The following is a 54,650-nucleotide window of genomic DNA, read 5'->3' on the forward strand; positions in this document are numbered from 1 at the left end:
CCGGACCGGTCGCGGTCGCCGACAGGGGCGGTTTCGGCTTCAACTTCCACCAGGTCCGGGGCTGCGGCGCCCGGTGGCATCCGTCCCCGCCCTTCCGCAGACTTTGCGTATGAGGGCCGATGCCGAGGCGTTCCTCCGTCGACTCGCCCGGGAGTTCCGACCACGGGCGGACCGCTCGGTCGATGTGATCCTGGTACGGCTCCAGGAAGAGCTTCCCGAGCTGTGGGAGCACGAGGATCTGGCCGCCATCGCGCTCAGTGAGACGGCCGCACACGTCATGACCTTCCTCGACGCCCTCGAGAACGGCCTGGACGCCACCCAGGCCGAGCCACCACCCGAGGGCCTCGAACTCGCCCGGACCTTCGCCCGGCGCGGACTCTCGCTCAGCACGCTGCTGCGCGCGTACCGGATCGGCCACATGAGCGTGCTCCAGCAGCTCCAGACGGAGGCGCTCCGGCTGACGAGGGACGCGGAGCTGGTCAACGCCGCCACGATCAGGATGACCGGGACGGCGTTCGCGTACGTCGACAGGGGCTCCGAGCAGGTGGTCGCCGCGTACCAGGAGGAGCGCGACCGGCGGCTGCGGCGGCGCCTCGCCCTGGCGGCGGAGGCCAGCCTGCGGATCGGCAGCACTCTCGACATGACCCGTACCGCGGAGGAGCTGGCGGAGGTCGGCACCGAGGACTTCGCCGACCTGGTCGTCGTCGATCTCCTGGAGGCGGCACCACTGCGCGAGGACACCCCGCCCCACCCGGCCGCGGAGGATCCGGTCCTGCGTCGCGTGGCGCAACTTCCGCCCCGGCACGGGTCGTTCGCCGTCTCCATCGGGCGGACTCACCACTTCCCGCCCGGTTCCGAGCCGGCGCGCGCGCTGGCCACGGGAACGCCCGCCCTGTGCGAGGTGAAGGGCACGTCGGCGTGGTGGACCCCGGAGGCGGGCGGCGACGCCGCCTTCCCCTCGGTCCTGCTGCTCCCGCTCCGGGCGCGCGGGAGCGTCCTCGGCCTCGTCCAGTTCTTCCGCGGCCCCGACGCGGCCCGGTTCGACGAGGACGACCTGCATCTCGCCCAGGAGATCGCCGCCCGCGCGGCGGTGTCGATCGACAACGCCCGCCAGTACACGCAGGAACGCCTGACCGCGCTCACCCTCCAGCGCAGCCTGCTCCCCCGGCACACGGCGGTGCAGTCGGCCGTCTGGGCGGCCTCGCGCTATCTGCCCAGCGGAGCGCGTGCGGGCGTCGGCGGCGACTGGTACGACGTCATCGCGCTGTCCGGTGCCCGTGTCGCGCTCGTCGTGGGCGACGTCGTCGGCCGCGGCCTGCACGCCGCCGCCACCATGGGCCGTCTCCGCATGGCGGTCCGGGCCTTCGCCGACATCGACCTGATGCCCGACGAACTCCTCACCCACCTCGACGACGTGGTCATCCGGATGCAGCGCGAGGAGGGCCGCGAGGACGGCGAACTCAGCGCCACCTGCCTGTACGCGGTGTACGACCCGGTCTCCCGCGTCTTCTCGCTTGCCAGCGCCGGACACGTGCCCCCGGCCGTGGCGCACCCTCCCGGCGCCGGCCCCGACGATCTCCCCGAGGTCCCCGACCTCGCCATCGGCCCGCCCCTGGGGATCGGTGGACTGCCCTTCGAGACCGTCCAGCTGACCCTGCCGGAGGGCAGCCTGCTGGCGCTGTACACCGACGGCCTCATCCAGAGCCGTACGTACGACGTGGACACGGCCCGCGCCGCGCTGGGCGACGCCCTCGCCGGAGCGCCGGAGGATCCCGAGGAGGTCTGCGACCGGCTGCTCGCCGCGCTGCTGCCCGAGCGCCCCGCGGACGACGTCGCCCTTCTCGTGGCCCGGACCCGCGCGCTCGACCCCGGCCACGTCGCCACCCTGGACGTCACCTCCGACCCGGCGGCCGTGGCCGGGGCCCGCGCCTTCACCGCCGAGCGGCTCGCCGACTGGGGTCTGGAGGAGCTGGCCTTCACCACGGAGCTCGCGGTCAGCGAGCTGGTGACGAACGCGATCCGGTACGGCAAGCCGCCCGTCCGGCTGCGGCTGATCCTCCAGTCCACCCTCACCTGCGAGGTCTTCGACGGCAGCAACACCGCGCCGCACCTGCGCCGTGCCCGGACCTCCGACGAGGGCGGCCGCGGACTGCTGCTCGTCGCCCAGCTGGCCGAGCGCTGGGGCACCCGGCAGGGCCGTGAGGGCAAGGTCATCTGGGCCGAGCAGGCCCTCCCGGCATAGCCGAGGCCGCCTTCCTCCCGCCGGCTAGGTGTCGGCGCCGGCATGGGCGTGGCGCTCGCCGTCGCGGGGGCCGTGCCAGTCGAGGCAGAGGACCGTGGCGTCGTCCTGGAGGTGGCCGCCGCAGGACTCGGTGACCGCCTCCGTCATGGCGCGCACCACCTCACGGGGATGCTCGTCCGCGGTCTGCAGGAGGAGGGCGGGCAGGTCGACGGCCTGTGCCCGGCGTTCCTGCATGCCGTCGGTGTAGAGGATGAGCCGGTCGCGGGGGCGCAGGTCCAGGTCCTGGACCCGGTACTGCCTCTGCGGGGTGATGCCGAACGGCAGATCCACCAGCGGACGGATCTCCTCCACTGTCCCGCCGCGCAGCCGGAGCGGCCACGGATGGCCCGCGTTGACGAAGTGCGCGCCGCCTCCGTCGAGTCCCACGCGGAAGAGCTGCCCGGTGACGAAGCTCCGGCCGTGCTTGTGAAGCGCGGCATTGGTCTCGTAGGCCTGCCGGGACAGATCCGCTCCGTCCCGGCGAGCGCGGCGCGAGGCGTTGACCGCCAGGGTGGCCATGAGGGCGGCCTGGACGTCATGGCCCATGGCGTCGGTCACCGACAGGTGCAGGGTGTCCTGATCGAGGGTGTAGTCGTAGGTGTCGCCGGCGATGGAGTCCGCGGGCACGAGGGAGCAGGCGAGGATGAATTCGGCCGCCTCGCAGGTGGGAGCGGAGGGCAGGAGCTGCCGCTGGATCTCGGCGGCCAGACTCAGCTGGGTGGTGCGCTGGCCGAAGTGGTAGAGGTCGGTGAAGCGGCGATCGGTGACGATCATGTACGCCAGCGCGTGCGCCGCCTCCTCCACCTGCTCCAGCACGTCCTTCGTGGCCTCGGACAGGGAGAGCTCCAGGATCCCGATGGTGTCCCCGCGGTTGGTGACCGGCGCCAGGACCCGCCGGCCGCTCCCCCGCTCGCGGGGCGCCCACACCGGCTTCTGGGTGCGCAGCACCTCGTCGTACACGCTGCCGGCCAGGGGAATCTGCTCGGCACCGCGCCCCTCCTCGGTGGTCGTGTGCTCGGTGACCCGTACGACGCGGTGGCCGAGGATGTCGACGAACAGAAAGGACACGTACCGCGCGCCGAACCGATCGTGCAGATGCCGTGAGACGACGTCGAGCGAGGCCATCGGTGCCGCGTCCTCGGCGGCGGAGAAGATGTCCGCCAGCCCTATCCGCTCGTGCGCCACAACGGCCACCTCCTCGGACCCATGATGCCCATGCACCGACACCGGCGACATCCGGGCGGCCGGAGAAGCCACGGACACGCCGGGCCTCCGGAAGGCCCCGTCAGCCCAGGAAGCTCAAGCGGACCTGGCGCTCCGGGTTGTCCTTGTTCGTGTCCACCAGGCAGATCGACTGCCAGGTGCCCAGTTCCAGACGTCCCGCGATCACCGGGAGCGTCACATGGGGTGGGACCAGGGCCGGGAGGACGTGGTCACGGCCGTGGCCCGGGGAGCCGTGGCGGTGCTGCCAGCGGTCGTCGGCCGGGAGGAGGTGGTGGAGCGCCGTCAGGAGGTCGCTGTCGCTACCCGCGCCCGTCTCGAGGATCGCCAGGCCGGCCGTGGCGTGGGGGACGAAGAGGTTCAGGAGGCCGTCGCTGCCCGGGGCCGTCTGCGTGAGGAAGTCCGTGCAGGCCTTGGTGAGGTCGGTGACCGTCTCCGTGCCGCCGGTGGTGAGCGTGAGCACGCGGGTGGTGAAGGTGGACATGAGGCCATCCTGCCGGTCCTGGGGCGGGATCGCGCCTCCACGCTCCGCCGGGCCTGTCGGGAAGAACCTCGGCCGCTCACCGGTTGGTGGAACCGTGAACGATTTCGGGGTGGAGAGCAGCGGGCAGGGCGTCCGGGACGTCGACGTGGTCGTGATCGGCGCCGGGCAGGCGGGGCTCTCCGCCGCATATCACCTGCGCCGCACGGGCCTCGTGCCCGATCGCGACGTCGTCGTCCTCGACCACGCCCCGCGCCCCGGCGGCGCGTGGCAGTTCCGCTGGCCCTCGCTCACGTACGACAAGGTCCACGGGATGCACGCGCTGCCCGGGATGGAGCTGGCCGGCGCGGACGGGCACCGGCCCTCGTCCGAGGTGATCGGCGAGTACTTCACGGCCTACGAGGAGCGTTTCGACCTGCGCGTTCACCGGCCGGTGGAGGTGAGCGCCGTCCGCGAGGGCGAGGGCGGGCGGCTGCTGGTGGAGACTTCGGAGGGGACGTACGCGACCCGTGCCCTGATCAACGCCACCGGCACCTGGGACCGGCCCTTCTGGCCGCGCTACCGGGGCCAGGAGACCTTCCGGGGCCGTCAGCTGCACACCGCGGACTACCCCGGCCCCGAGGAGTTCGCCGGCCTGCGGGTGATCGTGGTCGGGGGCGGGGCGTCGGGTACGCAGCATCTGATGGAGATCGCCGAGGTCGCGGCCGGGACGACCTGGGTGACGCGGCGCGAGCCCGTCTACCGCGAGGGGCCGTTCGGCGAGACACAGGGACGGGCGGCGGTCGCGCTGGTCGAGGAGCGGGTACGGCGCGGGCTGCCGCCGCAGAGCGTCGTCTCCGTCACCGGGCTCCCGCTCACCGACGCGATCCGCGGCGCACGGGAGCGCGGCGTCCTGGACCGCAACCCCATGTTCGACCGGATCACGCCGACCGGGGTGGCCTGGGCGGACGGCCGGACCGTCGACGCCGATGTGATCCTCTGGGCGACCGGCTTCCGTGCCGCCATCGACCATCTCGCGCCGCTCAGGCTCCGCGAGCCGGGTGGCGGCATCCGGGTGGAGGGCACGCGGGCGGTACGGGACGAGCGCGTCCACCTCGTGGGCTACGGCCCCTCGGCCTCGACGATCGGCGCCAACCGGGCCGGGCGCGCCGCCGCCACCGAGATCCGGCGCCTCCTGGAACGAGAGCCCGTCGCGGCCCGGTAACTCAGCCCGTCGCGGCCGCGCGGCGGTTGGCGTTGAACTCCTCTACGTTCGCCTGGTGTTCGGCGTAGTCGGCGGTGAACCGGGTGTCCCCCGGCTTCACCGTCACGAAGTACAGCCAGTCGCCCTCGGCGGGCTGGATCGCCGCCGCCATCGCCTGCTCGCCCGGGTTGCCGATCGGGGTCGGTGGCAGCCCCGGGCGCTCGTAGGTGTTGAACGGACTGTCGATCTTGGTGTCGGCGTGGGTGGTGTCGACGGTGGAGCGCCCCATGGCGTAGTTCAGTGTGGAGTCCATCTGGAGCGCCATGCCCTTGGCGAGCCGGTTGTAGACGACGCGGGCGACCTTGCCCATGTCCTCGCCGGTGTCGGCCTCCGCCTGCACGATGCTGGCGATGATCACCGTCTGGTGCACGCTCACCTTGTTGCGCTGGGCCCCGGCGGTGACATGGTCGGTGCCGAAGCGTTTCCCCGCCGTCCGGACCATGTACCGGAGCAGGCTCTCCGGGGTCGTCGCGGCGGCCACCGGGTACGTCGCCGGGAAGAGGTAACCCTCGGGGTTCCCCCGGGCGGCGGCCGGCAGCCCGAGGGCCGTGGCCGGGGCGTCCGCGACGTTGCGGGTGGTGCCCTCGGCGAGGCCGAGGGAGCGGTCGACCGCCGCGTACACCTGGCCCGCCCGCCAGCCTTCGGGGACGAGCAGGGTCCGCCGCTTCTCGGGTACGGGGACGGGCTGACGCCCGTCGTCGCCGCGCAGGAGCAGGGGGACGGCGATCGCCGCGGTCACGGCGAGGGCCGCACCGCTCAGGAGCAGGGCGAGCCGGCCGCGGCGGGTGAGCCGGGAGCGGCGACGGTGTGCGGGCTGCCAGGACCGGTGCGTCATGGGCGCACGCTAACCCGCGCCGCATCCGAAACCCGGGAGCCCGCACATGCGGCGGCGCCGCCGGCCCCCTGGGACGGGGAACCGACGGCGCCGCTCTCCTGCCGGGCGTGAGGGTCAGACGAGCCAGCCCAGGAAGTGGAAGACGCCGGCGAGCAGGTTGGTGATGACGTTCATGGTGGTGCGTTCTCCTTGTGCAGGTACAGCGTGGGACGTCTGTACGACATCCGCGGGACAGTGCGCGGTGACGTTCTGCAGCACGTCGCTTGCGCACCGTAATCATCTGCTGTCACACGGGAGTTGAGCAACGGAATCGGGAACGATCACACGTTCTGGGGAACAACCGATCCCGCGTTCGTGTGTTCGTCACGGCGCACGAGGGCCGCGTACCGGCCGTCGCGGGCGAGGAGTTCCTCGTGGGTGCCGCGCTCGGCGATCCGGCCGCCTTCGAGGACCATGATCTGGTCCGCGTCCCGGACGGTGGAGAGCCGGTGGGCGATGGTGATGGTGGTCCGTCCGGCGGAGAGGGCGTCTATCGCCTGCTGCACCGCGTGTTCGGTACGGGTGTCCAGCGCGCTGGTCGCCTCGTCGAGGATGAGCACCGGCGGGTCGCGCAGGATGGTCCGGGCGATGGCGAGGCGCTGCTTCTCGCCGCCCGAGAAGCGGTAGCCGCGCTCGCCGACGAGGGTGTCGTACCCCTCGGGCAGGCCGGCGATGTGGTCGTCGATCTGCGCGGCGCGGGCGGCGGCGCGGATCTCCTCGTCCGTGGCGTCGGGCTTGGCGAAGCGCAGGTTGTCGGCGACGGAGGCGTGGAAGAGGTACGTCTCCTGGGACACCACGCCGACGGCCCGGGCGAGGCTGTCGAAGTCGAGGTCGCGGACGTCGACGCCGTCGATCAGGACCCTGCCGCCGGTCACGTCGTAGAGCCGGGGCACCAGATAGCTGAGCGTGGACTTGCCGGACCCGGTCGGTCCGACGACGGCGAGGCTGCCGCCGGCCGGGACGGTCAGGTCGATGGAATCGAGCGTCGGACGGCCGGGACCCTCGGGGTCGTAGCGGAAGTCGACGTTCTCGAACGTCACCTCGCCGCTGATCTTCTCCAGGCGGACCGGGTCCGCGGGCTCGGTGATGTCGACGGGGAGGTCGAGGTACTCGAAGATCCGCTGGAAGAGGGCGAGGGAGGTCTGCATCTGGACGCCGGTGGACAGCAGGCTCACGGCCGGCCGGAACAGGCCCTGCTGGAGCGAGACGAAGGCGACGAGGGTGCCCAGCGAGATGGCCGGGCCTCCGGCCTGGAGGGCGAAGCCCGCGGCCCAGTAGATCAGCGCGGGCATGGCGGCCATGACGATGCCGATCGTCGACATCCGCCAGCGTCCGGCCATGGAGGAGCGCACTTCGAGGTCGACGAGGCGCTCGGACTCCTCGGCGAAGGACGTGGTCAGCGAGTCGGAGCGGCCCATGGTGCGGCCGAGCAGGATGCCGCTGACGGAGAGCGACTCGGTGACGGTCGCGGCCATGACGGCCATCTGCTTCTGCCGCTGCGTGGTGATCTTCTTGCGCTCACGGCCGACGCGGCGGCTGATCCAGACGAAGAGCGGCAGGAGGAGCAGCGAGACGACGGTGAGCCGCCAGTCGAGCGCGAGCATCGCCACGACGGTGGCGACCACGGCGGTGAGGTTCGAGACGAGGGAGGTGGCGGTCGAGGTGACCGTCGCCTGCATGCCGCCGATGTCGTTGGCGATCCGGGACTGGACCTCGCCCGTGCGCGTCCGGGTGAAGAACGCGAGCGGCATCCGCTGCAGCTGGGCGTAGACCGCGGTCCGCAGATCGTGCATGACCCGCTGGCCGACGGTGGTGGAGATGAGGGTCTGGAGCACGCCGAAGACGCTCGTCATGACGGCGGTGACGATCATGCCGAGGGCCAGCAGGCTCAGCAGCCCGGTACGGCCCTGCGGGATCGCGGTGTCGAGGATCTCCTTGAGAAGGAACGGCGACGCCACCGTCACCAGGGACGAGGCGCCGACGAGCAGGCCGACGACGGCGAGCCGGCCGCGATAGGGCCGGAAGAGCCGCAGGATGCGCCGCGTCTGGGCGGGCTCCTTCGGCTGCGCGGGATCGCGCGGTGGGGGTGTCCATTCGGACTCTTCGTGGTGACGCATGGGCTCCTACGAGGGGTGTGAGCAGTCAAGTCGATCAGAGCATAGCTCATTGTTACCTATACTCACAATGAACAAGGTCCTGATATCGTTCCCCCATGAACACGCCCGACGCCGACGGCCTTCTCGCCGAGCAGCTGCTGCGCCTCACCCGACGGCTGCAGCGCAGCCAGAAGCGGCTGCTCGAGCCGGTCGGCATCACCCCCGCGCAGTCCCGGCTGCTGCGCACGGTCGCACACTACGAGCACCCGCCCCGGATGGCCGATCTCGCCGAGCGCCTGGAGGTCGTCCCCCGCGCGGTCACGAGTCTCGTGGACGGTCTGGAGGCCGCCGGACGGGTACGCCGCGTCCCCGATCCGACGAACCGACGGGTGGTCAGGATCGAGCTCACCGACGACGGACGGGAGACGCTCCGCGCGTTGCGGAGCGCGCGCAGGACCGCCGCAGAGGACATCCTTGCTCCATTGACCGTCGATCAGCGCGAGGTGCTCGGAGGTCTGCTGTCCGCTCTGGTCGACCACGTACCGGAGCGCCGCTGCTGACCGCGCGGGCACCAGGGCGCCGAGGGGAGCCGTGACATGCCACTGCTGGAGCCGAACCCACGGGCCCTGCGCGCCGGTACGAAGCGGACTCCGGCCCCCGACCGGGTCCCCGCGCTGCAGTCCCGGGGAACGCCGCGCCTGCTGCGGGAGGAGCTGGTCGCGCTCCTCGGCCCCGAGAAGGTCCTCTCGAAGATCTCCGATCTGGTGCGGTACGCCTCCGACGCGAGCCCCTACCGCTTCGTGCCGCAGGTCGTGGTGGTCGCCCAGGACATCGACGACATCTCCGCCGTCCTCTCCTTCGCCCACGGCAAGGGCCGCGAGGTCGTCTTCCGGGCGGCGGGGACGAGCCTGAACGGGCAGGCGCAGGGGGAGGACATCCTCGTCGACGTACGCCGACACTGGGCGGGGGTCGAGGTCCTCGACGACGGCGCACGCGCCCGGATCCGCCCCGGCACCACGGTCGCCCGCGCCAACGCCGCCCTCGCCCGTCACGGCCGGATCCTCGGGCCCGACCCCGCGAGCGCCGTCGCCTGCACCATCGGCGGCGTCGTCGCCAACAACGCCTCGGGCATGACGGCCGGGACGACCAGGAACTCGTACCGCACGGTCGCCTCCCTCACGTTCGTGCTGCCGAGCGGCACCGTCGTCGACACCGGCGACCCGGCCGCCGACGAGGAGCTCGCGCGCGCCGATCCCCGGCTGTGCGCCGGGCTGATGGCCCTGAAGGCGGAGATCGAGGCCGACCCGGAACTGGTCGCCCGGATCCGCGCCAAGTACGCCATCAAGAACACCAACGGCTACCGCCTGGACGCCTTCCTCGACGGTGACACGCCGGTCCGGATCCTGCGCGGCCTCATGGTCGGCTCGGAGGGGACGTTCGGCTTCATCTCGGAGGTCGTCTTCGACACGCTGCCGCTGGAGCGGCGCGTCTCCACGGCGCTGCTGTTCTTCCCCTCGCTGCCGGCCGCGGCCGCCGCCGTGCCGCGTTTCAACGAGGCGGGAGCCGTCGCGGTCGAGCTGATGGACGGCAACACGCTGCGCGCCTCGGTCAGCGTCTCCGGGGTCCCCGCCGACTGGGCGGAACTGCCCGGTCGGACGGCGGCGCTGCTCGTGGAGTTCCGCGCCGCGGACCCCGCCGCGCAGGAGGCGTACGAGCGGGCGGCCGCCGAGGTCCTGGCGGGGCTCGAACTCGTCGCACCGGTCGCCTCGGTGGAGAACGCGTTCACCCGCGACCCGGGCACGATCGCCGGGTACTGGAAGGCCCGCAAGGCGTTCGTGACGGCGGTGGGCGGCTCACGCCCGTCCGGTACGACGCTGATCACCGAGGACTTCGCCGTGCCGCCGGACCGGCTCGCCGAGGCCTGCGCCGACCTGCTCGACCTGCAGTCACGGCACGGATTCGACGCGGCCGTCGCCGGTCACGCCGCACACGGCAACCTGCACTTCCTGCTGGCCTTCGACGCCGGCGACCCGCAGGACGTGGCGCGGTACGCCGCGTTCATGGACGAGTTCTGCAAGCTGACGGTGGAGCGGTACGACGGCTCGCTCAAGGCCGAGCACGCCACCGGACGCAACATCGCCCCCTTCCTGGAGCTGGAGTGGGGCGCGACGGCGACGGAACTGATGTGGCGGACCAAGGAGGTCATCGACCCCGACGGGGTGCTCGCGCCACGGATCGTCCTGGACCGCGATCCGCAGGCCCATCTCCGCGGTCTCAAGACGATCCCGAGGGTGGAGCCGATCGCCGACCCGTGCATCGAGTGCGGCTTCTGCGAACCGACGTGCCCCAGCCAGGACCTGACGACGACTCCGCGCCAGCGCATCGTCCTGCGCCGGGAGATGATGCGGCAGAGCGACGGATCCGCGGTGGAGGCGAGCCTGCTGGACGCCTACGGCTACGACGCCGTGGACACCTGCGCAGGCGACTCGACCTGCAAGCTGGCCTGCCCGGTCGGGATCGACACCGGGGCGCTGATGAAGGAGTTCCGCCATCAGCGGCACTCGCCGCGCGAGGAGCGGATCGCCGCCCTCGCGGCCAGGAACTTCCGTGCCGTGGAGGCCTCGGCGCGCCTCGCCGTCGCTGCGGCCGACCGGATCGGCGACCGCGTCCTGGGTGCGGTGACGGGAGCGGCGCGCAAGGCGGTGCGGCCCGATCTCGTACCGGAGTGGGTGCCGGAGATCCCGGGCGCGGCGGCCCGCCGTCTTCCCCGTACGCACCGCCCGGCGGCGGTGGCCGTCTACTACCCGGCCTGTGTGAACCGGATCTTCGGAGCGCCCAAGGGCGTGCGGGGGCCGTCGCTTCCCGACGCGATGGTGGCTCTCTCCGGCCGGGCGGGCCGGCCGGTGTGGATCCCGGACGACGTGGCCGGCACGTGCTGCGCCACGATCTGGCACTCGAAGGGGTACGAGCGCGGCAACGAGGTGATGGCCAACCGGATCGTCGAGGCGGCCTGGGGCTGGACGGCGGGCGGGCGGCTGCCCCTGGTGGTGGACGCGTCCTCCTGCACGCTCGGGATCGCGCACGAGGTGGTGCCCTATCTCATCGACGAAAACCGGGAGTTGCACGCCGAGCTGACGGTCGTCGACTCGCTCGTGTGGGCGGCGGACGAGCTGCTGCCCCGGCTCGATGTGCGTCGCACGGTGGGCTCGGCCGTGGTGCATCCGACCTGTTCCATGCGGCATCTGGGGGACGAGGAGCACCTGACGGCGCTGGCGAGGGCCTGCGCCGAGGAGGTCGTCGTACCCGCCGACGCGGGCTGCTGCGCCTTCGCGGGAGACCGCGGCATGCTTCATCCGGAGCTGACGGATTCGGCCACCGCGCGGGAGGCCGCGGAGGTGACGGCGCGTCCGTTCGACGTCCATGTGTCGGCCAATCGGATGTGCGAGATCGGCATGGAACGGGCGACGGGCCGGAGCTACCAGTCGGTGCTCCTGGCGCTGGAGCGGGCGACACGGCCTGCGTGACGCGATTCTGACGCGCCGTCCGGCCTGACGAGGGTCCCTTACCCCATGTGGGTGAGGGACCCTCGTCGTCCGCATGGTCCGGCGATCCGGAATGGAAGAGTCCAACTACCCGTCACAAGAATCCAATACGCGCCCTTGCGCAGTACCAGCTTCATTGTCAGGGTCCTCAGCGGGATTCATGAGCCAGCCGTGCACACAGCTACTGGAGGTTCCATGAACGACAACGCACCGCAGCCCCCCAGCCGCCGCTCCGTCCTGCGGACCACGGCCGGGGTCGCGGGGGCGGGCATCGGCCTCGGCGCCCTGGGCGCCGGCAACGCCGAAGCCGCCTCCGCCGAGGGGGCCGCGGCCGCCGCGGCGGCCGCCCGGGCCCCTCGGCGCAGAGGTGCCACCATGGCCGGTGTCCCCTTCGGGCGGCGCTCCACGGTCCGGGTCGGCATCGTCGGCCTCGGCAACCGGGGCGGCAGCATGATCGACCTCTTCCTCGCCCTTCCCTGGGTGCGGGTGGTCGCGATCTGCGACCCGGTCAAGGACAAGACGGAGCGCGCCGCCGCCAAGGTCGTCGCCGCCGGACAGCCCTCCCCCGCCGTGTACACGAAGGGCGAGGAGGACTACGAGAACCTCTGCAAGCGCTCGGACCTCGACTTCGTCTACGTGGCGACGCCCTGGGAGCTCCACTTCGCGATGGCGCGGGCGGCGATGCTGAACGGCAAGCACGTCGGCGTGGAGTGTCCGGTCGCGATGACCATCGACGACCTGTGGGAGCTGGTCGACCTCTCCGAGCAGACCCGCCGCCACTGCATGCAGCTCGAGAACTGCTGCTACGGCCGCAACGAGATGCGGGTTCTGCGGATGGCCCACGCGGGCAGGTTCGGGGACCTGCTGCACGGAGCGGGGGCGTACAACCACGACCTGCGGGAACTGATGTTCTCGTCGACGTACTACGAGGGTCCCTGGCGCCGGCTCTGGCACACCAGGCTGCGTGGCGACCTCTACCCGAACCACGGCTTCGGCCCGGTCGCCAACTACATGGACGTCAACCGGGGCGACAGCGTGGTGAGCATCAGCAGCTTCGGCACCCCGGCGCTCGGCCTCGCCCAGTACCGGGCGGAGCACATGCCTCCGGGTGACCCGAGCTGGAAGGAGACCTACATCGAGAGCGACCGGACGATCAGTCTGGTCCAGACGGCGAAGGGCCGCGTGATCCGGCTGGAGCACGACGTCTCCACCCCGCACCCCTACAGCAGGATCAACAGCCTGGGCGGCACCCGGGGCGTGTTCGAGGACTACCCGGCCCGGATCTATCTGGAGCCGGACCACCAGGGACACCAGTGGGGCGACTTCGACGACTACGCCACGGAGTTCGACCACTGGCTCTGGAAGGAGCACTCCAATCCCCCCGGCGGGCACGGCGGGATGGACTACATCATGATCTACCGGCTGATGCAGACCATGCAGCTCGGCCTCGTCCCCGACTTCGACGTCTACGACGCGGCGGTGTGGACGGCGCCGGTGCCGCTGAGCCACGCCTCGATCAAGGCGAAGGGCGCGCCCCAGCCGATCCCGGACTTCACCCGTGGCGAGTGGAAGAAGTCCCGGTCCGGCGTGGACTCGGTCCGTCCGGCCTAGACCGGCGGACCACCGCGGACCGGCTCAGCAGCGCAGCCTGTCCTCCGTGACCGTGCCCTGTGCCGTCTTCACGCTGCGGTCGTAGCAGCCGTCCGAGCCGTGGAGCCGGTAGCGGTCGGACGTCGTCCCGACCGCGTGCCGCTGATCGCGCGGAACGCCGGTGGTGTACGTGGCATCACCGGCGTACGTGTGGTCCAGGCGCGACCACGAGAGCCGCTCGCCGCCCCGTACGAGCTCGGTGCGGGCGCGGTCGCCGAGCGTCAGCACGGTCCGCAGGCGGTCGCCCGCGCCGATCGTCGTCTCGCCGTCCATGGTGTACGTGCGGTGGGTGCGGGTGCTCGTGCGGCCGACGGTCACGGTCTCGTCGTCGGTCCACCGCGCGGTGAGCGCGTCCGGGTTCTCGCCGTCGGCCCAGCGGTGCACGGAGGTGTGCGCCAGGGTCCGTGCGACGGTGGTGTCGACGCGGCCGTGCGAGGTGTTCAGATGGCCGGCGACGGTGAGGCCGTGGCCGCCCTCGGTGTCGAGCCTGTGCGGCGAACCCGGCGTGTGCACCGAGGAGTTGCTCGGCGCGCTCTCCTCGTACCGGTCGACCCCTCCGGTGACCACGGCGCGGCCCTCGTCCTGCCAGAGCAGGATGTTGGCCGGGGTGCTCCAGCCGGTCTGCCCCGCGGGGACACCCGCCACCGACACCTCGACCCGGTGGGCACGGCCGTCGTTCAGGATGCCCGCGAAGGGGGTCAGGTCGTAGACGACCGGCGGGACGTCGAAGGCGCGCGGGCCGGGCGAGACGTACCAGAGGAAGGGGTTGGACCAGCCGCCGGTCCACACGGTCGGGAAGGGAGCGGCGATGCCCGCCGTCCGTCCGTCGACGGAGATCCGGACCTCGCGGTACGGACCGTCGGTCGCCTTGCAGGAGTACGGCGCCGCGTCGGGCACGGTCAGGTACCAGTACTCCTCGCAGCCGCCGCCGGAGCCCGTCGCGTACACCTCGGCCAGGATGCGTTCGGTGTTGCGCGGTGTGGTCAGGCTCGTGGAGTCGAGCGGTATCACCCGGTCGGGCGTGTCGGCGGCGGGCTTCACCGCGCCCCGGGCGGTGTGGAAGGTGAGCGTGACCCGGACGTCGATGACGCCGGTGTAGGTCTCGTTCACGACATTGCCGATGAGCATCTCGACGGCCTGCGGGCGGGCGAGGGTGTCGCGGTAGCGGGTGACGTCCTTCTCCACCGACCAGCGGATGCCCTCGGGCGAGGGCTGGGGCGTGGAGGTACGGAGGATCTCCACGCCGCCGACGGAGACATGACCGAGCCGGTCGTACTGACGCCCCTTCACCTCTCCTTCGAGGCGGAGGACGACCTTGCTCCAGCGGGTGCCGCACTCCTTCGGGGGTGCGTAACTCCCTTGGTACGGCGTGAAATCGCTGAAGCGGGCCGCGGCGAGCAGGACCTCGCACGACCGTGTGGGCGGCTTGGCCACCGGCGGTGCTGCGGTCAGCGGGTCGTGCCAGTCGGTGCCGAACTCGGCGGGGGGCGGATCGGCCGGGGCCGCCGCGTACCGTTCGGCGGGAGAGAGCCCGGCGGCCGGGTGGGCCGAGAGCAGGGCGCCGGCGGTCAGGACGAGCCCACCGATCATGCTCATGATCTTCTGATGTCTCATGGGTCGCGAGTGAAGCGCGGGGCGCCGGGCCGGTCCAGAGGGCGTCGTGCGACCTTGGCGCGTTCTGTGCGCCTCTGCGAATAAATCGATTGCAGTCGGCCGTCCGGCGGCGCGAACCTTGCACGGTTTGCGCCACTGGAGCGAAGAGACCGGAAGCCCTGGGACGACATGAAGATTCGCGATCTACCGTATGCCGATCCAGGGGTTCCCGATGTCCGCTCGGGCTCCCGGTTCCTCCTCTGGCTCGGCCGCAACCAACTCGGCGGGCAGGTCGGCTCCCTGCTGTGGGGCCTGGTGCTGCAGCTCAGCATCGCCGGTCTGTCGCTCGCGGTCGGACTCGCCGTCCAGGCCGTCGTGGACCGCGACGGCGGGCGGCTCGCGCTCGCGGGCGGCCTGCTCGCCCTGCTCGGCGCCGGCATCGCGGTCGGTGACATGATGCTGCACCGCACCGCCGTCACCAACTGGATCACCGCTGCCGCGCGCGTCCAGCAACTGCTTTCCCGCAAGACCGCCGAGCTGGGCTCCGTCCTGACCCGGCGGGTCGCGGCGGGCGAGGTCGTGGCCGTCTCCACCGGAGACGTCGAGAAGATCGGCTGGTTCGTCGAGGCGCTGTCCCGGTTCGCCGCGGCCGCGGTGACGATGGTCGTGGTCTGCGTGGGCCTCGTCGTCTACCAGCCGGCCCTCGGCGTGGTGGTGGCGGTGGGCCTGCCGGTCCTCGCGCTGGCCGTCCTGCCTCTGCTCCCCCGCGCCACCCGCAGGGCCGACGCCCAGCGCGAGAAGGCGGGCCGGGCCACCGAGCTGGCCTCGGACACCGTGGCCGGACTGCGTGTGCTGCGCGGCATCGGCGGCGAGGAGCTGTTCCTCGCCCGCTACCGGGCCGCCTCGCAGGAGGTCCGGCACGCCGCCGTCCGCAGTGCCCGGATGTGGGCGCTGATCGCGGCCGTGCAGGTCCTGCTGCCGGGTGCGCTCCTCGTGGGCGTGCTCGCGTACGGTGCCCGGCTCGCGCTCGACGGGCGGATCGCGGTCGGCGAACTGGTCACCGTCTACAGCGCGGTGGCGCTGATGCTGCATCCTCTGCGGCACGTGGAGGAGATCGCCATGGCGTACTCCTTCTCCCGGCCCTCCGCCAAGCGCGCGGCCCGGGTGCTCTCGCTGGCCCGGACCACCACCACGACGGCGGACGACCACGGCACGGCCAAGGGCGATCTGTACGACCCCCTGACCGGGCTCCTCGCCCCCGCCGGCCTCCTCACCGCGGTCGTCTGCGGCGACCCGGACGCGGCCGGCAGGCTCGCGGACCGGCTCGGCGGCCATCCCACCGAGGCGGGCGAGGGACACACCTCGGTCCTGCTCGGCGGAGTGCCGCTGGACGAGCTGGAGCTGGACGCGGCCCGTACCGCCGTGCTGGTCCAGGACAAGGACCCGGTCCTGCTCTCCGGCACGCTCCACGAGCTGCTCGACGTGCCCTCCTCGGGCACGGTCCGGCCCGAGGAGGCCCTCGCCGCGGCCCAGTGCGGGGACGTGCTCGACGCGCTCGCGCAGGCGTCCGTCGGCACCGGGGGCGACCCGATGAGGACCCGGATCACCGAGCGCGGCCGCTCGCTCTCCGGCGGCCAGCGCCAGCGCCTGGCGCTGGCCCGTTCCCTGGTCACCGCCCCGGAGGTGCTGGTCCTCGACGAGCCGACCTCGGCGGTCGACTCCCACACCGAGGCACGCGTCGCCGCGGGGGTGCGGGGCCTGCGCGAGGGCCGTACGACGGTCGTCCTGGCCTCCTCACCGCTGCTCCTCGACCGCGCCGACCGGGTGGCGCTCGTCCACGACGGCGAGGTGGTGGCCGTGGGAACGCACCGCGACCTGCTCCGTACCGAACCGCGCTACCGGGCCGTCGTCACCCGCGAGACCGACGACGAACGGAGCGGGGACGCGGGGCCGCACGAAGCGAAGCTCGAAGCAGAGCTGGAAGGAGAGTCGGCATGACCGGCCTGGCACCACCCGCCTACGACCCGGGTGCCCCGACGTCGGCGACGACCCTGCCCGTGGGCACGACCGCGACCGTCCGAGGCTACGTACGCGACCTGCTGAGGCGTCACCGCGGGGCGTTCGCGCTGCTCGTCGGCGTCAACGCGGTCGCGGTGACGGCCTCGATGGTGGGTCCGTACCTGCTCGGCTCGCTCGTCGAGCGTCTCTCCGAGGGCGCGCGCGAGCTCCATCTGGAGCGCACCGTCGCGCTGTTCGCGCTCGCCCTCGTCGTCCAGACCCTGTTCGTACGGATGGTGCGGCTGCGCGGCGCGATGCTGGGCGAGGAGATGCTGGCCGATCTGCGCGAGGACTTCCTCGTCCGGTCGGTCGGGCTACCGCCCGGAGTGCTCGAACGGGCCGGGACCGGCGACCTGCTGTCCCGTATCACCACGGACATCGACCGGCTGGCCAACGCGATGCGCGAGGCCGTGCCGCAGCTCGCCATCGGTGTGGTCTGGGCGGTTCTGCTGATCGGCGGGCTCGCCGCGACCGCGCCGCCGCTCGCGCTCTCCCTGCTGATCGCCGCGCCGCTGCTGATCGTCGGCTGCCGCTGGTACTTCAGGCGGGCCCCCTCGGCGTACCGCTCCGAGGCCGCCGGCTACGCGGCGGTCGCCTCCGCGCTCGCCGAGACCGTCGACGCGGGCCGCACCGTCGAGGCGCACCGCCTCGGCGCCCGCCGGGTCGCGCTCTCCGACCGGCGCATCCGGGAGTGGACGGCGTGGGAACGGTACACACTCTTCCTGCGCTCGGTCCTCTTCCCGGTCATCAACCTCACCCACACGCTGGTGCTCGCGGGTGTCCTGATGCTGGGCGGCGTGTTCGTCCTGCGCGGCTGGATCGACGTGGGCCAGCTGACCACAGGCGCGCTGCTCGCCCAGATGCTGGTCGAGCCGGTCGGGATCATCCTGCGCTGGTACGACGAGCTGCAGGTCGCCCAGGTGTCGCTGGCCCGGCTCGTCGGCGTCCGTGACATCGAGCCGGACGCCGGCGACGGGGCGCTGCGCCCCGAGGGCCGGGACGTCCGGGCGGACGAGGTGCGCTTCGGTTACCGCGAGGGCGTCGACGTGCTGCACCGGGTGTCGATGGACGTCGCCCCGGGCACCCGTCTCGCCCTCGTCGGCCCCTCCGGCGCGGGCAAGTCGACGCTCGGCCGGCTGCTGGCGGGGATCTACGCCCCGCGGACGGGTTCGGTCACGCTCGGCGCGGCCGAGCTGGCGAAGATGCCCGCGGAGCGCGTCCGGGAGCACGTGGCGCTGGTCAACCAGGAGCACCACGTCTTCGTCGGGTCGCTCCGCGACAACCTGCGGCTCGCGCGGACGGGCGCGGAGGACGCCGAGCTGTGGGCGGCGCTCGGCGCGGTCGACGCGGACGGCTGGGCACGGGGGCTCGACGAGGGCCTCGACACCGAGGTGGGCTCGGGCGGACTCGCGCTCACTCCGGCCCAGGCCCAGCAGATCGCCCTCGCGCGGCTGGTCCTCGCGGACCCGCACACCCTGGTCCTGGACGAGGCGACCTCGCTCCTGGACCCGCGGGCGGCCCGCCATCTGGAACGCTCGCTCGCCCGGGTCCTGGACGGCCGCACGGTCGTCGCGATCGCCCACCGTCTGCACACCGCGCACGACGCGGACGTGATCGCGGTGGTCGAGGAGGGCCGCATCAGCGAGCTGGGCAGCCACGACGAACTGGTGGCGGCGGACGGCGCGTACGCGGCCCTCTGGAGGTCGTGGCACGGCTGACGGCGCGGTGGGCCCGCCCCCAGGGGGCGGGCCCACCGTCGTACGCGGGTCAGAGGTAGCCGAGCGCCGAGGCCCCGCCCACACCGCCCAGCAGCATGAAGGCCGGCATGAGCACCTTGAGCTCCACCCAGCTGCCGGCGCGGAACCGCATCGCCTTCGGCGGTCCGATCGGGTACCAGCGCTTGCGGCCCACCGGGATCGGCCACAGGATCGGGCAGCCCGAGACCGTCAGGGCGTCGCCGATGTCGTGCACCAGGGCGCCCAGGACGATGGGCAGGCCCAGCCAGAGGTACTCCTGTCCGGGGGCGGTGAAGAGCCAGTCCGCGCCGTTGCCCGGCTGGTCGAGGACGCCCGCGAGGATCCAGGCACTGGTCGCGCCGAGCAGCCAGACCAGGACGTCGCTGGACATCCGGGCCGCCCGCCACAGCAGACCTTCCACGGCGAGGACGAGGTGGACGAAGAGGATCGCGAGGACGGCCCAGCGGCCGCCGGTGATCGCAAGGACCGAGGCTCCGGCGCCGATGAGGACCGCCCAGAGCCAGGTGTGGGTGAGCGTCCGGTGGCCGCCCGACCGGCGGGGGTCGGCGGTGGAGCGGGTGGCCTTGTAGACGGCGTACGAGAGCTTGTCGACGATCTCGCACAGGCCCTTGGAGAGGGGACCGAAGGCCCGCGAGATGGTCGCGGACTTGTGATCGAGGTCGGGGGCGAGCGCCGCGCCCGCGCAGATGAGCGCTCCGACGACGACGACCGGCCACGGCATCGGGTGGCCCGCTGCGGCCGCCGCCGCCCCGACGCCCAGCCAGGCCGCCGCTCCGGACAGCGAGTGCGCCGGTCCCATCATCCTTGTTCCCGCCCCATTCCTCCGGTGCCGGCGCTCAGTTGACGGCCGGTCGACGCGACAGCGTATCGTCCGTGATCTTCGCCCCGACGGCCGGTTCCCTCATCCGGGCGGAATCCAGGCAAGATGGGGGCGTGACCCTTATCGATCAGCTGCCGCCGAACGCCGACCCCGACGCCCTCTTCGAGGCTTTCTCCTCATGGGCGGAGGACCGGGGCATCACGCTCTACCCGGCCCAGGAGGAGGCGCTGATCGAGGTGGTCTCCGGAGCGAACGTGATCTTGTCGACCCCCACCGGGTCGGGAAAGTCCCTGGTCGCGGCGGGGGCGCACTTCGCGGCGCTGGCCAATGACCAGGTGACCTTCTACACCGCGCCGATCAAGGCGCTGGTGTCGGAGAAGTTCTTCGACCTGTGCAAGCTCTTCGGCACCGAGAACGTCGGCATGCTGACCGGTGACGCCTCGGTGAACGCCGACGCTCCCATCATCTGCTGCACGGCGGAGGTGCTGGCCTCGATCGCGCTGCGCGACGGCAAGTACGCCGACATCGGCCAGGTCGTGATGGACGAGTTCCACTTCTACGCGGAGCCGGACCGCGGCTGGGCCTGGCAGATCCCGCTCCTGGAACTGCCGCAGGCACAGTTCGTCCTCATGTCGGCGACGCTCGGCGACGTGTCGATGTTCGAGAAGGACCTCACCCGGCGCACGGGCCGCCCGACCTCGGTGGTCCGCTCGGCGACCCGGCCGGTGCCGCTGTCGTACGAGTACCGGCTCACGCCGATCACGGACACGCTGACCGAGCTCCTGGAGACCAGGCAGGCTCCCGTCTACATCGTCCACTTCACCCAGGCCCAGGCCGTCGAACGCGCACAGTCGCTGATGAGCATCAACATGTGCTCGCGCGAGGAGAAGGACAAGATCGCCGAGCTGATCGGCAACTTCCGCTTCACCACCAAGTTCGGCCAGAACCTCTCGCGTTACGTGCGCCACGGCATCGGTGTGCACCACGCCGGCATGCTGCCGAAGTACCGGCGCCTGGTGGAGAAGCTGGCGCAGGCCGGTCTGCTGAAGGTGATCTGCGGGACGGACACGCTCGGCGTCGGCGTCAACGTGCCGATCCGAACGGTGCTGTTCACGGCTCTGACGAAGTACGACGGCAACCGGGTGCGCACGCTCCGCGCGCGCGAGTTCCACCAGATCGCGGGCCGGGCCGGCCGGGCGGGGTTCGACACGGCCGGTTTCGTGGTGGCCCAGGCCCCCGAGCACGTCATCGAGAACGAGAAGGCGCTCGCCAAGGCGGGCGACGACCCGAAGAAGCGCCGCAAGGTGGTGCGCAAGAAGGCTCCGGAGGGTTTCGTCGCCTGGAGCGACACCACCTTCGAGAAGCTGATCGCCGCCGAGCCCGAGCCGCTGACCTCGCGCTTCAAGGTCACCAACATCATGCTGCTCTCGGTGATCGCCCGGCCGGGCAACGCCTTCGAGGCGATGCGCAAGCTCCTGGAGGACAACCACGAGCCCCGCAAGGCCCAGCTGCGGCACATCCGCCGGGCCATCGCCATCTACCGCTCGCTGCTCGACGGCGGTGTGGTGGAGCAGCTGGACACCCCGGACGCCGAGGGCCGCACGATCCGGCTGACGGTCGACCTCCAGCAGGACTTCGCGCTGAACCAGCCGCTGTCGATGTTCGCGCTCGCCGCGTTCGACCTGCTCGACCCCGAATCCCCCTCGTACGCCCTGGACATGGTCTCGGTGGTCGAGTCGACGCTCGACGACCCGCGCCAGATCCTGGCCGCCATGCAGAACAAGGCGCGCGGCGAGGCCGTCGGGCGGATGAAGGCCGACGGCGTCGAGTACGAGGAGCGCATGGAGCGGCTCCAGGAGATCTCGTACCCCAAGCCGCTGGAGGAGCTGCTCTGGCACGCGTACAACGTGTACCGGAAGTCCCACCCGTGGGTGGGCGACCACCCGGTCTCGCCGAAGTCCGTCATCCGTGACATGTACGAACGGGCGCTGTCCTTCACGGAGTTCACGTCCTGGTACGAGCTGGCGCGGACTGAGGGCATCGTGCTCCGCTACCTGGCGAGCGCGTACAAGGCGCTGGACCACACGATCCCGGACGACCTGAAGACCGAGGACCTGCAGGATCTGATCGAGTGGCTGGGCGAGATGGTGCGCCAGGTGGACTCCTCGCTCCTGGACGAGTGGGAGCAGCTGGCCAACCCCGAGGTCCAGACGGCCGAGGAGGCGCAGGAGAAGGCCGACCAGGTCAAGCCGGTCACGTCGAACGCCCGCGCCTTCCGGGTCCTGGTCCGCAACGCGATGTTCCGCCGTGTGGAGCTCGCGGCCCTGGACAACGTGGACGCGCTGGGCGAGCTGGACGCCGAGTCGGGCTGGGACGCGGACGCGTGGGGCGAGGCGATGGACGCGTACTGGGACGAGTACGAGGACCTCGGCACCGGCCCCGACGCACGCGGACCGAAGCTGCTGAACATCGAGGAGGACCCGGCGCACGGCCTGTGGCGCGTCCGGCAGACCTTCGCCGACCCGAACGGCGACCATGACTGGGGCATCAGCGCGGAGGTGGATCTCGCGGCCTCCGACGAGGAGGGCCGGGCGGTCGTCCGCGTGACGTCCGTGGGACAGCTCTGACGGCTCTGAGGACTGACGGTACTAAGGAGAAGAAGACGGTGACCAACCCTGCCGAGAGCCTCGTCGGCCTGCTCGATCTGGAGCGGATCGAGGACGACATCTTCCGCGGCCAGAGCCCGCACGAGTCGCTGCAACGGGTCTTCGGCGGGCAGGTCGCCGGCCAGGCGCTGGTGGCGGCCGGGCGCACCACGGAGGGCGACCGGCCGGTGCACTCGCTGCACTCCTACTTCCTGCGCCCGGGACGCCCGGGCGTCCCGATCGTCTACCAGGTGGAGCGGGTACGGGACGGGCGTTCCTTCACCACCCGCCGGGTCACCGCGATCCAGCAGGGCCGGACGATCTTCAACCTGACCGCATCCTTCCACCTCCCGGAGGAGGCCGGGTTCGAGCACCAGCTGCCGCCGCGCCACATGACGGACCCGGAGACCCTTCCGCGGCTCGCGGACGAGATCCGCGACCACCTGGGCAGCCTTCCGGAGGCACTGGAGCGGATGGCCCGCCGCCAGCCGTTCGACATCCGCTACGTGGACCGGCTGCGCTGGACGAAGGACGAGGTCAAGGACGCGGACCCGCGCAGCGCGGTGTGGATGCGCGCGGTGGGCCCGCTCGGCGACGATCCGCTCGTCCACACCTGCGCGCTGACGTACGCCTCGGACATGACGCTCCTGGACGCGGTCCGGATCCCGGTCGAGCCGCTCTGGGGCCCGCGGGGCTTCGACATGGCGTCCCTGGACCACGCGATGTGGTTCCACCGCCCCTTCCGGGCGGACGAGTGGTTCCTCTACGACCAGGAGTCCCCCATCGCCACGGGCGGCCGGGGGCTGGCCCGCGGCCGCATCTACGACCGCGAGGGCAGGCTGCTGGTCTCGGTGGTCCAGGAGGGACTGTTCCGGAAGCTGTAGCACGGGATCGTAGGGTGAAGGAACACGCCCGGTCTCGACGAGGAGCTTCCATGAGCCTGTACGACATTCCCCTGCGCACCCTGTCCGGCGAGCCGATCTCGCTGGCCGACTACCGGGATCAGGCCGTCCTGGTCGTCAACGTGGCCTCCCAGTGCGGTCTGACGCCGCAGTACGCGGGGCTCGAAAGGCTGCAGAAGGAGTACGGGGACCGTGGTTTCACCGTGCTCGGTGTGCCGTGCAACCAGTTCCTCGGGCAGGAGCCCGGGAGCGCGGAGGAGATCCAGACCTTCTGCTCCACGTCGTACGGCGTGACGTTCCCGCTGCTGGAGAAGACGGACGTGAACGGCGACGCCCGTCACCCCCTCTACGCGGAGCTGACGCGGACCGCGGACGCGGAGGGCGAGGCCGGGGACGTGCAGTGGAACTTCGAGAAGTTCCTGGTCGGCCGGGGCGGGCAGGTCACGCGCTTCCGTCCGAGCACCGAGCCGGAGGCCCCGGAGGTCGTCGCGGCCATCGAGGCGGTCCTGCCCGCCTGAGCGGCGGCGCGGCCGATCGGGGCGCACGGTGTCGATCATGTAATGTGTGCGGCTCCAGCAGAGAACGACCGAGGAGGTGGGATCCATCAACGCCATGCAGGCAGGGTGCTCCCCCTCCACGACCGTGTGGTCCGCCCGACAGAGGTGACCACGGGAGTGCCCCTCGGCTTCCCGGAAGGTTCCATGTCGATCGACCCCTCTTTCACCCTTCGTTCCACCACCGTCTCCCGGCTCCGCGCCGCCGGCTGTGTGTTCGCCGAGGACGAGGCGGAGCTCCTCTTCTCATCGGCGCACAGCGGCCGCGAACTCGACTCGATGGTCGAGCGGCGGAGCGCCGGTCTGCCCATCGAGCACGTCGTGGGCTGGGCCGCCTTCGCCGGGCTGCGCGTCGCCGTCGACCCGGGGGTCTTCGTTCCCCGGCGGCGTACGGAGTTCCTCGTCGAGCACGCCGTGGCCCTGGCCGGGTCCGGGGCCCTGTGCGTCGATCTGTGCTGCGGGTCCGGCGCGGCGGGAGCGGTGCTGCTCTCGGCCGTCGACGGCGCCGAGGTGTACGCCTCGGACATCGAGCCCGCCGCCGTGCGGTGCGCACGGCGCAACATCGAGCCGCTCGGCGGCCGGGTCCTCGAGGGCGACCTCTTCGCCCCGCTGCCGGAGGCCCTACGCGGCCGGGTCGAGGTACTGGTCGCCAACGTGCCGTACGTACCGACCGAGGACCTCGGGCTGCTGCCGCCCGAGGCACGCGAGCACGAACCGCTGGTCGCGCTCGACGGCGGCTCGGACGGCCTCGACGTCCTGCGCAGGGTGGCCGCCGAGGCCCCCGACTGGCTGGCGCCCGGCGGTCATCTGCTGGTCGAGACCTCCGAGCGGCAGGCCGCCCGGGCCGTCGAGACCGTCTCCGGGTACGGCCTGACCCCACAGGTGATCACGTCCGAGGAGCTGTACGCGACGGTCGTGGTCGCCACCCGCGGGGCGACGGGACAGGCTCTCTCCTAGGGGGTACGGGGCCGGACCCGGCAGCGTGCCGGGCCGGTCGCGCGGAGGGTGATCGCCGAGGTGACCGGCACCTCGGTGTCGACCGCCTCCAGGTCGTAGGCCTGGAGGATCATCGCCAGCGCGACCACCGACTCCAGCATCGAGAAGTGCTGGCCGATGCAGGCGCGCGGGCCGCCGCCGAAGGGGAACCAGGCGTAGCGGGGGCGGCTCGCCTCGGCCTCGGGCGTGAAGCGGTCGGGGTCGAAGCGCTCCGGGTCCTCCCAGTACGCGGGGTGCCGGTGGGTGACCCACGGGGCGACGATCACATCGGCGCCGGCCGGGATGGTGTGCCCGTCGATCTCGGTGGCGGCGACCGCGCGCCGGCCGATGACCGGGCCGGCGGGGAAGAGGCGCATGGCCTCCTTGAGGACCCGGGTCAGGTACGGCAGGGCGTCGAGGTCGGCGGCGCCTGGAGTACGGCCGGCCAGGACGCGGTCGACCTCCTCGTGCGCGCGCTTGCGCTCCTCGGGGTGCACGGCGAGGAGGTGGAGGGCGAAGCCGAGCGAGGTGGCCGTCGTCTCGTGCCCGGCGAGCAGGAAGATGAGGACCTGTTCGCGCAGCTCGGCGGCGTCGAAGCTGCCGTCCTCCGCGCTCCCGGCCTCGGCGAGGAGGGTCAGCAGGTCCTGCGCGCCGCCACCGTCGGCGTCGCTCCCCGCGGCCGCGGCCACGTCCGCCTCGGCCGCCGCGCGCCGCTCGGCGATGATCCGGTCGCAGACGGCGTACAGCTCGTCGCACGCGGCCGCGGCGCGGCGGTTGCCGGGGGTGGGCCAGTCACGGGGGATGTTGAGGGGCGAGAAGCCGCGGCGCAGGACGTAGTCGCCCATCACCGGGAAGGCGCGCTCGACGATCTCGACGGCGGTCTCGACGTCGGTGCCGAAGAGGATGCGGGCGACGGCGCGCAGGGCGAGCCGGGTCATCTCGTCGAGGACGTCGACGGTGGAGCGCTCCGCGGTGCGCCACTCTTCGGTGACGGTCGCGACCTCGGCGGCGATGGCCTCGGCGTAGCTGTCGACGCGGCGGCGGGTGAAGAGCGGCTGGACCAGTCGGCGCTGCCGCAGGTAGTCCTCGTCCTGGCTGGTCAGCAGGCCGTTGCCGAAGGACTCGCGGACCTCCTGGTAGAAGGCGTTGTCCTTGCGGAAGTTGGCGGACTGGGCGGCGAGGACCTGCTGGACACCCTCGGCGGAGAAGACCCCGTAGACCGTGGCGCGCACTCCCGGCGGCCCCGCGGTGATCCGTACGACGTCTCCGTGGGCCCGCTGGGACGCGAGGAAGGTGCCGAGCGCGTCGTTCCTGAGGTCGAACATCGAGCCGAGCAGCGGCAGCCCCGCGGGGCCCGGAATCTCGTCGGTGGTGGTCATGCGTGGTTACCCCCTTGATCGTCACCGGCACGGCGATTCTCCACCACCGCCCGACGCACCGGTAGCCATGGCGAACACCCGGCCGGAACAGGGCTGTTGGCGTGGTCTCGGGTGGGAACCGGCCGGCCGGTTCCCAGGAGTCCGTGGCGGGCTCGTCCGCGCCGCGGCCCTCCGGCCGCGCCACGACGTGCGGGGAGCCCCGGGCGGTGCTGGAATGGCTGAGCGGCCACCTGTCGCCGGCGGGGGCCGCCCGCAACCCGGTCCGGTCGAGGCGGGAACCCCGAGCGCTTGGAGGAAGTGGCCATGAGCGACGACCTGTCGGAAGTCGAGGACATGGGCCCCGTCGACTACCTGATCCTGGAGTTCCCGGGCAACCGGATGACGGGTGAGGGTTTCCCCCTGCTCGTCGACCTGGTGGAGCGGGGCGTCATCCGCATCCTCGACCTGCAGTTCATCCGCAAGGACGAAGACGGGTCGGTCACCGCGGTGGAGCTGACGGACTTCGGCGGCGAGGTCGATCTCACCGTGTTCGAGGGCGCCTCCTCCGGTCTGCTGGACCAGAGCGACGTCGACGACGCCGGTTCCGCGCTGGAGCCGGGCAACTCCGCCGGAGTCATCGTGTACGAGAACGTGTGGGCCGCCCCCTTCGCACGCGCCATGCGCCGCAGCGGCGCGCAGATCGTGGCGAGCGGCCGGATTCCCGTCCAGGCGCTCCTGGCCTCGCTGGACGCCGCCGATACCGCCGGCCCCGGCGGCGGAGCCGCGGCCTGACCGCTCCCGACCGCATCCGGCATCCGAGCACACCCTGGGAGATGACTGATCATGCCCGGACTTCTCCGCGGCGTCGCCCGCACCGCCGTCGTCGCCGGCACCGCCACCGCGGTGTCCAACCGAGTGTCACGGCGCCAGGCGGGCCGCTGGGCCCAGCAGGACTACGACCAGCAACAGCAGTACCAACAGCAGTACCAGCAGCAGCCCCCGCCGGCTCCGGAACCCGCCGGGGACGACATGAGCACCAAGATCGACCAGCTCAAGCAGCTGGGGGAGCTGAAGGCCCAGGGCGTACTGACCGAGGCGGAGTTCGAGGCCCAGAAGCGCGCCCTCCTCGGCACCTGACCCTCGCCCGCCTTCGGCATGTGACCCGGCACGACACGCACAGCGGCCCGCACCCCCGTCAGGGGGCGCGGGCCGGCGCGTGCGGGCCGCCGGGCTACCGGATCGGCATCCCGGAGAGGGTGCGGGCGATCACCAGGCGCTGGATCTCGCTGGTGCCCTCGAAGATCGTGTAGATCGCCGCGTCGCGGTGCATGCGCTCCACGGGGTACTCGCGGGTGTAGCCGTTGCCGCCCAGGATCTGGATGGCCTGGCCGGTGACCTTCTTGGCGACCTCGCTCGCGTACAGCTTGGACATCGAGCCCTCGGCGGAGGTGAACGGCTTTCCGGCGGTCGCCATCCAGGAGGCGCGCCAGACGAGGAGCCGGGCGGCGTCGATCTGGGTCCGCATGTCGGCGAGCTGGAAGGCGACGCCCTGGTTGTCGATGATCGGGCGGCCGAACTGCTCGCGGGTCCTGGCGTAGTCGAGGGCGACCTCGTACGCCGCGCGGGCCGTGCCCACGGCCATGGCGCCGACGGCGGGGCGGGAGGCCTCGAAGGTGGCCATGGCCGCGTTCTTCACGCGCTCGCCACCGCCCGCCCTGGCCTTCTCGCGGGCCCGGGCCAGGCGCTCGTCCAGCTTCTCCTTGCCTCCGAGGAGGCAGTGGCCGGGGACGCGGACGTTCTCCAGGACGACCTCGGCGGTGTGCGAGGCGCGGATGCCGTGCTTCTGGAACTTCTGTCCCTGGGAGAGACCGGGGGTGTTCGGCGGCACGATGAAGGAGGCGTGCCCCTTGGAGCCGAGCTCGGGGGCCACGGCGGCGACGACCACGTGGACGTTGGCGATGCCGCCGTTGGTCGCCCAGGTCTTGGTGCCGTTGAGGACCCACTCGTCCTTTGCCTCGTCGTACACGGCCCGGGTGCGCATGGAGGCGACGTCGGAGCCGGCGTCGGGCTCGGAGGAGCAGAAGGCGGCGACCTTCACGTCGTCGACGTCGCCGTACATCTGCGGGATCCAGGTGCCGATCTGCTCCTCGGTGCCGTTGGCGAGGACGCCGACGGCGGCGAGGCCCGTGCCGACGATGGAGAGCGCGATGCCGGCGTCGCCCCAGAAGAGCTCCTCCATCGCCAGCGGGATGCCGAGCCCGGTGGGGTCGAAGAACTGCTGGGCGTAGAAGTCGAGGGAGTAGATGCCGATCTTGGCGGCTTCCTGGATGATCGGCCAGGGAGTCTCCTCACGCTCGTCCCACTCGGCGGCGGCGGGGCGCATCACGTCCTCGGCGAATCCGTGCAGCCAGTCACGGACCTGCTTCTGGTCGTCGTTGAGTTCGAGCGTGAACTCGGCCATGTTCCCTCCCAGCAGTACATTACTTGCGGTAACAGCAGTCTGTTACCGGCTGGTAGATGCTGTCAACCTGCGGAGAAGCGGAACGGGCGGCGCGGCACCGGATGCCGGTCTGGTGTTACGTTGCGACAGCCTCACGGAATTCGCACGGGCGGGGAGACACGCTATGGAGACCACACACCGGACCACCGAACAGCAGAAGCCGGCCGACCAGCGGCGCCGCGAACTGCTGGAGGCGGCGGACCGGGTGGTGCTCCGGGACGGGCCGAAGGCCTCGATGAACGCGATCGCCGCCGAGGCGGGGATCACGAAGCCGATCCTGTACCGGCACTTCGGCGACAAGGGCGGGCTCTACCGGGCCCTGGCCACCCGGCACACCGACGCGCTGCTCGCCGCACTGAGGGCCGCGCTCGACGCGCCGGCCGACCGGCGCCGGCGGGTCGAGTCCACCCTCGACACCTACCTCGCCTCCATCGAGGCGCTGCCGCAGGTCTACCGCTTCCTCATGCACCCGGCCGAGGAGACGCACCAGGCGGAGCAGGGCTTCGACGTGGGCCGCCACTCGGCGCCGGTGCTGCGGCGGATGGGCGAGGAGCTCGGCCAGGTCATCGCCGAACGCATCGACCTCGGCGAGGCCGGCGAGGCACAGGCACGGATCTGGGGCCACGGCATCGTCGGCATGATGCACGCGGCGGGCGACTGGTGGCTGGGCGAACGGCCCTGCTCGCGGGGTGAGTTGGTGCGGGCTCTGGCAGACCTGCTGTGGGGCCGTCTGGCGGAGGCGGGCGACCGTGAAGGGGCCCCCGGGTTCTAGGGCGGGCCCGCCCGGGCGACCCCGGGTGAACGGCCCCGGACGCCGGGCGCCGCAGCGGGCGGGGCCCCGGACTCCGTCCAGGGGTCTCACCCGCCCTGCGGATCGCAGCCCTCAGCGGCCGGGCGGGGGCGTCAGCCCAGCACGTCCGACCTCGTCCCCCACGGCTCCTTGCGGATCGCCCGCAGCAAGCGTGACCTGCGCCACCCCGTCACATGGTCCGCGTAGACCCCGCCGTCCAGATGATCGGCCTCGTGCTGGAGGCACCGGGCGAAGAACCCGGTGCCCTCGACGCGCGCCGGGGTGCCGTCGAGGAGCACGCCCTCGACGACCGCGCGGTCGAACCGCGGCGTCGGAGCCTCCAGACCCGGCAGGGACAGACAGCCCTCCGCACCCCGGATCACGTCGCCGTCCGCCTCCACGAGACGCGGGTTGACCAGGTGCCCGAGGTGGCGCACCTCATCGTCGTCCGGGCAGTCGTACACGAAGACCCGCAGGCCCACGCCCACCTGGTTCGCCGCGAGGCCGACGCCGTTCGCCGCGTACATCGTCGCGAACATGTCCTCGATCAGCCCGGCGAGCTCCGGTCCGAAGTCGCTGACGGGTTCACAGGGGGCGTGCAGCACCGGGTCGCCGAGCAGGGTCATCGCTCGGACGCGGCCGGAACTGCCGGGGATCGGCCGGTTTCGCATGGGCGTAAGGGTACGGTCCGCCGTGACCTCGTCGTTTCACCGAGGGGCGCAGGGGTGCCGCAGTTCGGGTCCCTGGCCTGACCTCGATAGGCTGAGCCCGGACCGACGCAAGGAGGAACAAGGAAGATGTCAGGACACCCCGGTAATCCAGAGCCGCTGTCGCCACGCGCCAAGCTGGCCGTGACGGCGGGCAAGGCCGCGGCGGCGGTGTCGCGCGCGGCGGGACGCGGCAGCGGATCGGTGATCGGCGGCAAGGTGGCGCTGAGGCTCGACCCGGACCTGCTGGGTCGGCTCGCGCAGCATCTGGACGTCGTCCTGGTGTCCGCGACCAACGGCAAGACCACCACGACCCGGCTGATCGCCGAGGCGCTGCGGGCCAGCGGCCCGGTCGTCTCCAACGCGCTGGGCGCCAACATGCCCGCGGGCATCACCTCGGCGCTGGCCGGCGGCTCGGACGCCAAGTACGGCGTGATCGAGGTCGACGAGAAGTACCTCGCCGGAGTCGCCCGGGACACCACGCCGAAGGCGATCGCGCTGCTCAACCTCTCCCGCGACCAGCTCGACCGCGCCGCCGAGACCCGGATGCTCGCCGAGAAGTGGCGCGAGGGTCTGAGCGGCACGAAGGCCGTCGTCATCGCCAACGCCGACGACCCGCTGATCGTCTGGGCCGCCTCCTCCTCCCCCAACGTGGTGTGGGTCGCCGTCGGCCAGGAGTGGAAGGACGACGCCTGGTCGTGCCCCGCCTGCGGCGGTGTCATGCAGCGTCCCGGCGACGACTGGTTCTGCGGCGAGTGCGGTTTCCGCCGCCCCGCGCCGAGTTGGGCGCTCAACGGCGACCACGTCCTGGACCCGCACGGTTCGGCCTGGCCGATCCACCTCCAGCTGCCCGGCCGGGCGAACAAGGCCAACGCCGCGACCTCGGCCGCCGTCGCCGCCGTCTTCGGTGTCCCGCCGCAGGTCGCCCTGGAGCGGATGTACCAGGTGCAGGCCGTGGCCGGCCGCTACGACGTGGTCTCCTTCCAGGGCCGCGATCTGCGCCTGCTGCTGGCGAAGAACCCGGCGGGGTGGCTCGAAACGTTTTCCCTGATCGACCAGCCCCCGACCCCGGTCATCCTCTCCGTCAACGCGCGCGGCGCCGACGGCACGGACACCTCCTGGCTCTGGGACGTCGACTACGGACGGCTCGCCGGCCACCCGATCATGGTCATCGGCGACCGCAAGCTGGACCTCGCGGTCCGCCTGGAGGTCGCGGGTGTGGAGTTCCGCGTCTGCGAGACGCTCGACGAGGCGGTCCAGCTCGCCCCGCCCGGCCAGATCGAGCTGATCGCCAACTACACCGCCTTCCAGGACGTCCGCCGCCGCGTCGGCAACTGACCCGTAGAGGACTTGCAGCATGAGTGACAGCAGCCTGCGCCTGGTCTGGGTCTACCCGGACCTGCTCAGCACGTACGGCGACCAGGGCAACGCCCTCGTCGTCGAGCGCCGCGCCCGCCAGCGCGGTCTGGACGTCCAGCGCGTCGACGTCCGCAGCGACCAGCCGGTGCCGACCTCCGGCGACATCTACCTGATCGGCGGCGGTGAGGACCGGCCGCAGCGGCTCGCCGCCGAGCGGCTGCGCCGCGACGGCGGGCTGGAGCGGGCCGCCTCCAACGGCGCGATCATCTTCTCGGTCTGCGCCGGCTACCAGATCCTGGGCCACGAGTTCATCAACGACCTCGGTGAGCGCGAGCCCGGCCTCGGTCTGATCGACGTCATCTCCACCCGCGGCGAGGGCGAGCGGTGCGTCGGCGACGTCCTCGCGGACATCGACCCGCGCCTGGGCCTCCCCCAGCTCACCGGGTTCGAGAACCACCAGGGCATCACCCATCTCGGCCCGACGGCCCGCCCGTTCGCGCGGACCGTCCTGGGCAAGGGCAACGGCACGGGCGACGGCACCGAGGGCGCCTACAACGACACCGTCTTCGGTACGTACATGCACGGCCCGGTCATGGCCCGCAACCCGCAGATCGCGGACCTGCTCCTGAAGCTGGCCCTGGACGTGAACGCGCTGCCGCCGACCGACGACCGGTGGTACGAGGCGCTGCGCGCCGAGCGCATCGCGGCGGCGACCCAGCCCGCCTGACCACCCCGCGGACTGCACGTCTGAGCGCCCTTACGCCCATTGGATCCGTAAGTAAATACGGTGTCCAAACTGCGGACATCGGGTTCGGCCCCGCCACTCGGCACCGATAGGGTGGCGGGGATCCAACCGGACGACGTGGTCCGGAAGTCGGCCCACGTTGCAAAGGTATTCGGGCTATGCGCATTGGTGTGCTCACCTCCGGAGGCGACTGCCCCGGTCTGAACGCCGTCATCCGTTCCGTCGTGCACCGCGCCGTCGTCGACCACGGCGACGAGGTCATCGGCTTCCACGACGGGTGGAAGGGCCTCCTCGAGTGCGACTACCGCAAGCTCGACCTCGACGCGGTCGCCGGCATCCTCGCCCGCGGCGGCACCATCCTCGGCTCCTCCCGGGTCCAGCCCGCGCATCTGGTCGACGGCGTCGAGCGCGCCCGGGGCCATGTCGCCGAGCTGGGGCTCGACGCGATCATCCCGATCGGCGGCGAGGGCACGCTGAAGGCGGCCAACCTGCTCTCCCAGGCCGGCCTGCCGATCGTCGGCGTGCCGAAGACGATCGACAACGACATCGCCTCGACCGACGTCACCTTCGGCTTCGACACGGCCGTCGGCGTGGCGACCGAGGCCCTGGACCGCCTGAAGACCACCGCCGAGTCGCACCAGCGTGTGCTCATCGTCGAGGTCATGGGCCGCCACACCGGCTGGATCGCCCTGCACTCCGGCATGGCCGCCGGCGCGCACGCGATCGTCGTGCCCGAGCGCCCCTTCGACATCGACGAGCTGACCGCCCGGGTCGGCGAGCGCTTCGAGGCCGGCAAGCGCTTCGCGATCGTGGTCGTCGCCGAGGGCGCGAAGCCGCGCGAGGGCACGATGAACTTCGAGGTCGGCGCCAAGGACCAGTACGGACACGAGCGCTTCACCGGCATCGCCAACCAGCTCTCCGTGGAACTCGAGCGGCGGCTCGGCAAGGAGGCCCGCCCGGTGATCCTCGGTCACGTCCAGCGCGGCGGCACGCCGACCGCGTACGACCGGGTGCTCGCCACCCGCTTCGGCTGGCACGCGGTGGAGGCGGCGCACCGCGGCGAGTTCGGCATGCTGACCGCGCTGCGCGGCACGGACATCACGATGGTGCCGCTGGCCCAGGCCGTGGAGGCCCTCAAGACGGTCCCGGCCGAGCGCTACGCCGAGGCCGAGTGCGTGCTCTGACCTCCGTACCGACACCCTGAGCCGCCCCCGGTCGCATCCGCGAACGGGGGCGGTTCTAGTCTGGTGCGGACATCAAGCGCGAATCGGGCTCCAGGAGTACACACATGGATCACAGCGGGCACGGCATGACCATGGATCTGCCGCCGTTCACGCTGGGACGGGGGCTCGAGTTCTCGCCGAACCTGTTCTTCCTCATCGGCAGTGTCGTGGGGCTCGCGCTGTACGGCTGGGGCGTGGCGCGGCTGCGCGGTCGCGGTGACAGCTGGCCGGTGAGCCGGACGGTCTTCTTCGCGGTGGGCGTGCTCTCCGTGGCGCTGATGATGTGCACCAAGCTGAACGACTACGGCATGGTCATGTTCAGCGTGCACATGGTGCAGCACATGGTCGTCTCGATGCTCTCGCCGATCCTGCTGCTGCTCGGCGCGCCGGTGACCCTGGCGCTGCGCGCGCTGCCGGTGGCGCCGCGGGGGGACAAGGGCCCGCGCGAGCTGCTCCTGATGCTGCTGCACAGCCGCTACATGCGGATCGTCACGCATCCCGCGTTCACGATCCCGCTCTTCATCGCGAGCCTGTACGGCTTCTACTTCACGCCGCTCTTCGACACGCTCATGGGGTCGAAGATCGGGCACATCGCGATGATGGTGCACTTCCTCGCCGTGGGGCTTGTCTTCTTCTGGCCGATCATGGGCGTCGACCCGGGGCCGCACCGACCCGGCTATGTGATGCGGATGCTGGAGCTCTTCGCGGGCATGCCGTTCCACGCCTTCTTCGGCATCGCCCTGATGATGGCGAGCCAGCCGATGATCAAGGCGTACGAGAACCCGCCGGCCTCGCTCGGGATCGACGCCCTCGCCGACCAGAACGCGGCGGGCGGCATCGCCTGGGCGTTCAGCGAGATCCCTTCGGTGCTGGTGCTGATCGCGCTGGTCTACCAGTGGTACCACTCCGAGCAGCGGCAGGCCGTCCGCAAGGACCGGGCCGCCGACCGCGACGGGGACAAGGAGCTGGAGGCGTACAACGCGTATCTCGCCTCGCTCCGCGGTGGCGGGCCTCGGGTATCGACGCGGGAGTAGCGCTCCCCCCGCCTCAGGGGTCACGATGAACAGGATGGCCCCGTCGGGAGGAGGGACCCATGTCCGGTCCCACGAAGGCGATGAGCGTGACGACCGTCGCGGCCCTGGTGCTGACGACGGCGTACACGGTGGCGCTCGGCAGCAGCGGCTGGCTGTGGTTCGGCTGGGTGGTGCTCGGTGTGGTCACCATCGGCATGGCGGCCGCCGACAGCTCCGTCCCCTCGGACCCGCGCCGCGGCCCTGGCCGCCCGGGCCCCCAGCCGTAGCCCCCGTCGCGACGCAGCCCCGCAGCCCCTGCTAGTCGCGCGGTGCCAGCACGACCCAGGTCCGGCCCGGCGCGAAGTTCAGCGGCGCGCCGTCGGGGGTCGTGAAGGCGGTGCCGTCGTCGGCGTCGGGGCGGCTCCAGCGAGCGTCGTAGGCGCGGCCGTCCCGGAGGACGAGGGCGCTGCCGCTGCCGACGGTCTCGGTGTACGGGGAGACGCTGCCGAGGACGTCGTGGAAGCGCGACGCTCGTACGGTCACGTACTGCAGCACGATCGTCGACGCCGTGACCTGGCCTTCGTCGGTGGTACGGGCGGGCCTGCCGTCCATCGCGACCCGCCAGTTCTTCTCGGTCGCGTTCCACGTGAAGGTGTAGCGGGAGGCCGGGAAGCGCACGGTGCGTTCGTTGACCGGTTCGCCGCCCGAGGGGGCCGGTCCGAAGCGGAATCCGATGTCCTTGGCGTCCTGCGCGTCCGGTGCGGCAGCGAGGGCCCGTCCGGGCAGCACGTAGAGGTTGTGGGGAGCGGCCCTTCCGCGGTCGCGGACGTAGGCCCCGGGGGCGTCCTCGGGCGGCAGGGGGTAGAGCGGAGCGGCTTTGAGCAGCGGTTTCAGGGCGGTCTGCGAGCCGGAGTAGGCGAGCGCCGGGCGGCCGAACTGGGCGAGGAGCTCGATGTCGGACTCGCGGGCGCTGCGCACGGGGCCGATCCGCTCGGGGAGGTCCGTGGAGTAGACGGCGAGCAGCCGGGTCTGGCCTCCTTCCACCTGCTCGACGTAGACGAGGTCGGCCGCGCCGAGACCGGTGTGTGGGCGGGCGGGCGGCACGTTGTCGATCTTGACGGCGAGGACCGGAGCGGGCCGGGCGGGCAGCCCCGTGAAGGGCGAGAGCCCTTGCGGGACGGAGGTGGGCGGGGGCGGCGTCGAGGTCGGCGCCGGTTCCGGGGCGCCGGAGTCGGCGCATCCGTACAACCCGGCGGTCATCACCGCGCACAGCAGCACGGTGACGGCTGCGCCGGGTCTTCCGCGTGGCGGTTCGTGTCGGCGTTCGGCAGCCATCGGGCCCCACTCTCCGTCTCCAGTGTGGACCAGGGTCGCGCAAGTGGTTACAAATAATCATCGCTCTACCGAGACGGGGGCCACAGTTGTTCTATTACGTCCTGAAGTACGTCCTGCTCGGTCCGATCCTGCGGCTGGTCTTCCGGCCGCGCACGGAAGGCCTCGAACACATCCCGGAGGAGGGCGCGGCGATCGTCGCGGGAAACCACCTGTCGTTCTCGGACCACTTCCTGATGCCGGCCGTCCTCAGGCGGCGGATCACGTTCCTGGCCAAGCAGGAGTACTTCACCGGGCCGGGGCTCAAGGGCCGGCTGACCGCCGCGTTCTTCCGCAGCGCCGGGCAGATCCCGGTCGACCGCTCCGGCAAGGAGGCCGGGCAGGCGGCGATCCGCGAGGGGCTCGGGGTGCTGTCCAAGGGCGAGCTGCTCGGCATCTATCCCGAGGGGACGCGCTCGCACGACGGCCGGCTCTACAAGGGCAAGGTGGGCGTCGCGATCATGGCGATCACGGCCGGTGTGCCGGTCATCCCCTGCGCGATGGTGGGGACCTTCGAGATCCAGCCGCCCGGCAAGGTGGTGCCCAGGGTCAAGCGGGTCACCATCCGGTTCGGGGAGCCGCTCGACTTCTCCCGCTTCGCGGGCATGGAGGGCGAGAAGTCGGCGGTCCGGGCGGTGACGGACGAGATCATGTACGAGATCCTCGCGCTGTCCGGACAGGAGTACGTCGACGACTACGCGGCCCAGGTGAAGGCCGCCGAGGAGGACGCGAAGTCGGGCGAGGGCGGGGCGCGGAGGAAGTTCCCCCGCGGCGGACGCTGACAGCGGATCTGCTCACGGCGAAAGGGCCTGGGCCCGCGGGCCCGCGCCGCCATAGCGTCCCGCCCATGGGACAGGGAAACGCACTGGTACTCGGAGCGACAGGGCAAGTGGGACGGGCGGCCGTGCGGGCGCTTGTCGCGGACGGCTGGGCGGTGACGGCCGCCTCGCGGGGCGGCCGACGGGACGGGACATGGCCGGCGGAGGTCCGGTCGGTGTCCTTCGACCGGAACGAGGAGGGCGCGCTGGCCGCCGCGGTCGGCAGCGGCACCGACGTCCTGGTGGACATCGTCGCCTACCACGCGGGCCACGGGCGGCAGTTGACGGCGCTGGCCGACCGGATCGGCTCGGCGGTGGTGGTCTCCAGCGGCGCGGTCTACGAGGACGACCGGGGCCGCAGCTTCGACACCCAGGACGAGCCGGACGGCTTCCCCGCCTATCCGGTGCCGATCCCGGAGTCGTGGCGGACGGTGGCCCCGGGCGAGGCGTCGTACGGGACGCGGAAGGTGGCGCTGGAGCGGGAGCTGCTCGCGGCGGGTGAGACCCTGCCGACGACGGTGCTGCGGGCGGGCGCGATCCACGGGCCGTACTGCCCGGGCCCGAGGGAGCTGTGGTTCGTGAAGCGCGCGCTCGACGGACGGCCGGTGCGCGTCCTCTCGTACGGCGGCGCGTCCCGGTTCCACCCGGTGCACGTGGACAACCTCGGGGAGTTGGTGCGGCTCGCCGCGGCGAAGCCGGGGACCCGGGTCCTGAACGGCGGGGATCCCGAGGCTCCGACGGTCGCGGAGATCGGGGCGGCGATCGACGCCGTGGTCGGGGTGGAGAGCGAGACGGTGCTGATGGCCGGCGAGCCGGAGGGCACGGTGGGACTCACCCCGTGGACCGCTGCCCACCCGGTCGTCTACGACATGGGCGCGGCGGAACAGGAGCTCGGCTACCGGCCGGTCGTGTCGTACGCCGAGTCCCTGCCGGCGACGGTCGCGGATCTGACCCGGCGACTGGCGGAGGGCGAGTGGCGGGAGGTGTTCCCGGGCCTGGCGAAGTACGGGGTGGACTTCTTCGACTACGCCGCCGAGGACGCCTGGCTCGCCGCCCGGGCATGAGCGAGGGGCGGCCGTCGTGCGGCGGCCGCCCCTCGGTCGTCACCCCGTGGCTAGGGCTGGGGTGTGGCGTGCGGTGCGCACGTCACGTCCCGGCTGTCGAGCTTCCCGGTGAGGAGGTAGGCCTCCACGCGGGTGTTGAGGCACGGGTTGGCGAGGCTGGTGATGCCGTGCGAGCCGGCGTCCCGCTCGGTGATGAGGCGCGAGCCCTTGAACCGCTTGTGCAGCTCGACCGCTCCGGCGTACGGCGTGGCCGCGTCGCGCTCGGCCTGGGTGATGAGCACGGGCGGCAGGCCCTTGCCCGTACGGACCTCGGTCGGTCGCTGACGCGGGGTGGACCAGGTGGCGCAGGGCAGGTTCATCCAGGCGTTGGCCCACGTCATGAACGAGTACCGCTCGTGGAGCCGACTGTTGTCCCGGTCCCACTTCTTCCAGCTGGTCGGCCAGGGGGCGTCCGCGCACTCCACGGCGGTGTAGACGGCGTTGCCGTTCTCGGAGGCGGCGTTGCCGGCCGTGTCGGTGGGGTCGGAGGCCGCCGCGTCGATCAGCGGCTGCGGGTCGCCCGCGGCGTAGGCGCTGAAGGCTTCGGCGACCGGGGCCCACATCGAGTCGTAGTACGGCGCGTTCTGGAAGAAGCCGATGAGCTCGGCCGGTCCGACCTTGCCGCCGAGGGGGTTCTTCTTGGCGTCGGCGCGCAGGGTCTCCCACTGCCGGCGGACCTCGGGGTAGGTGTCGCCGAGGTGGTAGGCGGCGTCGTTCCGGGCGACCCAGGTCATCCAGTCCTCGAGCCGGCCCTCGAAGGCGATGTCCTGGTCGAGGTTGGCCTCGTACCAGATCTTGCGCGTCGACGGGTTGACGACGCTGTCGAGAACCATGCGGCGGACGTGCGACGGGAAGAGGGTGCCGTAGACGGCGCCGAGGTAGGTGCCGTAGGAGACGCCGACGAAGTTGAGCTTCTTCTCGCCGAGGGCGGCCCGGATGACGTCGAGGTCACGGGCGGTGTTGAGGGTGTTGATGTACGGCAGGACGTCGCCGCTCTTCTCCGCGCATCCCTCGGCGTACTCGGCGGCGAGCTTGCGCTGGGCGCGCTTGTCGGCCTCGCTGTCGGGGACCGGGTCGAGCTTGGGCCCCTTGACGAACTCGGCCGGGTCGACGCACGAGATGGGGGCCGAGTGGCCCACACCGCGCGGGTCGAAGCCGACGAAGTCGTACGCCTTCGCGGCGCCCGCCCAGATCGTGTTCTTGGTGGTGACCCGGCGCGGGAAGCGCAGGCCGGAGCCGCCGGGGCCGCCGGGGTTGTAGAGCAGCGCGCCCTGGTGCTCGGCCGGGGTGCCGGTGGAGCCGATGCGGTCGACGGCGATCTTGATCTTCTTGCCGTTCGGCTTCGCGTAGTCGACGGGGACGGTGACCCAGCCGCACTGAATGGGCTTCTCCAGGCCCCAGGCGGCCGGGCAGTCCTGCCAGTCGATGCCCTGATCGGCGGCGCGCTGGGCGGCGACGGCCGTTCCGCGCGCCTCCGCGTCCGGCCGGTGGCGGTCATGGGCGCCGGCGGCCGGGGCGGCAAGCGCGCCGGCCACGAGCGTGCCGGCTATCAGAGTGCCGGCCGAACGGAGCACTGCCGTGCGTCTCACGTGGTCTCCCCTGTGGATGTCGGTTGTCCGGGGGATCCTTTCGTCAGCGGGGCACAGGGCGGAAGGTCGTACTGGTGTTCTTTGCCGAACCAATAACCGGACAGCTGTGTACCGCTGAGCGGTGAACTCACCACACGGCAAAGCTTTCCAGCGCCTCGTCGAGGGCGCGGCGGAGCTGGAGCGCGTCGGGGGCGACGGCGGTGACCAGGGCCGCAGGGCCGGCGAGCGGGGCGAGGACGGCGTTCGCCGCGAGCGGGCGCGGCTCCACCGGCCTGTCCTCGAACTCGGGGTCCACGACGAGAAGTTGGCCCGTCGCCCGGTGTCCGTCGAGGACCGCGCCGCCGTCCCAGCCGCCGGGGGCGCCGGGTCCGTACGCCAGCTCCTGGTCGAGCAGGGCACGGCCGGCGCGGTGCACGGTGAGGCGAGTGGTGAGGGTGCCGGTCTCCTCGCCGTGGCGGCCGAGGACCTGCTCCTCCCGGAGCACGAGCCGGGCGGTGGGCGCGAGTTCGACGGTGGTGCGCATCCTCAGGTCGGATCCCCGGGCGGAGACGAGCGGTTCGGGGAGCCAGCGCAGCACGGCCCCGTCGCCGACGCTCATCCGGAGGTCGTACGTGGCGGGTTCGGCGCCGCGACCGGGCAGGGCGACTGTCGCGGCGGCCGAGTCGACCAGGAGCCGCGCCCCGTCCCGTACCTCCGACTCGATCGCCAGCCGGTCGCCGCCGAGCGGGGCGCTCATCGCGCCGACGACGGTGACGCGGGTGTACGCGCCGGTGGTGCGCGTACGGCGGAGTGCGAGCGGCCCCTCGCCGCGGAGGACCGGCAGTCCGCCGTCGGCGTCGACGACGATGCGGGCGGTGGCGCGCAGGCTCATACGGCGACGGTCGCGGTCCAGGCGGCGAGCCGCTCGCGGACCCAGGCGGCGACGGGAGCGACACCCTCCTCGCCGGTGAGCGAGGTGAAGGCGACGGGCAGGCCGCCGCGCTGCGCCTCGGCGTCGCGGGCCATCCGCTCCAGGTCGGAGCCGACGTACGGGGCGAGGTCCGTCTTGTTGACGACGAGCAGGTCGGCGGTGGTGACGCCCGGGCCGCCCTTGCGGGGGATGTCGTCACCGCCCGCGACGTCGATGACGAAGATCTGGGCGTCCACGAGGCCCTTGGAGAAGGTGGCGGTCAGGTTGTCGCCGCCGGACTCGACGAGGATCAGGTCGAGCGGGCCGACCGCGTCCTCCAGCTCCTCCACGGCTTCGAGGTTGGCGGAGATGTCGTCGCGGATCGCGGTGTGCGGGCAGGCGCCGGTCTCGACGGCCTGGATGCGCTCGGGCGGCAGGACGGCGTTGCGGAGCAGGAACTCGGCGTCCTCCCTGGTGTAGATGTCATTGGTGACCACGGCGATCGATAGCTGGTCGCGCAGCAGGCGGCAGAGCGCGGCGACGGTCGCGGTCTTGCCGGAACCGACGGGGCCGCCGAGCCCGATCCGCAGGGCGCGCCGGGTTCCGTCGGGGCGGTGGGCGTCGGCCGACACCGCGCCGAGGTGGTCGTGGGAGTGGTCGAGGTGCATGGGACGCTCCTGTGGTTCTCAGGTCTGGGGTCTCAGGACGCGAAGAGGCGTACGGGCCAGGCCGCGTGCTGTTCGGCGGTGATGTCGAGGAGGGGCGCGGAGGCGGCGGGGAGGGCGTCGACGCCCTGACGTGCCGCGGCGGCGGCCCGCTCGGCGACCCGGTCCATCTCGGGGGCGAGGCGGGCGAGCACGGCGGTGGCCCGGAAGGGGTCGAGGCTGAGGAGCCGTACGGCCGCGGTGGCGGGGCCGCTGACCGTCTCGTACACGACGCAGTGCGCGGCGTCCTCGGGACCGAGCCCCGCCGCGCGTGCGGCGACGCCGAGGACGACGGGCTGGTGTGCGCCGCGCGGGAACGCCGCCGCGAGCGCGTCGAGTTCGGCGCACGGCCAGGTGGCGCGCGCCGCCCGCATCATCTGCCGGCCGAGCTTGCGGGCGACCGTGCGCAGGGCCGGTGAGGGGGTGCGGGCGTCGGCTGCCGCGTCCAGCGTGTGCGGATCGTGGCCGAGGGCGGCCGCGGCGGCGAGACCCGCCGCGGTGAGCCCGGTGGTGTGCAGACGGCCTCGGCAGAAGGACTCCAGGCTCGCCGGGTCCGTGATCCGTCCGGCCTTGACCGCGGCCTCCGCGCCGCCGGAGTGGGCGTGCCCGCCGGCCGGGAAGCGCCCGTCGGCGAGGACGAGGAGCGCGGCCCGGCCGACGCCGTTCGCTGGGGTGGTGGAGGTCATCAGAAGAGGAAGTACCTCTGGGCCATGGGCAGTTCCTCGGCGGGATCGGGCTCGACCGGTTCGCCGTCGATCGTGACGGTGAAGGTGTCGGCGTCGACCTCGACCCGGGGCAGGGCGTCGTTCTCCCGCATGTCGGCCTTGGTGACCCGGCGGGTGCTCCGGATGGGGGTGAACTCCTTGTGCACGCCGACCCGTTGCGCGAGGTCGTCCTCGATCGCCGCCTCGGCGACGAAGTTGAACGAGCCTGCGGCGGCGGCCCTTCCGAGCGCGCCGAACATCGGGCGGGGCAGCACGGGCTGCGGGGTCGGGATGGAGGCGTTGGCGTCCCCCATCTGCGCGTACGCGATCTGGCCGCCCTTGAGCACGGTCTGCGGCTTCACTCCGAAGAACGCCGGGTCCCAGATGACGAGGTCGGCGAGCTTGCCGGGTTCGACCGAGCCGATGAGGTGGTCCATGCCCTGCGCGACGGCGGGGTTGATCGTGTACTTGGCGACATAGCGACGCGCCCGGTGGTTGTCCGCGCGACCGTCGCCGGGCAGGGAGCCGCGGCGCCGCTTCATCACGTGCGCGGTCTGCCAGGTGCGCATGACCACCTCACCGACGCGGCCCATGGCCTGCGAGTCGGAGGAGATGATCGAGATGGCGCCGAGGTCGTGGAGGACGTCCTCGGCGGCGATGGTCGACGGGCGGATGCGGGACTCGGCGAACGCCAGGTCCTCGGGCACGGCCGGGTTGAGGTGGTGGCAGACCATCAGCATGTCGAGGTGTTCCTCGATGGTGTTGACGGTGTGCGGCCGGGTCGGGTTGGTCGAGCTGGGCAGGATGTACGGCTCGGAGACGACGGTGATGATGTCGGGGGCGTGCCCGCCTCCGGCGCCTTCGGTGTGGTACGCGTGGACGGTTCGGCCCGCGATCGCGGCGAGGGTGTCGCCGACGAATCCCGCCTCGTTCAGGGTGTCGGTGTGGATGGCGAGCTGGGCGCCGGTCTCGTCGCAGACGCTCAGACAGGCGTCGATGACGGCCGGGGTCGCGCCCCAGTCCTCATGGATCTTGAACCCGAGCGCGCCGCCGCGGAGTTGGGAGTGCATGGCCTCCCGGGACATGGTGTTGCCCTTGCCGAGCAGTCCGATGTTCACGGGGAGGGTGTCCAGCGCCTCGAACATCCTGGCCAGGTGCCAGGGGCCGGGGGTGATGGTGGTGGCCTTGGTGCCCTCGGCCGGCCCGGTGCCGCCGCCGACGAGCGTGGTGATCCCCGTGGAGAGAGCCTGTTCGACGACCGTGGGCGAGATGAAGTGGACGTGGGCGTCGACGGCGCCCGCGGTGACGATCTTCCCGTTGCCGACGATCACCTCGGTCTCGGGACCGATGACGAGGTCGGGGTGGACCCCGTCCATGGTGTCGGGGTTGCCCGCCTTGCCGATGCCGGTGATCCGGCCGTCGCGGATGCCGATGTCGGCCTTGACCACACCCCAGTGGTCGATGATCACGGCACCGGTGATCACGGTGTCGGGCGCGCCTTCCGCCCGGGTGGTCCGGGCCTGACCCATCGACTCGCGGATGACCTTGCCGCCACCGAACACGGCCTCGTCGCCCGCGCGGCCGGGGCCGCCGGAGCGGTCCTCCTCGATCTCCACGAGCAGGTCGGTGTCGGCGAGCCGGATGCGGTCACCGGTGGTGGGTCCGAACAGGTCGGCGTAGACGGCGCGGTGCAGCTCAGGCACGGTCGCCTCCGTTCGCGTCGAGGGGGCCGGCCGTCTCGCCACGCAGGCCGGGGACGACGCGACGGCCCCGCAGAGGGACGAGTTCGACCTCGACCGGGATGCCGGGCTCGAAGCGCACCGCCGTGCCGGCGGCGATGTGCAGCCGCTGCCCGCGCGCGGCGGCACGGTCGAAGTCCAGACCGGGGTTGGCCTCGGCGAAGTGGTAGTGGGAGCCGACCTGGACGGGCCGGTCGGCGGCGTTCAGGACGGTGAGGCGGGTGACCGGGCTGCCCTCGTTGAGGGCGATGCCACCTTCACCGTAAAGAGTCTCTCCGGGGATCATCGGCTGCGCTCCCCCGTCACACGATCGGGTCGTGGACGGTGACGAGCTTGGTGCCGTCGGGGAAGGTGGCCTCGACCTGGACGTCGTGGATCATCTCGGGGATGCCCGTCATCACCTCGTCGCGGGTGAGCACCTTGCGGCCGGAGGCCATCAGCTCGGCGACGGTACGGCCGTCGCGGGCGCCCTCCAGGACATGGGTGGTGATCAGGGCGACGGCCTCGGGGTGGTTGAGCTTCACACCGCGCGCCCGGCGCTTCTGGGCCACGTCGGCGGCCACATGGATGAGCAGGCGTTCCTGCTCGTGCGGCGACAGTTGCACGCTTCCACCTCACAGTCGTCCTCCGGGCAAGTCCCCGGACAGCAGCGGACCTTACCGACCGTCAACACTCTGTTGAACTGCGGCGATGGCCCGCCCGGCCAGACATTGCACGTTAAGGCGGAAGTTTTTCCGGCGCGTTAACTCGGGCTTTGCACGTCCATGGACATCAGCCCGCGCAGGCCGTCCTCCAGGACCTCGACCTCCACGTCCCCGAAGAGCGCCTGCTGCGCGATGAACCCCTGGGCCGTGGCGATGAGGGTGCGGGCGACCCGGTCGGCGGGGACGTCCGCGGCCATGATCCCGCTCGCACGGTAGGCGTCGACGAGCTTCCCCCAGGCCTCGCGCATGCCGTCGTACCCCTCAGAGAGCGTCCGGAAGAGGCGCTCGTTGCGGAGGGTCTCCGACCACACCTGAAGGATCAGCCGCGCGAAGGCCTGCCGATCGGCTCCCTCGATGCGCTCTTCGAGGAAGAGTCGCAGGACGGCGCCGAGCAGCACGTCGGGAGTGGGCGGCGGGGTCGCGCGGGAGGCCTCCTCGAAGGCGCCGCGGATTCCGGCGAACGCCTCCGTCGCGATGGCCGCGATCAGCTCGTCCTTGCCGCTGAAGTAGCGGTAGACGGCACCGGCCGAGAGGCCCACCTCGGCCAGGACGTCCTGCATGGACGTGGCGTGGAAGCCGTTGCGGGCGAAGCAGCGCGCGGCGCCGTCGAGGATCTGACGGCGGCGGGCGTCGAGGTGTTCCTGCGAGACACGGGCCATGCCCGAAATCTAAAACGAACATTCATTCTTGACAAGCGAGCACCCTGGCGGGACAGTGAGGGCACCGTAAAACGAACGATCCTTCTCTTTGAATCGAGAGTGTCATGACCGCCACCCGCAAGACCGTCGCGGTGCTGGTACTGATCCCGGTCGTCGTGGCCCTGGCCCTCTGGGCCTTCGCCTGGCCCGCCGCCCGGATGGCCCCGCGCGACCTGCCCATCGGCGTCGCGGGCCCCGCCACCGCCACCGCCCCGCTGGAACAACGCCTCACCGAACGCGCCGGAGCCTTCGAGGTGCACCGGTACGACTCCGAGTCCGCCGCCCGCACGGCGATCGAGAACCGGGCCGTATACGGCGCGGTGGTCCTCACGCCGCAGGGACCGGAGCTGCTGACGGCATCCGCCGCGAGCCCGGTCGTCGCCGGGCTGCTGCGCGAGGCCGTCACCGCGCAGGCCCCGGCCGGCACCCAGATCAAGGTGACCGACGTCGTCCCGGCCCCGGCGAGCGATCCCCGGGGCGGCGCCTTCGGAGCGGGCCTGTTCCCGCTGGTCCTGGCCGGCGCGGCGTCCGGCATCGTGGCGACGGTCCTGGGCCTGCGCGGTGCCCGGGCGGCCGGGACCCTGATCGGCGCCGCCGCGCTCGCCGGGATCGTCGGGGCGACGCTCGCCCACAGCTGGCTCGGCGTACTCACGGGCGACTGGTGGACGGAGGCCGGGGTCCTCGGCCTGACCGTGTTCGCGATCGGCGCGACGATCGCGGGGCTCGCCGCGCTCATCGGCAGGGCGGGCATCGGCGTGGGAGCTCTTCTGATGATCCTGCTGGGCAACCCGTTCTCGGGCGTGGCGAGCGCACCGGAGCTGCTGCCCGCGCCGGCGGGCGCGCTGGGTCAGTGGCTGCCGCCGGGCGCGGGCGGCAGCGCGCTGCGCTCGGTCGCCTTCTTCGACGGCGCGGGCGCGGGCCCGGCGCTGCTGGTCCTCGGCATCTGGGCGGTCGCCGGTCTGGCCGCCCTCATGCTCGGCGGCCGGCGGGACCGCACCGCGGGCGTGGCGGCGGGCGCCCCGGCTCCCGTGCCGGCACCCTCACCGGCGCCGGTGGGCTGACGCCTCCTCATACGGCCGCGTGCCCCCGCTGTAGCGGACGGGGGCACGCGGCTTCGTCATGCTCCGGGGGTGCCGGGGGCGCGATGGCGCGCCGCGATGCCGAACCGGCCCTGTTCACCCGGAGCGGACGGCAGCGGACGCACCTCGGAGACAGTACTGACCGCCAGGTCCTCCGCAGCCTCGTGCTCCGCTTCGAGTCTGTCCAGGTCAGCGGCCGAGACCAGGGCCACGAGGGGCTTTCCGTGCCGGGTCACGACGACGCGCTCGTTGCCGTACACCACGCGGTTGATCAGGTCGGCGAGCTCTGCACGTGCTTGCGTCACCGGAATCTCGTAGGCCATGCTCCTCATCTTACGGCCTGTACGTCCTGTACATTTTTTGCAAGGAGGCGCCGCCATGCACGCTCGCTACGTCCTGCCCGAGTTCACCGAGCGCACGAGGGCGGGGACCCGGACCCTCGACCCGTACTCCAAGCTGCTCGACGAGCGGATCGTCTTCCTGGGCACGCCGATCGACGAGACCTCGGCCAACGACGTCATCGCGCAGCTCCTGCACCTGGAGTACGCCGACCCCGACCGGGACATCTCGCTCTACATCAACTCGCCCGGCGGTTCGATCAGCTCGATGGCGGCGATCTACGACACGATGCAGATCGTCACGTGCGAGGTGGAGACCACCTGCCTCGGGCAGGCGGTCTCGACCGCCGCCGTGCTGCTCGCGGCCGGCGCGCCGGGGAAGCGGCTCGCTCTGCCCGGCGCCCGCGTCGTGCTCCAGCAGCCCTCGACGGACGAGCCGTTGCAGGGACAGCCGAGCGACCTCGCCCTCCAGGCAGCCGAGTTGATCCGGTTGCGCGCCATGCTGGCCGGCATCCTGGTCACCCACACGGGGCAGACCCGCGAGCGGATCGACGCGGACATCGACCGCGTCACCGTCCTCGACGCGCCCGCCGCGACCGCGTACGGCCTGGTGGACCACGTGGTTCAGAACCGGGGGGCGTCGGGCGGCGCCGGGGCGCGGTGAGCCGGACATCGTCCCCGAACTGCCGTCGCTGCCCGCCCTGACGCGCGCCGAGGGCGAGTTCATCGACGCCTATCTCGAAGTCGTCGACCTGCTCGGCCGGATCAATCCATCCAGGGGATCGCATACCTATGGGGCGCTGAGGGCGGCGCAGGCCCTGGTGGGGAAGGCGAGCGCCCTCCGTGACGCGCTGACGGTGATGCATGTCCGCGGGGAGGCCGAGGTCCACGCGGAGACATTGGCCCGCGCGCTGCGGGTGTTGGACGGGGAGCGCCGATCACAGCGGGTCACTGTGCCGGAGGCTCCGACGAGTTGACATTCCGGCGTGTCGTGTCGAGGTCCACTCGGAGCAGCGAGGCCGCAGAATCGCTCCCCCGTTCGGCGTAGTCGACGAATCGACATATGTGCGGGGTGAGTTGCGCAACGGGTGTACGCATCTGGCTGAATCGGGCGTTCAAGCCCTGGTCCGGGACTCGTCGGCGAAACCTCAGAAGATCACGAAACCTGCCTGTCCACCCGAATGGATCAGTCGTGAGGAGCCTCACATAACGTCGTTTCGACTCGGATTTCGCCCTGGTTCTGGGTCAAGATCCCTCACGACGACAAGCCCCCGCCACCGCGGCGGGGCGGTCCGGGCGGACGCCGAGTCCTGCCGCTGTCCCGGACGTCTGGTCGACAGGAGTGGATCGGCAGGAGTGGAGGACCCGAGCAGTACGGGACGGTCGGCCGGTGGGGCCGTTCCTCGGGGTGAAGCCGCAGCCGCGGCCGGGCAACTTCGCCAGCCCGAACCCGACAGGTCATCCTTCACAGGCGGCTGACGAAGGGTTGCGCATGAGTGCGCAGATTCATGTCCCGTCCATGCTGTCCCGGGCCGGAGCCGTCTCGGCTCTCACCCTCGCCGCCCTCGGCGGCACGATGCTGGCGCCAGGCGCCGCACCGGAGGCCCAGGCCGCGACGTCGCACGCCGGCAAGGCGCTGAACGTCGCCGCCTCGAAGAAGGGATCGCCCTACAAGTACGGAGCGGCCGGACCGACCCGGTTCGACTGCTCGGGGCTCACGCTCTACTCGTACAAGAAGGCGGGCAAGTCGCTGCCCCGTACCGCGCAGCAGCAGTACAACAAGACCCGGCACATCAGGGCCTCCAGCCGCCAGAAGGGGGACCTGGTGTTCTTCCATTCGGGTGGACGGGTCTACCACGTGGGGATCTACGCGGGTAGCGGCAAGATCTGGCACTCGCCCAAGACCGGCTCATGGGTGAAGCTCGACAAGATCTGGTCGTCCAAGGTCTATTACGGCCGGGTCCGCTGACGCCGAGGTGAGCTGAAACGGCGCGTGGGTGCGGCGGCGCCACCGCACCCACGCGCCGTCAGGAGCCGGCCGGCTGAGACGCGAGCACCCGGTCCGGCGAGGCGGTCCAGGGGAGTTCGATCCAGACCGTCTTGCCGCCCTCGCTGGTCGGTGTGACGGAGAGCCGCCCGCCGGCCTCGGCCGCCAGGAAGCGGATGATGACCATCCCCCGGCCGTTGTCCTGCTGCACCGCCGCCGGAAGCCGCTTGGGCCAGCGGGGGTGGCTGTCGGTGACGCCGATGTGGAGCTGCTCCTCGCGCTCCAGGCGGACGTCGACGGTGAAGGTGGGCGACTGCCCGAAGGTGTGCTGGACCGCGTTGGTGGCCAGTTCGGAGACGATGAGCCGGACGGTGTCGGCGGTGTCCCCGGCCTCCGCGAGCCCCCATCCGGTCAGGACGTCGGCGACGTATCTTCGGGCGGCGGACACCGAGGCGGGATCGCTCGGCAGAGTGACGGTTGCTTCCTGGTGGTCTGCCATGGCGACGCTGTCCCTTTCCCACCGGGCCCGGCCCGGATTGCGCTACGCGTCAGAGTGCCACCGATCGTGCCGCCTCGTATGGCGATCCACCAAGATATGTGCATATTTGTCGCTCGAAGCGGTGAACTCTGCTACGAGAGACCGTATTTGAGCTGCGGTCAGACGACCGGAGGTGCTGTCCGCACGATCGTGGCGACGGCCTGCTCGATCTGCGCGTCCGTCAGATCCGCGCGGGCCGTGAGCCGCAGTCGCGAGACACCGTCCGGCACGGACGGCGGACGGAAGCAGCCGACGACGAGCCCCTGGTCACGGCAGTCGGCGGCCCACCGCAGCGCAGCCTCGGGCGAGGGCGCGCGCACCGAGACGACGGCCGCCTCCGGGCGTACGGCGGTCAGACCGGCCCCCGTGAGCATCCCGTGCAGCGTGGTGGCGACGGTCCTGGCACGCTCGGCGAGGCGGGGGTCGCTCTGGATCAGCCGCAGACTCGCCAGGGCGGCGCCCGCGGCGGCCGGGGCGAGGCCGGTGTCGAAGATGAACGTACGGGCCGCGTTGACCAGGTGCTCGATCACCCGGGCGGGGCCGAGGACGGCTCCGCCCTGGCTGCCGAGCGACTTGGAGAGGGTGACGGTGGCGACGACGTCGGGGGCGCCGGACAGGCCGGCGGCGTGGAGTCCGCCCCGCCCGCCGTCACCGAGCACGCCCAGCCCGTGGGCGTCGTCCACGACGAGCCCGGCGCCGTGGGAACGGGCGACCTCCGCCAGCTCGGGCAGCGGGGCCTGGTCGCCGTCCACGGAGAAGACGGAGTCGGACACCACGAGGGTCCGGCGGTCCGGGTGGGCCTGGAGGGTCTTGCGTACGGCCTCGGGGTCGGCGTGCGGGACGACCGCCGTCTCGGCGCGAGACAGCCTGCAGCCGTCGACGATGGAAGCGTGGTTGCCCGCGTCGGAGACGATCAGCGCGTCCCGGCCGCTGAGCGCGGTGAGCGCGGCGAGATTGGCGGTGTAGCCAGAGGAGAAGACGAGGGCCTCCTCGAAACCACAGAAGTCGGCGAGCTCGCGCTCCAGGCGGGTGTGCAGCCGGGTGGTACCGGTGACGAGACGCGAACCGGTGGAGCCGGCGCCCCACCGGCGGGCCGCCTCGGCCGCCGCCCCCGTGACCTCCGGGCGGTGGGTGAGTCCGAGGTAGTCGTTGCTCGCCAGATCCAGCAGATCCGACTCGGCCGGCCGCGGCCGGAGCGTGCGGACGAGACCCGCCTCCGCGCGGCGGCGCGCCTCCGCTTCGGTCCAGTCGAACGGGGTTCGGCGGGTGTCCTCGTCCCGGTGCATGGGGCAGATCCTTTTGTAGGCAGCGCACAGACCCTAACGGTCCGCGGCGAGGGACAGGGTGTGGCCATGCACACACCTCAATCGGGCTCGTTTGTTCAGATCCTCCTTGGCCGCGAGGTGTGCCGTAGGCGAGGATCACCCTTTATGGACCTGCTGAACACGCTGGTGGACAAGGGGCTGCGGCGCGAGCTGCCGAGCCGTGAAGAAGCGCTCGCCGTACTGGCGACCTCCGACGACGAACTGCTCGATGTGGTGGCCGCCGCCGGCAAGGTGCGTCGTCAGTGGTTCGGGCGGCGCGTGAAGCTGAACTATCTGGTCAATCTGAAGTCGGGGCTGTGTCCCGAGGACTGCGGGTACTGTTCGCAGCGGCTCGGCTCGACGGCCGGGATCCTCAAGTACGGCTGGCTGAAGCCGGACGAGGCCTCGCAGGCGGCGGCCGCCGGTGTCGCGGGCGGCGCCAAGCGGGTCTGCCTGGTGGCGAGCGGCCGGGGGCCGACGGACCGGGACGTGGACCGCGTCGGCAAGACGATCGAGGCGATCAAGGAGCAGAACGAGGGCGTCGAGGTCTGCGCGTGCCTCGGCCTGCTCTCCGACGGTCAGGCGGAGCGGCTGCGCGCGGCGGGCGCCGACGCGTACAACCACAACCTGAACACGTCCGAGGAGACGTACGGGGAGATCACCACCACCCACACGTACCAGGACCGGGTGGACACCGTGCAGAAGGCGCACGCCGCCGGCCTGTCCGCCTGCTCCGGTCTGATCGCGGGCATGGGCGAGAGCGACGAGGACCTGGTCGACGTCGTCTACGCGCTGCGCGAGCTGGACTCGGACTCGGTGCCGGTGAACTTCCTGATCCCGTTCGAGGGCACGCCGCTCGCGAAGGAGTGGAACCTCACCCCGCAGCGCTGTCTGCGGATCCTCGCGATGGTGCGGTTCGTCTGCCCCGACGTGGAGGTCCGGATCGCGGGCGGCCGCGAGGTGCACCTGCGGTCGATGCAGCCGCTCGCGCTGAACATCGCGAACTCGATCTTCCTCGGCGACTACCTGACCAGCGAGGGCCAGGCCGGCAAGGCCGACCTCGACATGATCGCGGACGCCGGCTTCGAGGTGGAGGGCGCCGGTACCACGACGCTGCCGAAGCACCGCGCGGACGCGCTCGCGGAGGCGGGTGCGGCGGCCGCCGCGGGTGCGGCCGGCGGGTGCGGCTCCCACGCGTCGGGCGGCTGCGGACCGTCGGGGTCCGCGGCGGCGCCGGCGGGCTGCGGCTCGCACGCCGAGTCGGGTGGCGGCTGCGGACCGTGCGGCGGTCACGCGCCGGCCGCGGCTCCGGAGGAGTCCTCGGAGGCGGAGCCCGCCGCCGAGGGCGTGCCGGGGGCCCGTACGGACCTGGTGGCGGTACGTCGTCGCGGCGCCGGGACGGAGTTCGCGCCGAATGCGTAACGAGGAACTGCTGGCCCTGGACCGGGCGCACGTCTGGCATCCGTACGGCCCCATGCCGGGCCGTACGGACCCGATGGTCGTCGCCTCCGCTTCCGGGGTACGGCTCCAGCTCTCCGAACCCGTCCACGGGCAGGACGAGTTGATCGACGGCATGTCCTCCTGGTGGTCCGCGATCCACGGCTACAACCACCCGGTGCTCAACGAGGCGGCGCACGGCCAGCTGGACCGGATGAGCCACGTCATGTTCGGCGGGCTCACCCACGAGCCGGCCGTCCGGCTCGCCACGCGCCTGGTGGAGATCACGCCCGAGCCGCTCCAGCACGTCTTCCTCAGCGACTCCGGCTCGGTCTCCGTCGAGGTCGCGGCGAAGATGTGCCTGCAGTACTGGCGCTCGGTGGGCAAGCCCGGCAAGCAGCTCCTGATGACCTGGCGGGGCGGGTACCACGGGGACACCTGGCAGCCGATGTCGCTGTGCGACCCCGAGGGCGGGATGCACCAGCTCTGGTCGGGCGTGCTCCAGCGCCAGGTCTTCGTGGACGCGCCGCCGACCGCGTACGAGGAGTCGTACGCCGACATGCTGCGGGAGCAGATCGCGCTCCACGCGGACGAGGTCGCCGCGGTGATCGTGGAGCCAGTGGTGCAGAACGCGGGCGGGATGCGGTTCCACTCCCCAGAATACCTGCGCGTGCTGCGCGAGGCGTGCGACGAGCACGGAGTGCTCCTGATCTTCGACGAGATCGCGACCGGGTTCGGCCGCACGGGCACGCTCTTCGGCGCCGGCCACGCGGGGATCTCACCCGATGTGATGTGTGTGGGCAAGGCGCTGACCGGCGGCTATCTGTCGATGGCGGCGACGCTCTGCACGACACGGATCGCCGAGGGGATCTCGCGCGGCGAGGTTCCGGTGCTCGCGCACGGGCCGACGTTCATGGGCAATCCGCTGGCCGCCGCGGTGGCCAGTGCCTCGATCGACCTGCTGCTGTCCCAGGACTGGGCGCAGGAGGTCAAGCGGATCGAGACGGGTCTGCGCGAGGGCCTCGCGGAGGCGGCCGCGCTGCCCGGTGTCCGGGAGGTGCGGGTGCTCGGCGCGATCGGCGTCGTCCAGCTGGACCACGAGGTGGACATGGCCGCGGCGACGGAGGCGGCGGTCCGCGCCGGCGTCTGGCTGCGCCCGTTCCGCGACCTGATCTACACGATGCCGCCGTTCGTCACGGGCGACGACGACCTGGCCCGGATCTGCGCCGCGGCCTGCGCGGCCGCGGCGGCGGGCTGACGGCCGGGCCGGCACGAGAGAGAGCCGGAGGCCGGCCCGTGCCCGTCCTCCGGGGGCGGGCCGGCGCACCGGGCAGCAGGGCCGGGTCCGGGCCCCTCGGGAGCCCGGACGCCGACCGGCGCACCAGATCCCCCGCTGCCGTGCGGTCGCGGGGCCCAGGAGAGGAATCGACACACCATGACCGTCATCGTCGTCAGCGGTACGGGGACGGAGATCGGCAAGACGATCGTGACCGCCGCCGTGGCCGCGGTGGCCGTCGCGCAGGGGAGGTCGGTCGCCGTGCTCAAGCCGGCGCAGACCGGACTGGAGCCCGGTGAGCGGGGCGACGCGGACGAGGTCGTACGGCTCTCCGGCGCGGCGGTCTCCGAGGAACTGGCTCGCTTCCCCGAGCCGTTGGCGCCCGCCACGGCCGCCCGACGGGCCGGGATGGCGCCGGTCGGGCCCCGGGAGGTCGCCGAGGCGGCCGCGAAGCTGGCCTCCGAGCACGACCTGGTGCTCGTGGAGGGCGCGGGCGGGCTCCTCGTCCGCTTCGACGAGGAGGGCGGCACGCTGGCCGACGCGGCCCGTCTCCTCGGCGCACCGGTGCTGGTCGTGACGCCCGCCGGGCTCGGCACGCTCAACACGACCCAGCTGACCGCCGAGGCGCTCGCGGCGCGCGGCATCGAGCAGCTGGGCGTGGTGATCGGCAGCTGGCCGGCCGAGCCGGACCTGGCCTCGCGCTGCAACGTGGCCGAGCTGCCGGAGATGGCCGGGGCGCCGCTCCTCGGGGCCGTCCCGGAGGGGGCGGGCGCGCTTGACCCGGCGGAGTTCCGGGCGCGTGCGGGCACGTGGCTGGCCCCGGCGCTCGGTGGGGTCTGGGGCGCCGACGCGCTCTGACCTCCGTAGGCTGGATCCATGCGCGCACACGTTTCGGAGATCGTTTTCGACTGCGCCGATCCGGCGGGGCTGGTGCGGTTCTGGGCCGAGCTCCTCGGCGGGGTCCCGGTCGACCGGGGCCCCGACTGGTCGTACGTCGAGCCGCCCGGGTTCGTACGGATCGCCTTCCAGCAGGTGCCGGAGGCCAAGGCCGTGAAGAACCGGCTCCACCTTGACCTGGAGGCGCCCGAGCTGGACGCGGCCGCGGACGGGGCGACCGCACTCGGCGCGTCCCGGGTCGGCGGTGTGGTCACCGATCCGCAGGGGTCTTTTCAGGTGATGCGGGACCCCGAGGGCAACGAGTTCTGCTTCGTGTCGGGCTGAGAAGGGCGGCAGGGGGCAGAATCCTTCCGTCCGTCCACGTCTGCGACGTCGAGCGTCGGAGGAGGTCCGCGATGTCCTCGCGTTCCACCCGGGTCCCCCGGGATGCCGTCCACCATCCCCTCTTCGCCCGCTTCTATGCGCGGTTCAGCGTCTCCGCCGACACGAAGGGCGGTATCGCCGCCCTTCGTTCGGAGCTGCTGACGGGCCTTTCCGGCCGGGTCATCGAGATCGGCGCGGGGAACGGGCTCAACTTCGCGCACTACCCGGGCGCCGTGTCCGAGGTGGTGGCCATCGAACCGGAGCGCCATCTGCGGCAGTTGGCGGCGGAGGCGGCGCTCCGCGCCGACGTGCCGGTGGACGTCGTGCCGGGCGCGGCGGAGGCGCTGCCGGTGAAGAGCGAGGCCTACGACGCGGCGGTCGCGTCGCTGGTGCTGTGCACCGTACGGGATGTGCACCGGACCCTCGCCGAGCTGCACCGCGTCCTTCGCCCCGGTGGCGAACTGCGCTTCTTCGAGCACGGGTTGGCGCCGACACCCGGCATGGCGCGGACCCAGCGAGCTCTGGACCGCACGGTGTGGCCGCGGATGTTCGGGGGCTGTCACACGGCCCGGGACCCGCTGGCGGCGATCGAGGCGGCGGGCTTCGAGATCGTCACCTTCCGCCACCTCCAGGTACCGGAGAACGGGCCGCGACTGCCCTCCTCCTACTGCGTGCTGGGGACGGCCCGCAGGCCCTGAGGCGCTGTCGGCTCAGCGGCTCCACTG

General features: G+C 72.0%; 53 protein-coding genes and 1 riboswitch (1 of these 54 cut by a window edge). Of the genes, 30 read left to right on the forward strand and 23 right to left on the reverse strand.

Annotated elements, in window-relative coordinates; genetic code table 11:
* Nucleotides 1-109 precede the first annotated feature (109 nt).
* A complete protein-coding gene (locus tag ACZ3IJ_RS26400) occupies nt 110-2,242 on the forward strand; it encodes an ATP-binding SpoIIE family protein phosphatase (RefSeq protein ID WP_467472090.1) in 2,133 nt (710 codons plus the stop codon).
* A 24-nt stretch (nt 2,243-2,266) separates the two neighbouring features.
* Here ACZ3IJ_RS26400 and ACZ3IJ_RS26405 read toward each other — a convergent pair whose 3' ends face one another.
* Both ACZ3IJ_RS26405 and ACZ3IJ_RS26410 read right to left on the reverse strand, forming a co-directional pair.
* A complete protein-coding gene (locus ACZ3IJ_RS26405) occupies nt 2,267-3,466 on the reverse strand; it encodes a PP2C family protein-serine/threonine phosphatase (protein ID WP_467472092.1) in 1,200 nt (399 codons plus the stop codon).
* A 100-nt stretch (nt 3,467-3,566) separates the two neighbouring features.
* Entirely contained in the window at nt 3,567-3,986 is a 420-nt protein-coding gene (locus ACZ3IJ_RS26410) for a YjbQ family protein (RefSeq protein WP_391800663.1), read from the reverse strand.
* A gap of 94 nt (nt 3,987-4,080) precedes the next feature.
* On the opposite strand from ACZ3IJ_RS26410, the gene ACZ3IJ_RS26415 reads away from it, so the two are divergent.
* A complete protein-coding gene (locus ACZ3IJ_RS26415) occupies nt 4,081-5,187 on the forward strand; it encodes an FAD-dependent oxidoreductase (RefSeq protein ID WP_467472095.1) in 1,107 nt (368 codons plus the stop codon).
* 1 nt (nt 5,188) lies between these two features.
* On the opposite strand, the gene mltG is transcribed toward ACZ3IJ_RS26415, so the two are convergent.
* From mltG to ACZ3IJ_RS26430, 3 genes are all read right to left on the reverse strand, one after another.
* Nucleotides 5,189-6,061, reverse strand: a complete 873-nt coding sequence (gene mltG, locus ACZ3IJ_RS26420) for an endolytic transglycosylase MltG (protein WP_467472096.1) — start codon at nt 6,059-6,061, stop codon at nt 5,189-5,191.
* Between the two features lie 114 nt (nt 6,062-6,175).
* Nucleotides 6,176-6,319 (reverse strand): hypothetical protein, encoded by a 144-nt coding sequence (locus ACZ3IJ_RS26425; RefSeq protein WP_467472098.1) that lies wholly within the window; start codon nt 6,317-6,319, stop codon nt 6,176-6,178.
* 62 nt (nt 6,320-6,381) lie between these two features.
* Complete coding sequence (locus ACZ3IJ_RS26430) at nt 6,382-8,217, reverse strand: ABC transporter ATP-binding protein (RefSeq protein WP_467472099.1); 1,836 nt, start codon at nt 8,215-8,217, stop codon at nt 6,382-6,384.
* A 95-nt stretch (nt 8,218-8,312) separates the two neighbouring features.
* On the opposite strand from ACZ3IJ_RS26430, the gene ACZ3IJ_RS26435 reads away from it, so the two are divergent.
* The 3 genes from ACZ3IJ_RS26435 to ACZ3IJ_RS26445 all read left to right on the forward strand — a co-directional run bounded on the left by ACZ3IJ_RS26435 (nt 8,313) and on the right by ACZ3IJ_RS26445 (nt 13,349).
* Entirely contained in the window at nt 8,313-8,756 is a 444-nt protein-coding gene (locus ACZ3IJ_RS26435) for a MarR family winged helix-turn-helix transcriptional regulator (RefSeq protein WP_467472101.1), read from the forward strand.
* A 36-nt stretch (nt 8,757-8,792) separates the two neighbouring features.
* On the forward strand, nt 8,793-11,720 hold the full coding sequence (locus tag ACZ3IJ_RS26440) for an FAD-binding and (Fe-S)-binding domain-containing protein (protein WP_467472103.1): 2,928 nt from the start codon (nt 8,793-8,795) through the stop codon (nt 11,718-11,720).
* Between the two features lie 213 nt (nt 11,721-11,933).
* On the forward strand, nt 11,934-13,349 hold the full coding sequence (locus tag ACZ3IJ_RS26445; RefSeq protein ID WP_467472105.1) for a Gfo/Idh/MocA family protein: 1,416 nt from the start codon (nt 11,934-11,936) through the stop codon (nt 13,347-13,349).
* A 24-nt stretch (nt 13,350-13,373) separates the two neighbouring features.
* Here the strand turns inward: ACZ3IJ_RS26445 and ACZ3IJ_RS26450 are convergent, their stop codons facing one another.
* Entirely contained in the window at nt 13,374-15,002 is a 1,629-nt protein-coding gene (locus tag ACZ3IJ_RS26450; RefSeq protein ID WP_467472106.1) for a peptide-N4-asparagine amidase, read from the reverse strand.
* Between the two features lie 168 nt (nt 15,003-15,170).
* On the opposite strand from ACZ3IJ_RS26450, the gene ACZ3IJ_RS26455 reads away from it, so the two are divergent.
* Both ACZ3IJ_RS26455 and ACZ3IJ_RS26460 read left to right on the forward strand, forming a co-directional pair.
* Entirely contained in the window at nt 15,171-16,979 is a 1,809-nt protein-coding gene (locus ACZ3IJ_RS26455; RefSeq protein ID WP_467472108.1) for an ABC transporter transmembrane domain-containing protein, read from the forward strand.
* Nucleotides 16,976-18,757: an ABC transporter ATP-binding protein gene (locus tag ACZ3IJ_RS26460; protein WP_467472110.1), complete on the forward strand. Its 1,782-nt coding sequence runs from the start codon at nt 16,976-16,978 to the stop codon at nt 18,755-18,757. Before ACZ3IJ_RS26455 ends, ACZ3IJ_RS26460 begins: the two co-directional genes overlap by 4 nt.
* A gap of 49 nt (nt 18,758-18,806) precedes the next feature.
* On the opposite strand, the gene ACZ3IJ_RS26465 is transcribed toward ACZ3IJ_RS26460, so the two are convergent.
* Nucleotides 18,807-19,598 (reverse strand): metal-dependent hydrolase, encoded by a 792-nt coding sequence (locus ACZ3IJ_RS26465; RefSeq protein ID WP_467472112.1) that lies wholly within the window; start codon nt 19,596-19,598, stop codon nt 18,807-18,809.
* A 71-nt stretch (nt 19,599-19,669) separates the two neighbouring features.
* Between ACZ3IJ_RS26465 and ACZ3IJ_RS26470 the strand changes: the two genes are divergently transcribed.
* The 4 genes from ACZ3IJ_RS26470 (at nt 19,670) to ACZ3IJ_RS26485 (ending at nt 24,674) form a co-directional block, all read left to right on the forward strand.
* On the forward strand, nt 19,670-22,243 hold the full coding sequence (locus ACZ3IJ_RS26470; RefSeq protein WP_467472114.1) for a DEAD/DEAH box helicase: 2,574 nt from the start codon (nt 19,670-19,672) through the stop codon (nt 22,241-22,243).
* Nucleotides 22,244-22,281: 38 nt separating this feature from the next.
* Complete coding sequence (locus ACZ3IJ_RS26475; protein ID WP_467472116.1) at nt 22,282-23,145, forward strand: acyl-CoA thioesterase; 864 nt, start codon at nt 22,282-22,284, stop codon at nt 23,143-23,145.
* A 50-nt stretch (nt 23,146-23,195) separates the two neighbouring features.
* Nucleotides 23,196-23,681, forward strand: a complete 486-nt coding sequence (locus tag ACZ3IJ_RS26480) for a glutathione peroxidase (RefSeq protein ID WP_467472118.1) — start codon at nt 23,196-23,198, stop codon at nt 23,679-23,681.
* 183 nt (nt 23,682-23,864) lie between these two features.
* Nucleotides 23,865-24,674 carry a putative protein N(5)-glutamine methyltransferase gene (locus ACZ3IJ_RS26485; RefSeq protein WP_467472119.1) on the forward strand — a complete coding sequence of 270 codons (810 nt, stop codon included), beginning with the start codon at nt 23,865-23,867 and terminating at the stop codon, nt 24,672-24,674.
* On the opposite strand, the gene ACZ3IJ_RS26490 is transcribed toward ACZ3IJ_RS26485, so the two are convergent.
* Entirely contained in the window at nt 24,671-26,071 is a 1,401-nt protein-coding gene (locus ACZ3IJ_RS26490; protein ID WP_467472121.1) for a cytochrome P450, read from the reverse strand. The genes ACZ3IJ_RS26485 and ACZ3IJ_RS26490 overlap by 4 nt on opposite strands.
* A gap of 303 nt (nt 26,072-26,374) precedes the next feature.
* On the opposite strand from ACZ3IJ_RS26490, the gene ACZ3IJ_RS26495 reads away from it, so the two are divergent.
* Entirely contained in the window at nt 26,375-26,842 is a 468-nt protein-coding gene (locus tag ACZ3IJ_RS26495; protein ID WP_467472122.1) for a DUF6325 family protein, read from the forward strand.
* A gap of 51 nt (nt 26,843-26,893) precedes the next feature.
* Complete coding sequence (locus tag ACZ3IJ_RS26500; RefSeq protein WP_467472124.1) at nt 26,894-27,187, forward strand: SHOCT domain-containing protein; 294 nt, start codon at nt 26,894-26,896, stop codon at nt 27,185-27,187.
* A 94-nt stretch (nt 27,188-27,281) separates the two neighbouring features.
* On the opposite strand, the gene ACZ3IJ_RS26505 is transcribed toward ACZ3IJ_RS26500, so the two are convergent.
* On the reverse strand, nt 27,282-28,511 hold the full coding sequence (locus tag ACZ3IJ_RS26505; RefSeq protein WP_467472126.1) for an acyl-CoA dehydrogenase family protein: 1,230 nt from the start codon (nt 28,509-28,511) through the stop codon (nt 27,282-27,284).
* A 163-nt stretch (nt 28,512-28,674) separates the two neighbouring features.
* Between ACZ3IJ_RS26505 and ACZ3IJ_RS26510 the strand changes: the two genes are divergently transcribed.
* A complete protein-coding gene (locus ACZ3IJ_RS26510; RefSeq protein WP_467472128.1) occupies nt 28,675-29,322 on the forward strand; it encodes a TetR/AcrR family transcriptional regulator in 648 nt (215 codons plus the stop codon).
* Nucleotides 29,323-29,453: 131 nt separating this feature from the next.
* On the opposite strand, the gene def is transcribed toward ACZ3IJ_RS26510, so the two are convergent.
* Nucleotides 29,454-30,011 (reverse strand): peptide deformylase, encoded by a 558-nt coding sequence (gene def / locus ACZ3IJ_RS26515; RefSeq protein WP_467472129.1) that lies wholly within the window; start codon nt 30,009-30,011, stop codon nt 29,454-29,456.
* A 126-nt stretch (nt 30,012-30,137) separates the two neighbouring features.
* On the opposite strand from def, the gene ACZ3IJ_RS26520 reads away from it, so the two are divergent.
* The 5 genes from ACZ3IJ_RS26520 to ACZ3IJ_RS26540 all read left to right on the forward strand — a co-directional run bounded on the left by ACZ3IJ_RS26520 (nt 30,138) and on the right by ACZ3IJ_RS26540 (nt 34,674).
* Nucleotides 30,138-31,385, forward strand: a complete 1,248-nt coding sequence (locus ACZ3IJ_RS26520) for a Mur ligase family protein (RefSeq protein WP_352190991.1) — start codon at nt 30,138-30,140, stop codon at nt 31,383-31,385.
* Nucleotides 31,386-31,404: 19 nt separating this feature from the next.
* Nucleotides 31,405-32,133: a type 1 glutamine amidotransferase gene (locus tag ACZ3IJ_RS26525; RefSeq protein WP_391800644.1), complete on the forward strand. Its 729-nt coding sequence runs from the start codon at nt 31,405-31,407 to the stop codon at nt 32,131-32,133.
* A gap of 176 nt (nt 32,134-32,309) precedes the next feature.
* Nucleotides 32,310-33,335: a 6-phosphofructokinase gene (locus tag ACZ3IJ_RS26530; RefSeq protein WP_467472132.1), complete on the forward strand. Its 1,026-nt coding sequence runs from the start codon at nt 32,310-32,312 to the stop codon at nt 33,333-33,335.
* A gap of 104 nt (nt 33,336-33,439) precedes the next feature.
* On the forward strand, nt 33,440-34,408 hold the full coding sequence (locus ACZ3IJ_RS26535) for a cytochrome c oxidase assembly protein (protein ID WP_467472134.1): 969 nt from the start codon (nt 33,440-33,442) through the stop codon (nt 34,406-34,408).
* 59 nt (nt 34,409-34,467) lie between these two features.
* A complete protein-coding gene (locus ACZ3IJ_RS26540) occupies nt 34,468-34,674 on the forward strand; it encodes a hypothetical protein (protein WP_467472358.1) in 207 nt (68 codons plus the stop codon).
* Nucleotides 34,675-34,705: 31 nt separating this feature from the next.
* Here the strand turns inward: ACZ3IJ_RS26540 and ACZ3IJ_RS26545 are convergent, their stop codons facing one another.
* Entirely contained in the window at nt 34,706-35,722 is a 1,017-nt protein-coding gene (locus tag ACZ3IJ_RS26545) for a DUF3048 domain-containing protein (protein ID WP_467472136.1), read from the reverse strand.
* Nucleotides 35,723-35,808: 86 nt separating this feature from the next.
* Here ACZ3IJ_RS26545 and ACZ3IJ_RS26550 point away from each other — a divergent pair, with 86 nt between their 5' ends.
* On the forward strand, nt 35,809-36,540 hold the full coding sequence (locus ACZ3IJ_RS26550; protein WP_467472138.1) for a lysophospholipid acyltransferase family protein: 732 nt from the start codon (nt 35,809-35,811) through the stop codon (nt 36,538-36,540).
* Nucleotides 36,541-36,605: 65 nt separating this feature from the next.
* Nucleotides 36,606-37,640 (forward strand): NAD-dependent epimerase/dehydratase family protein, encoded by a 1,035-nt coding sequence (locus ACZ3IJ_RS26555; RefSeq protein WP_467472140.1) that lies wholly within the window; start codon nt 36,606-36,608, stop codon nt 37,638-37,640.
* 50 nt (nt 37,641-37,690) lie between these two features.
* On the opposite strand, the gene ACZ3IJ_RS26560 is transcribed toward ACZ3IJ_RS26555, so the two are convergent.
* The 8 genes from ACZ3IJ_RS26560 to ACZ3IJ_RS26595 all read right to left on the reverse strand — a co-directional run bounded on the left by ACZ3IJ_RS26560 (nt 37,691) and on the right by ACZ3IJ_RS26595 (nt 44,667).
* Nucleotides 37,691-39,268, reverse strand: coding sequence for an alpha/beta hydrolase (locus ACZ3IJ_RS26560; RefSeq protein WP_467472142.1), 1,578 nt, complete (start codon nt 39,266-39,268; stop codon nt 37,691-37,693).
* Between the two features lie 127 nt (nt 39,269-39,395).
* Complete coding sequence (locus ACZ3IJ_RS26565; protein ID WP_467472143.1) at nt 39,396-40,139, reverse strand: urease accessory protein UreD; 744 nt, start codon at nt 40,137-40,139, stop codon at nt 39,396-39,398.
* Nucleotides 40,136-40,825, reverse strand: coding sequence for an urease accessory protein UreG (ureG, locus tag ACZ3IJ_RS26570; RefSeq protein WP_467472145.1), 690 nt, complete (start codon nt 40,823-40,825; stop codon nt 40,136-40,138). The genes ACZ3IJ_RS26565 and ureG overlap by 4 nt, the downstream gene beginning before the upstream one ends.
* 32 nt (nt 40,826-40,857) lie before the next feature.
* Entirely contained in the window at nt 40,858-41,547 is a 690-nt protein-coding gene (locus tag ACZ3IJ_RS26575) for an urease accessory protein UreF (protein WP_467472147.1), read from the reverse strand.
* Entirely contained in the window at nt 41,547-43,268 is a 1,722-nt protein-coding gene (locus ACZ3IJ_RS26580; protein WP_467472149.1) for an urease subunit alpha, read from the reverse strand. The genes ACZ3IJ_RS26575 and ACZ3IJ_RS26580 overlap by 1 nt, the downstream gene beginning before the upstream one ends.
* The gene (locus tag ACZ3IJ_RS26585; protein ID WP_467472151.1) at nt 43,261-43,590 is read right to left on the reverse strand and encodes an urease subunit beta; all 330 of its coding nucleotides are present in this window, start codon (nt 43,588-43,590) and stop codon (nt 43,261-43,263) included. The genes ACZ3IJ_RS26580 and ACZ3IJ_RS26585 overlap by 8 nt, the downstream gene beginning before the upstream one ends.
* 16 nt (nt 43,591-43,606) lie before the next feature.
* Nucleotides 43,607-43,909 carry an urease subunit gamma gene (locus tag ACZ3IJ_RS26590; RefSeq protein ID WP_383226920.1) on the reverse strand — a complete coding sequence of 101 codons (303 nt, stop codon included), beginning with the start codon at nt 43,907-43,909 and terminating at the stop codon, nt 43,607-43,609.
* Nucleotides 43,910-44,046: 137 nt separating this feature from the next.
* Nucleotides 44,047-44,667: a TetR/AcrR family transcriptional regulator gene (locus tag ACZ3IJ_RS26595; RefSeq protein WP_467472153.1), complete on the reverse strand. Its 621-nt coding sequence runs from the start codon at nt 44,665-44,667 to the stop codon at nt 44,047-44,049.
* A gap of 104 nt (nt 44,668-44,771) precedes the next feature.
* On the opposite strand from ACZ3IJ_RS26595, the gene ACZ3IJ_RS26600 reads away from it, so the two are divergent.
* Entirely contained in the window at nt 44,772-45,767 is a 996-nt protein-coding gene (locus tag ACZ3IJ_RS26600) for an ABC transporter permease (protein ID WP_467472155.1), read from the forward strand.
* A 56-nt stretch (nt 45,768-45,823) separates the two neighbouring features.
* On the opposite strand, the gene ACZ3IJ_RS26605 is transcribed toward ACZ3IJ_RS26600, so the two are convergent.
* A complete protein-coding gene (locus tag ACZ3IJ_RS26605; protein WP_383170687.1) occupies nt 45,824-46,108 on the reverse strand; it encodes a type II toxin-antitoxin system Phd/YefM family antitoxin in 285 nt (94 codons plus the stop codon).
* A 55-nt stretch (nt 46,109-46,163) separates the two neighbouring features.
* Here ACZ3IJ_RS26605 and ACZ3IJ_RS26610 point away from each other — a divergent pair, with 55 nt between their 5' ends.
* The 3 genes from ACZ3IJ_RS26610 (at nt 46,164) to ACZ3IJ_RS26620 (ending at nt 48,092) form a co-directional block, all read left to right on the forward strand.
* Nucleotides 46,164-46,787, forward strand: coding sequence for a ClpP family protease (locus tag ACZ3IJ_RS26610; protein ID WP_467472157.1), 624 nt, complete (start codon nt 46,164-46,166; stop codon nt 46,785-46,787).
* Nucleotides 46,788-46,794: 7 nt separating this feature from the next.
* Nucleotides 46,795-47,100, forward strand: a complete 306-nt coding sequence (locus ACZ3IJ_RS26615; protein ID WP_467472339.1) for a hypothetical protein — start codon at nt 46,795-46,797, stop codon at nt 47,098-47,100.
* A gap of 381 nt (nt 47,101-47,481) precedes the next feature.
* A riboswitch (cyclic di-AMP (ydaO/yuaA leader) is annotated at nt 47,482-47,612 on the forward strand.
* Between the two features lie 3 nt (nt 47,613-47,615).
* Nucleotides 47,616-48,092 (forward strand): C40 family peptidase, encoded by a 477-nt coding sequence (locus tag ACZ3IJ_RS26620; protein ID WP_467472159.1) that lies wholly within the window; start codon nt 47,616-47,618, stop codon nt 48,090-48,092.
* A 58-nt stretch (nt 48,093-48,150) separates the two neighbouring features.
* Here the strand turns inward: ACZ3IJ_RS26620 and ACZ3IJ_RS26625 are convergent, their stop codons facing one another.
* Together ACZ3IJ_RS26625 and ACZ3IJ_RS26630 are read right to left on the reverse strand one after the other, a co-directional pair.
* Nucleotides 48,151-48,609, reverse strand: coding sequence for an ATP-binding protein (locus ACZ3IJ_RS26625; protein ID WP_467472161.1), 459 nt, complete (start codon nt 48,607-48,609; stop codon nt 48,151-48,153).
* Nucleotides 48,610-48,767: 158 nt separating this feature from the next.
* Nucleotides 48,768-49,934: an 8-amino-7-oxononanoate synthase gene (locus ACZ3IJ_RS26630; protein ID WP_467472162.1), complete on the reverse strand. Its 1,167-nt coding sequence runs from the start codon at nt 49,932-49,934 to the stop codon at nt 48,768-48,770.
* Nucleotides 49,935-50,078: 144 nt separating this feature from the next.
* On the opposite strand from ACZ3IJ_RS26630, the gene bioB reads away from it, so the two are divergent.
* From bioB to ACZ3IJ_RS26655, 5 genes are all read left to right on the forward strand, one after another.
* On the forward strand, nt 50,079-51,374 hold the full coding sequence (gene bioB / locus ACZ3IJ_RS26635) for a biotin synthase BioB (RefSeq protein ID WP_467472164.1): 1,296 nt from the start codon (nt 50,079-50,081) through the stop codon (nt 51,372-51,374).
* Nucleotides 51,367-52,647, forward strand: a complete 1,281-nt coding sequence (locus tag ACZ3IJ_RS26640; RefSeq protein ID WP_467472165.1) for an adenosylmethionine--8-amino-7-oxononanoate transaminase — start codon at nt 51,367-51,369, stop codon at nt 52,645-52,647. The genes bioB and ACZ3IJ_RS26640 overlap by 8 nt, the downstream gene beginning before the upstream one ends.
* 177 nt (nt 52,648-52,824) lie before the next feature.
* Nucleotides 52,825-53,523, forward strand: coding sequence for a dethiobiotin synthase (bioD, locus tag ACZ3IJ_RS26645; RefSeq protein WP_467472167.1), 699 nt, complete (start codon nt 52,825-52,827; stop codon nt 53,521-53,523).
* 18 nt (nt 53,524-53,541) lie between these two features.
* Nucleotides 53,542-53,886 carry a VOC family protein gene (locus ACZ3IJ_RS26650; protein WP_467472168.1) on the forward strand — a complete coding sequence of 115 codons (345 nt, stop codon included), beginning with the start codon at nt 53,542-53,544 and terminating at the stop codon, nt 53,884-53,886.
* A gap of 71 nt (nt 53,887-53,957) precedes the next feature.
* On the forward strand, nt 53,958-54,623 hold the full coding sequence (locus ACZ3IJ_RS26655; protein WP_467472170.1) for a class I SAM-dependent methyltransferase: 666 nt from the start codon (nt 53,958-53,960) through the stop codon (nt 54,621-54,623).
* 12 nt (nt 54,624-54,635) lie between these two features.
* On the opposite strand, the gene ACZ3IJ_RS26660 is transcribed toward ACZ3IJ_RS26655, so the two are convergent.
* A protein-coding gene (locus tag ACZ3IJ_RS26660) for a fic family toxin-antitoxin system, toxin component (RefSeq protein WP_383170656.1) crosses the window boundary here: on the reverse strand, nt 54,636-54,650 show its final stretch. 357 nt of this gene lie beyond the right edge of the window; the window shows 15 of its 372 coding nt (coding positions 358-372); its start codon lies beyond the right edge, outside the window — the gene reads right to left on this strand; the stop codon is at nt 54,636-54,638.

This window comes from Streptomyces sp. NPDC013317, from assembly GCF_055563155.1.

What these genes read in the sequence shown, in the direction of transcription:
- ACZ3IJ_RS26600 (WP_467472155.1), top strand. Translation starts at nt 44,772, where the DNA reads ATGACCGCCACCCGCAAGACCGTCGCGGTGCTGGTACTGATCCCGGTC.
- ACZ3IJ_RS26650 (WP_467472168.1), top strand. Translation starts at nt 53,542, where the DNA reads ATGCGCGCACACGTTTCGGAGATCGTTTTCGACTGCGCCGATCCGGCG.
- ureG (WP_467472145.1), bottom strand. Translation starts at nt 40,825, where the DNA reads ATGCACCTCGACCACTCCCACGACCACCTCGGCGCGGTGTCGGCCGAC.
- def (WP_467472129.1), bottom strand. Translation starts at nt 30,011, where the DNA reads ATGCGAAACCGGCCGATCCCCGGCAGTTCCGGCCGCGTCCGAGCGATG.
- ACZ3IJ_RS26530 (WP_467472132.1), top strand. Translation starts at nt 32,310, where the DNA reads ATGCGCATTGGTGTGCTCACCTCCGGAGGCGACTGCCCCGGTCTGAAC.
- ACZ3IJ_RS26595 (WP_467472153.1), bottom strand. Translation starts at nt 44,667, where the DNA reads ATGGCCCGTGTCTCGCAGGAACACCTCGACGCCCGCCGCCGTCAGATC.
- ACZ3IJ_RS26435 (WP_467472101.1), top strand. Translation starts at nt 8,313, where the DNA reads ATGAACACGCCCGACGCCGACGGCCTTCTCGCCGAGCAGCTGCTGCGC.
- ACZ3IJ_RS26430 (WP_467472099.1), bottom strand. Translation starts at nt 8,217, where the DNA reads ATGCGTCACCACGAAGAGTCCGAATGGACACCCCCACCGCGCGATCCC.
- ACZ3IJ_RS26630 (WP_467472162.1), bottom strand. Translation starts at nt 49,934, where the DNA reads ATGCACCGGGACGAGGACACCCGCCGAACCCCGTTCGACTGGACCGAA.
- ACZ3IJ_RS26460 (WP_467472110.1), top strand. Translation starts at nt 16,976, where the DNA reads ATGACCGGCCTGGCACCACCCGCCTACGACCCGGGTGCCCCGACGTCG.
- ACZ3IJ_RS26465 (WP_467472112.1), bottom strand. Translation starts at nt 19,598, where the DNA reads ATGATGGGACCGGCGCACTCGCTGTCCGGAGCGGCGGCCTGGCTGGGC.
- ACZ3IJ_RS26500 (WP_467472124.1), top strand. Translation starts at nt 26,894, where the DNA reads ATGCCCGGACTTCTCCGCGGCGTCGCCCGCACCGCCGTCGTCGCCGGC.
- ACZ3IJ_RS26545 (WP_467472136.1), bottom strand. Translation starts at nt 35,722, where the DNA reads ATGGCTGCCGAACGCCGACACGAACCGCCACGCGGAAGACCCGGCGCA.
- ACZ3IJ_RS26490 (WP_467472121.1), bottom strand. Translation starts at nt 26,071, where the DNA reads ATGACCACCACCGACGAGATTCCGGGCCCCGCGGGGCTGCCGCTGCTC.
- ACZ3IJ_RS26450 (WP_467472106.1), bottom strand. Translation starts at nt 15,002, where the DNA reads ATGAGACATCAGAAGATCATGAGCATGATCGGTGGGCTCGTCCTGACC.
- ACZ3IJ_RS26455 (WP_467472108.1), top strand. Translation starts at nt 15,171, where the DNA reads ATGAAGATTCGCGATCTACCGTATGCCGATCCAGGGGTTCCCGATGTC.
- ACZ3IJ_RS26410 (WP_391800663.1), bottom strand. Translation starts at nt 3,986, where the DNA reads ATGTCCACCTTCACCACCCGCGTGCTCACGCTCACCACCGGCGGCACG.
- bioD (WP_467472167.1), top strand. Translation starts at nt 52,825, where the DNA reads ATGACCGTCATCGTCGTCAGCGGTACGGGGACGGAGATCGGCAAGACG.
- ACZ3IJ_RS26510 (WP_467472128.1), top strand. Translation starts at nt 28,675, where the DNA reads ATGGAGACCACACACCGGACCACCGAACAGCAGAAGCCGGCCGACCAG.
- ACZ3IJ_RS26620 (WP_467472159.1), top strand. Translation starts at nt 47,616, where the DNA reads ATGAGTGCGCAGATTCATGTCCCGTCCATGCTGTCCCGGGCCGGAGCC.
- ACZ3IJ_RS26505 (WP_467472126.1), bottom strand. Translation starts at nt 28,511, where the DNA reads ATGGCCGAGTTCACGCTCGAACTCAACGACGACCAGAAGCAGGTCCGT.
- ACZ3IJ_RS26575 (WP_467472147.1), bottom strand. Translation starts at nt 41,547, where the DNA reads ATGACCTCCACCACCCCAGCGAACGGCGTCGGCCGGGCCGCGCTCCTC.
- ACZ3IJ_RS26440 (WP_467472103.1), top strand. Translation starts at nt 8,793, where the DNA reads ATGCCACTGCTGGAGCCGAACCCACGGGCCCTGCGCGCCGGTACGAAG.
- ACZ3IJ_RS26605 (WP_383170687.1), bottom strand. Translation starts at nt 46,108, where the DNA reads ATGGCCTACGAGATTCCGGTGACGCAAGCACGTGCAGAGCTCGCCGAC.
- ACZ3IJ_RS26585 (WP_467472151.1), bottom strand. Translation starts at nt 43,590, where the DNA reads ATGATCCCCGGAGAGACTCTTTACGGTGAAGGTGGCATCGCCCTCAAC.
- ACZ3IJ_RS26485 (WP_467472119.1), top strand. Translation starts at nt 23,865, where the DNA reads ATGTCGATCGACCCCTCTTTCACCCTTCGTTCCACCACCGTCTCCCGG.
- ACZ3IJ_RS26555 (WP_467472140.1), top strand. Translation starts at nt 36,606, where the DNA reads ATGGGACAGGGAAACGCACTGGTACTCGGAGCGACAGGGCAAGTGGGA.
- ACZ3IJ_RS26525 (WP_391800644.1), top strand. Translation starts at nt 31,405, where the DNA reads ATGAGTGACAGCAGCCTGCGCCTGGTCTGGGTCTACCCGGACCTGCTC.
- ACZ3IJ_RS26610 (WP_467472157.1), top strand. Translation starts at nt 46,164, where the DNA reads ATGCACGCTCGCTACGTCCTGCCCGAGTTCACCGAGCGCACGAGGGCG.
- ACZ3IJ_RS26540 (WP_467472358.1), top strand. Translation starts at nt 34,468, where the DNA reads ATGTCCGGTCCCACGAAGGCGATGAGCGTGACGACCGTCGCGGCCCTG.
- ACZ3IJ_RS26655 (WP_467472170.1), top strand. Translation starts at nt 53,958, where the DNA reads ATGTCCTCGCGTTCCACCCGGGTCCCCCGGGATGCCGTCCACCATCCC.
- ACZ3IJ_RS26625 (WP_467472161.1), bottom strand. Translation starts at nt 48,609, where the DNA reads ATGGCAGACCACCAGGAAGCAACCGTCACTCTGCCGAGCGATCCCGCC.
- ACZ3IJ_RS26520 (WP_352190991.1), top strand. Translation starts at nt 30,138, where the DNA reads ATGTCAGGACACCCCGGTAATCCAGAGCCGCTGTCGCCACGCGCCAAG.
- mltG (WP_467472096.1), bottom strand. Translation starts at nt 6,061, where the DNA reads ATGACGCACCGGTCCTGGCAGCCCGCACACCGTCGCCGCTCCCGGCTC.
- ACZ3IJ_RS26480 (WP_467472118.1), top strand. Translation starts at nt 23,196, where the DNA reads ATGAGCCTGTACGACATTCCCCTGCGCACCCTGTCCGGCGAGCCGATC.
- ACZ3IJ_RS26640 (WP_467472165.1), top strand. Translation starts at nt 51,367, where the DNA reads ATGCGTAACGAGGAACTGCTGGCCCTGGACCGGGCGCACGTCTGGCAT.
- ACZ3IJ_RS26495 (WP_467472122.1), top strand. Translation starts at nt 26,375, where the DNA reads ATGAGCGACGACCTGTCGGAAGTCGAGGACATGGGCCCCGTCGACTAC.
- bioB (WP_467472164.1), top strand. Translation starts at nt 50,079, where the DNA reads ATGGACCTGCTGAACACGCTGGTGGACAAGGGGCTGCGGCGCGAGCTG.
- ACZ3IJ_RS26565 (WP_467472143.1), bottom strand. Translation starts at nt 40,139, where the DNA reads ATGAGCCTGCGCGCCACCGCCCGCATCGTCGTCGACGCCGACGGCGGA.
- ACZ3IJ_RS26400 (WP_467472090.1), top strand. Translation starts at nt 110, where the DNA reads ATGAGGGCCGATGCCGAGGCGTTCCTCCGTCGACTCGCCCGGGAGTTC.
- ACZ3IJ_RS26535 (WP_467472134.1), top strand. Translation starts at nt 33,440, where the DNA reads ATGGATCACAGCGGGCACGGCATGACCATGGATCTGCCGCCGTTCACG.
- ACZ3IJ_RS26445 (WP_467472105.1), top strand. Translation starts at nt 11,934, where the DNA reads ATGAACGACAACGCACCGCAGCCCCCCAGCCGCCGCTCCGTCCTGCGG.